General features: G+C 34.4%; 58 protein-coding genes, 1 tRNA gene, 1 pseudogene and 2 CRISPR repeat arrays (1 of these 62 running past the window's edge). Of the genes and pseudogenes, 52 read left to right on the forward strand and 8 right to left on the reverse strand.

Annotation, left to right across the window (positions count from 1 at the left end):
• Positions 1–138 carry the end of a uracil-xanthine permease family protein gene (locus OCV53_RS05640; RefSeq protein WP_022375465.1) on the forward strand. 1254 nt of this gene lie to the left of the window's left edge, so 138 of the gene's 1392 nt are visible here — the last part of the coding sequence; the start codon falls outside the window, past its left edge; it ends in the stop codon at positions 136–138.
• A 149-nt stretch (positions 139–287) separates the two neighbouring features.
• On the opposite strand, the gene yfcE is transcribed toward OCV53_RS05640, so the two are convergent.
• Positions 288–824: a phosphodiesterase gene (gene yfcE / locus OCV53_RS05645; RefSeq protein WP_022375466.1), complete on the reverse strand. Its 537-nt coding sequence runs from the start codon at positions 822–824 to the stop codon at positions 288–290.
• 125 nt (positions 825–949) lie between these two features.
• On the opposite strand from yfcE, the gene OCV53_RS05650 reads away from it, so the two are divergent.
• On the forward strand, positions 950–3058 hold the full coding sequence (locus OCV53_RS05650) for a DNA topoisomerase III (protein WP_055197012.1): 2109 nt from the start codon (positions 950–952) through the stop codon (positions 3056–3058).
• A gap of 51 nt (positions 3059–3109) precedes the next feature.
• Here the strand turns inward: OCV53_RS05650 and OCV53_RS05655 are convergent, their stop codons facing one another.
• Positions 3110–3724 carry a hypothetical protein gene (locus OCV53_RS05655; protein WP_022375468.1) on the reverse strand — a complete coding sequence of 205 codons (615 nt, stop codon included), beginning with the start codon at positions 3722–3724 and terminating at the stop codon, positions 3110–3112.
• 157 nt (positions 3725–3881) lie between these two features.
• On the opposite strand from OCV53_RS05655, the gene OCV53_RS05660 reads away from it, so the two are divergent.
• The 6 genes from OCV53_RS05660 to rlmH all read left to right on the forward strand — a co-directional run bounded on the left by OCV53_RS05660 (position 3882) and on the right by rlmH (position 7678).
• The gene (locus OCV53_RS05660; RefSeq protein WP_055197013.1) at positions 3882–4865 is read left to right on the forward strand and encodes a diaminopimelate dehydrogenase; all 984 of its coding nucleotides are present in this window, start codon (positions 3882–3884) and stop codon (positions 4863–4865) included.
• Positions 4866–4994: 129 nt separating this feature from the next.
• Positions 4995–5696 (forward strand): zinc metallopeptidase, encoded by a 702-nt coding sequence (locus OCV53_RS05665; protein ID WP_055197015.1) that lies wholly within the window; start codon positions 4995–4997, stop codon positions 5694–5696.
• 116 nt (positions 5697–5812) lie between these two features.
• Positions 5813–6055, forward strand: a complete 243-nt coding sequence (locus OCV53_RS05670) for a metallophosphoesterase family protein (RefSeq protein WP_055197017.1) — start codon at positions 5813–5815, stop codon at positions 6053–6055.
• Between the two features lie 12 nt (positions 6056–6067).
• Entirely contained in the window at positions 6068–6712 is a 645-nt protein-coding gene (locus tag OCV53_RS05675; RefSeq protein ID WP_022375472.1) for a ribonuclease H1 domain-containing protein, read from the forward strand.
• 227 nt (positions 6713–6939) lie between these two features.
• On the forward strand, positions 6940–7212 hold the full coding sequence (locus OCV53_RS05680) for an AlbA family DNA-binding domain-containing protein (protein ID WP_022375474.1): 273 nt from the start codon (positions 6940–6942) through the stop codon (positions 7210–7212).
• A 19-nt stretch (positions 7213–7231) separates the two neighbouring features.
• Positions 7232–7678, forward strand: coding sequence for a 23S rRNA (pseudouridine(1915)-N(3))-methyltransferase RlmH (gene rlmH, locus OCV53_RS05685; protein ID WP_055197021.1), 447 nt, complete (start codon positions 7232–7234; stop codon positions 7676–7678).
• Here the strand turns inward: rlmH and OCV53_RS05690 are convergent.
• The 3 genes from OCV53_RS05690 to OCV53_RS05700 all read right to left on the reverse strand — a co-directional run bounded on the left by OCV53_RS05690 (position 7675) and on the right by OCV53_RS05700 (position 9706).
• Positions 7675–8082: an acyl-CoA thioesterase gene (locus tag OCV53_RS05690; RefSeq protein WP_022375476.1), complete on the reverse strand. Its 408-nt coding sequence runs from the start codon at positions 8080–8082 to the stop codon at positions 7675–7677. The two genes, rlmH and OCV53_RS05690, sit on opposite strands and share 4 nt — an antisense overlap.
• Before the next feature lie 58 nt (positions 8083–8140).
• Positions 8141–9502, reverse strand: coding sequence for an MATE family efflux transporter (locus tag OCV53_RS05695; protein ID WP_055197022.1), 1362 nt, complete (start codon positions 9500–9502; stop codon positions 8141–8143).
• Between the two features lie 131 nt (positions 9503–9633).
• Positions 9634–9706, reverse strand: a tRNA-Arg gene (locus OCV53_RS05700).
• A gap of 185 nt (positions 9707–9891) precedes the next feature.
• On the opposite strand from OCV53_RS05700, the gene OCV53_RS05705 reads away from it, so the two are divergent.
• From OCV53_RS05705 to OCV53_RS05780, 16 genes are all read left to right on the forward strand, one after another.
• Complete coding sequence (locus OCV53_RS05705) at positions 9892–10566, forward strand: hypothetical protein (protein ID WP_055197024.1); 675 nt, start codon at positions 9892–9894, stop codon at positions 10564–10566.
• A 5-nt stretch (positions 10567–10571) separates the two neighbouring features.
• Complete coding sequence (locus tag OCV53_RS05710; protein ID WP_022375479.1) at positions 10572–10982, forward strand: 23S rRNA (pseudouridine(1915)-N(3))-methyltransferase RlmH; 411 nt, start codon at positions 10572–10574, stop codon at positions 10980–10982.
• Positions 10983–10999: 17 nt separating this feature from the next.
• A complete protein-coding gene (locus OCV53_RS05715; RefSeq protein WP_055197026.1) occupies positions 11000–11914 on the forward strand; it encodes a DUF2156 domain-containing protein in 915 nt (304 codons plus the stop codon).
• 59 nt (positions 11915–11973) lie between these two features.
• Positions 11974–12900: an aspartate carbamoyltransferase gene (pyrB, locus tag OCV53_RS05720; RefSeq protein WP_055197028.1), complete on the forward strand. Its 927-nt coding sequence runs from the start codon at positions 11974–11976 to the stop codon at positions 12898–12900.
• A complete protein-coding gene (locus OCV53_RS05725; protein ID WP_022375482.1) occupies positions 12890–13309 on the forward strand; it encodes an aspartate carbamoyltransferase regulatory subunit in 420 nt (139 codons plus the stop codon). Before pyrB ends, OCV53_RS05725 begins: the two co-directional genes overlap by 11 nt.
• Positions 13310–13336: 27 nt before the next feature.
• Positions 13337–15634 (forward strand): RelA/SpoT family protein, encoded by a 2298-nt coding sequence (locus OCV53_RS05730; protein ID WP_055197030.1) that lies wholly within the window; start codon positions 13337–13339, stop codon positions 15632–15634.
• A gap of 8 nt (positions 15635–15642) precedes the next feature.
• Positions 15643–16302 carry an MBL fold metallo-hydrolase gene (locus OCV53_RS05735; protein ID WP_055197032.1) on the forward strand — a complete coding sequence of 220 codons (660 nt, stop codon included), beginning with the start codon at positions 15643–15645 and terminating at the stop codon, positions 16300–16302.
• 3 nt (positions 16303–16305) lie between these two features.
• Entirely contained in the window at positions 16306–17736 is a 1431-nt protein-coding gene (gene hemZ, locus OCV53_RS05740) for a coproporphyrinogen dehydrogenase HemZ (protein WP_055197034.1), read from the forward strand.
• A gap of 14 nt (positions 17737–17750) precedes the next feature.
• Positions 17751–18374: an HD-GYP domain-containing protein gene (locus OCV53_RS05745; protein WP_022375486.1), complete on the forward strand. Its 624-nt coding sequence runs from the start codon at positions 17751–17753 to the stop codon at positions 18372–18374.
• Entirely contained in the window at positions 18371–19615 is a 1245-nt protein-coding gene (gene hisS, locus OCV53_RS05750; RefSeq protein ID WP_022375487.1) for a histidine--tRNA ligase, read from the forward strand. The genes OCV53_RS05745 and hisS overlap by 4 nt, the downstream gene beginning before the upstream one ends.
• 86 nt (positions 19616–19701) lie before the next feature.
• On the forward strand, positions 19702–20220 hold the full coding sequence (locus tag OCV53_RS05755) for a flavin reductase family protein (protein ID WP_022375488.1): 519 nt from the start codon (positions 19702–19704) through the stop codon (positions 20218–20220).
• A 78-nt stretch (positions 20221–20298) separates the two neighbouring features.
• Entirely contained in the window at positions 20299–22092 is a 1794-nt protein-coding gene (gene aspS / locus OCV53_RS05760; RefSeq protein ID WP_055197036.1) for an aspartate--tRNA ligase, read from the forward strand.
• A 4-nt stretch (positions 22093–22096) separates the two neighbouring features.
• On the forward strand, positions 22097–22567 hold the full coding sequence (locus OCV53_RS05765) for an ACT domain-containing protein (protein ID WP_055197038.1): 471 nt from the start codon (positions 22097–22099) through the stop codon (positions 22565–22567).
• A 94-nt stretch (positions 22568–22661) separates the two neighbouring features.
• Positions 22662–23897 (forward strand): serine hydroxymethyltransferase, encoded by a 1236-nt coding sequence (gene glyA, locus OCV53_RS05770; RefSeq protein WP_055197040.1) that lies wholly within the window; start codon positions 22662–22664, stop codon positions 23895–23897.
• Positions 23898–23933: 36 nt separating this feature from the next.
• The gene (locus OCV53_RS05775; RefSeq protein WP_055197042.1) at positions 23934–25424 is read left to right on the forward strand and encodes a L,D-transpeptidase family protein; all 1491 of its coding nucleotides are present in this window, start codon (positions 23934–23936) and stop codon (positions 25422–25424) included.
• Positions 25425–25449: 25 nt separating this feature from the next.
• The gene (locus tag OCV53_RS05780; protein ID WP_022375753.1) at positions 25450–25839 is read left to right on the forward strand and encodes a hypothetical protein; all 390 of its coding nucleotides are present in this window, start codon (positions 25450–25452) and stop codon (positions 25837–25839) included.
• Here OCV53_RS05780 and OCV53_RS05785 read toward each other — a convergent pair.
• From OCV53_RS05785 to OCV53_RS05795, 3 genes are all read right to left on the reverse strand, one after another.
• A complete protein-coding gene (locus OCV53_RS05785; protein WP_055197044.1) occupies positions 25808–26746 on the reverse strand; it encodes a helix-turn-helix transcriptional regulator in 939 nt (312 codons plus the stop codon). The two genes, OCV53_RS05780 and OCV53_RS05785, sit on opposite strands and share 32 nt — an antisense overlap.
• A 150-nt stretch (positions 26747–26896) precedes the next feature.
• The gene (locus tag OCV53_RS05790; protein ID WP_022375751.1) at positions 26897–28246 is read right to left on the reverse strand and encodes a DUF6056 family protein; all 1350 of its coding nucleotides are present in this window, start codon (positions 28244–28246) and stop codon (positions 26897–26899) included.
• Positions 28247–28281: 35 nt separating this feature from the next.
• Positions 28282–28920: a lactate utilization protein gene (locus OCV53_RS05795; protein ID WP_022375750.1), complete on the reverse strand. Its 639-nt coding sequence runs from the start codon at positions 28918–28920 to the stop codon at positions 28282–28284.
• Positions 28921–29052: 132 nt separating this feature from the next.
• Between OCV53_RS05795 and OCV53_RS05800 the strand changes: the two genes are divergently transcribed.
• The 28 genes and pseudogenes from OCV53_RS05800 (at position 29053) to OCV53_RS05940 (ending at position 57638) form a co-directional block, all read left to right on the forward strand.
• A complete protein-coding gene (locus tag OCV53_RS05800) occupies positions 29053–31032 on the forward strand; it encodes a DNA topoisomerase (RefSeq protein ID WP_055197049.1) in 1980 nt (659 codons plus the stop codon).
• Positions 31033–31119: 87 nt separating this feature from the next.
• Positions 31120–32046: a stage III sporulation protein AA gene (gene spoIIIAA / locus OCV53_RS05805; RefSeq protein ID WP_055197051.1), complete on the forward strand. Its 927-nt coding sequence runs from the start codon at positions 31120–31122 to the stop codon at positions 32044–32046.
• The gene (locus tag OCV53_RS05810) at positions 32043–32561 is read left to right on the forward strand and encodes a stage III sporulation protein AB (RefSeq protein WP_055197054.1); all 519 of its coding nucleotides are present in this window, start codon (positions 32043–32045) and stop codon (positions 32559–32561) included. The genes spoIIIAA and OCV53_RS05810 overlap by 4 nt, the downstream gene beginning before the upstream one ends.
• A 36-nt stretch (positions 32562–32597) precedes the next feature.
• On the forward strand, positions 32598–32795 hold the full coding sequence (gene spoIIIAC, locus OCV53_RS05815; protein ID WP_008391038.1) for a stage III sporulation protein AC: 198 nt from the start codon (positions 32598–32600) through the stop codon (positions 32793–32795).
• A 21-nt stretch (positions 32796–32816) separates the two neighbouring features.
• A complete protein-coding gene (locus OCV53_RS05820) occupies positions 32817–33206 on the forward strand; it encodes a SpoIIIAC/SpoIIIAD family protein (RefSeq protein ID WP_055197056.1) in 390 nt (129 codons plus the stop codon).
• An 8-nt stretch (positions 33207–33214) separates the two neighbouring features.
• The gene (locus tag OCV53_RS05825; protein ID WP_242852127.1) at positions 33215–34330 is read left to right on the forward strand and encodes a stage III sporulation protein AE; all 1116 of its coding nucleotides are present in this window, start codon (positions 33215–33217) and stop codon (positions 34328–34330) included.
• Positions 34331–34335: 5 nt separating this feature from the next.
• Complete coding sequence (locus OCV53_RS05830; protein ID WP_055197060.1) at positions 34336–34779, forward strand: stage III sporulation protein AF; 444 nt, start codon at positions 34336–34338, stop codon at positions 34777–34779.
• Positions 34780–34786: 7 nt separating this feature from the next.
• Positions 34787–35326, forward strand: coding sequence for a hypothetical protein (locus OCV53_RS05835; RefSeq protein WP_055197062.1), 540 nt, complete (start codon positions 34787–34789; stop codon positions 35324–35326).
• Between the two features lie 2 nt (positions 35327–35328).
• Positions 35329–35904 carry a SpoIIIAH-like family protein gene (locus OCV53_RS05840; protein ID WP_055197064.1) on the forward strand — a complete coding sequence of 192 codons (576 nt, stop codon included), beginning with the start codon at positions 35329–35331 and terminating at the stop codon, positions 35902–35904.
• A gap of 341 nt (positions 35905–36245) precedes the next feature.
• Positions 36246–38825: a CRISPR direct-repeat array (repeat unit 30 nt; unit sequence GTTAAACAATAACATGAGATGTTTTGAAAT).
• A 256-nt stretch (positions 38826–39081) separates the two neighbouring features.
• Positions 39082–39774 carry a CRISPR-associated endoribonuclease Cas6 gene (cas6, locus tag OCV53_RS05845; protein ID WP_055197066.1) on the forward strand — a complete coding sequence of 231 codons (693 nt, stop codon included), beginning with the start codon at positions 39082–39084 and terminating at the stop codon, positions 39772–39774.
• A gap of 21 nt (positions 39775–39795) precedes the next feature.
• Complete coding sequence (locus OCV53_RS05850) at positions 39796–41580, forward strand: hypothetical protein (RefSeq protein WP_055197068.1); 1785 nt, start codon at positions 39796–39798, stop codon at positions 41578–41580.
• A gap of 12 nt (positions 41581–41592) precedes the next feature.
• Positions 41593–42537, forward strand: a complete 945-nt coding sequence (locus OCV53_RS05855; protein ID WP_055197070.1) for a type I CRISPR-associated protein Cas7 — start codon at positions 41593–41595, stop codon at positions 42535–42537.
• A gap of 3 nt (positions 42538–42540) precedes the next feature.
• Positions 42541–43245 carry a type I-B CRISPR-associated protein Cas5b gene (gene cas5b, locus OCV53_RS05860; protein WP_055197072.1) on the forward strand — a complete coding sequence of 235 codons (705 nt, stop codon included), beginning with the start codon at positions 42541–42543 and terminating at the stop codon, positions 43243–43245.
• Positions 43217–45781: a CRISPR-associated helicase Cas3' gene (cas3, locus tag OCV53_RS05865; protein WP_172674549.1), complete on the forward strand. Its 2565-nt coding sequence runs from the start codon at positions 43217–43219 to the stop codon at positions 45779–45781. The genes cas5b and cas3 overlap by 29 nt, the downstream gene beginning before the upstream one ends.
• Positions 45782–45951: 170 nt before the next feature.
• A CRISPR array of direct repeats spans positions 45952–47738; the repeat unit is 30 nt; unit sequence GTTAAACAATAACATGAGATGTTTTGAAAT.
• 98 nt (positions 47739–47836) lie between these two features.
• Positions 47837–48328 carry a CRISPR-associated protein Cas4 gene (locus OCV53_RS05870; RefSeq protein ID WP_055197076.1) on the forward strand — a complete coding sequence of 164 codons (492 nt, stop codon included), beginning with the start codon at positions 47837–47839 and terminating at the stop codon, positions 48326–48328.
• Positions 48329–48341: 13 nt separating this feature from the next.
• Positions 48342–49340: a type I-B CRISPR-associated endonuclease Cas1b gene (gene cas1b, locus OCV53_RS05875; RefSeq protein WP_055197078.1), complete on the forward strand. Its 999-nt coding sequence runs from the start codon at positions 48342–48344 to the stop codon at positions 49338–49340.
• A gap of 3 nt (positions 49341–49343) precedes the next feature.
• Positions 49344–49634, forward strand: coding sequence for a CRISPR-associated endonuclease Cas2 (cas2, locus tag OCV53_RS05880; RefSeq protein ID WP_055197079.1), 291 nt, complete (start codon positions 49344–49346; stop codon positions 49632–49634).
• Positions 49635–49812: 178 nt separating this feature from the next.
• Positions 49813–50983, forward strand: a pseudogene (tnpC, locus tag OCV53_RS12590) (IS66 family transposase); the annotation flags it as partial.
• A 104-nt stretch (positions 50984–51087) separates the two neighbouring features.
• Positions 51088–51489: a hypothetical protein gene (locus OCV53_RS05895; RefSeq protein ID WP_055197082.1), complete on the forward strand. Its 402-nt coding sequence runs from the start codon at positions 51088–51090 to the stop codon at positions 51487–51489.
• 96 nt (positions 51490–51585) lie between these two features.
• Complete coding sequence (gene hxsD / locus OCV53_RS05900; RefSeq protein WP_055197083.1) at positions 51586–51948, forward strand: His-Xaa-Ser system protein HxsD; 363 nt, start codon at positions 51586–51588, stop codon at positions 51946–51948.
• Positions 51929–52153: an HxsD-like protein gene (locus tag OCV53_RS05905; protein ID WP_262568550.1), complete on the forward strand. Its 225-nt coding sequence runs from the start codon at positions 51929–51931 to the stop codon at positions 52151–52153. The genes hxsD and OCV53_RS05905 overlap by 20 nt, the downstream gene beginning before the upstream one ends.
• On the forward strand, positions 52153–53178 hold the full coding sequence (locus OCV53_RS05910; protein WP_055197087.1) for an A24 family peptidase: 1026 nt from the start codon (positions 52153–52155) through the stop codon (positions 53176–53178). Before OCV53_RS05905 ends, OCV53_RS05910 begins: the two co-directional genes overlap by 1 nt.
• Positions 53178–54068, forward strand: a complete 891-nt coding sequence (hxsC, locus tag OCV53_RS05915) for a His-Xaa-Ser system radical SAM maturase HxsC (protein WP_055197089.1) — start codon at positions 53178–53180, stop codon at positions 54066–54068. The genes OCV53_RS05910 and hxsC overlap by 1 nt, the downstream gene beginning before the upstream one ends.
• Positions 54069–54071: 3 nt before the next feature.
• Positions 54072–55463 (forward strand): His-Xaa-Ser system radical SAM maturase HxsB, encoded by a 1392-nt coding sequence (gene hxsB, locus OCV53_RS05920; protein WP_055197090.1) that lies wholly within the window; start codon positions 54072–54074, stop codon positions 55461–55463.
• An 11-nt stretch (positions 55464–55474) separates the two neighbouring features.
• Positions 55475–56236, forward strand: coding sequence for an MORN repeat-containing protein (locus tag OCV53_RS05925; RefSeq protein WP_055197092.1), 762 nt, complete (start codon positions 55475–55477; stop codon positions 56234–56236).
• A gap of 11 nt (positions 56237–56247) precedes the next feature.
• Positions 56248–56751, forward strand: a complete 504-nt coding sequence (hxsA3, locus tag OCV53_RS05930; protein ID WP_055197094.1) for a His-Xaa-Ser repeat protein HxsA3 — start codon at positions 56248–56250, stop codon at positions 56749–56751.
• 3 nt (positions 56752–56754) lie between these two features.
• Complete coding sequence (locus tag OCV53_RS05935) at positions 56755–57399, forward strand: hypothetical protein (protein WP_055197096.1); 645 nt, start codon at positions 56755–56757, stop codon at positions 57397–57399.
• 38 nt (positions 57400–57437) lie between these two features.
• Positions 57438–57638, forward strand: coding sequence for a hypothetical protein (locus tag OCV53_RS05940; protein ID WP_055197098.1), 201 nt, complete (start codon positions 57438–57440; stop codon positions 57636–57638).
• Positions 57639–57671: the final 33 nt, after the last annotated feature.

Below are 57671 nucleotides of genomic sequence, written 5' to 3' on the forward strand. Positions count from 1 at the left end.
ACTCAGACATCTGGAAACTTTTTTGCAGCATTTCCGAAGGAAGTTGGGGATATCTTTAATGGGAATGCAGTTGCGGGAGTCTTTGTAGTGTCATTAATTTTGAGTTTAGTACTTCCTAAAAGTAAAAAAAGTGAATAATATTTATAATCTTTGAGTATGTTACAAAAATAAAAAAATAGATGGTACGCGAAACATGAATTTCATGTACCATCTATTTTTTTATTTTTATAACATACGCGAAGGTTATAGATACTATTTAGGTATATTTATTTGAGAAACGAAAAGAATTAAAGGGTATGATATATGTCACCTTCTAAAGTTTTCCATAAAAACTTTTTATCTTCATAAATCATATAGCCATGTTCAGATTCTTCTTTAGGAATTGACACAGATCCTGGATTTAAATACAAAAAGTTATCATATTCTTCCCAAGCTGGAATATGTGTATGCCCAGTTAACAGAATATCTCCTTTATGTAATTTTGGAGGATTCGCTGGTGAGTTTATGTGTCCGTGGGTTGCGTAGATTGTTTGTTCGTCGATGTATAGAATACAGGATTCACTTAATACAGGAAAGTTTAGTACCATCTGGTCGACTTCGGCTTCGCAGTTTCCTCTCACACAGATCAACTGGTCACTGATGGAATTTAGCATTTCGATGACTTGTTTTGGCGCGTAGTCTTTTGGAAGGTCGTTTCTTGGTCCGTGATAAAGTAAATCTCCTAAGAGAAGTAATTTATCAGGCTGTTCTTTTTTATAAGCTTCCATTAATTGTCTACAATAATAAGCAGATCCGTGAATATCGGATGCGATCATTAATTTCATATGTAAATACCTCAATTCTTTAAAAGTACGATAAAATATCTTTGTTTCAGTATATCACAAAATATGTTAAAATGGTCGGGACGATAAATTTGAGATGATAATTTTAGAAAGGTTTAAAGAATAAAATGAAACGATTAGTATTAGCGGAGAAGCCTTCGGTTGGGCGTGATATTGCGAGAGTTCTTGGCTGTAAAAATGAAACGCATAGTTATATCGAAGGAAATGATTATATTGTAACATGGGCATTAGGACATTTAGTGTCTTTGGCAGATCCGGAGCAGTATGGAAAAAAGTATAAAGAATGGAATATGGATGTCCTTCCAATGATGCCCAAACACTGGAAATTGACTGTGTTAAAAAAGACATCCAAACAGTTTCAGATAGTGAAGAAACTACTTCTTCGAAATGACATCAAAGACGTGATCATTGCAACTGATGCTGGAAGAGAAGGAGAACTGGTTGCCAGATGGATCTTACAGATGTCAGGAAATAAGAAACCGATCTATCGTTTGTGGATATCTTCGGTAACAGATAAAGCGATCAAAGATGGTTTTGCACATTTAAAACAGGGAAAAGAATATGACAATCTCTTTCGTGCGGCAAGATCAAGGGCAGAAGCAGACTGGTTAGTTGGAATCAATGCGACAAGAGCTTTGACATGTAAATATAACGCACAGTTATCTTGCGGACGTGTGCAGACACCAACGCTGGCAATGATCATGAATCGTGAGCAGGAAATTCGAAATTTCAAACCTCAGAAATATTATGGATATAAGATTTTTGCAACAGGAATGAATTTCACATGGGAAAATCAAAAAGGGAACCAGAGAATTTCCGATAAGAAATGGGCAGAGGAACTTGGAAAGAAATTAAGAGGTCATGATCTTGTGATCACAGAAGTTTCCAAAAAAGAGAAGAAGAATTATGCACCAGAACTTTACGATCTGACAACACTGCAGAAAGAAGCCAGCAAACGCTATGGATTCTCACCAAAACAGACATTAAATATCATGCAGAGCCTTTATGAGCATCACAAAGTATTGACGTATCCAAGAACAGATTCCAGATATTTAACCAATGATATGACAGAGACATTAAAAGACAGGATCAAAGCGTGTCAGAATGGATCATACAAAAAGGCAGCAGCGGCATTATTAAGAAAAGAGATTAAAGCAAGCAGTCGTTTTATCAACAATAAGAAAGTATCCGATCATCATGCGATCATTCCAACAGAACAGTATGCATCTTTGACAAGTTTCAGCTCTGATGAACGAAAGATCTACGATATGGTTGTTGCAAGATTTTTAGCTGTTTTATCTGAACCAGCAATTTCCGAACAACTTTCTGTAAAAGCAAGTGTAAATGGGGAGTTATTCCGTGCAAAAGCAGAGAATATCAAACAAATTGGATGGAGAGAACTTTACGAAGAAGAAACAGGATCAAAAGATATGATCAAAGCAGGAAATATTCCAGTCAAAGGAAAAGAATATTCTGTTGGTACGATCTCTATGACAGAAGGAACAACCAATCCACCAGGACGTTATACTGAAGGAACATTAATTGATCAGATGGATAAAAAAGGTCTTGGAACGGTTGCAACAAGAGCAGATATCATTGATAAACTATTTAACAGTTACCTTCTTGAAAAGAAAGGAAATGAAATTCACATCACATCCAAAGGAAAGCAGTTATTAGAACTTGTTCCAGAAGATCTTAAAAAAGCAGAACTAACCGCTGACTGGGAAAAGAAACTGACAGCAATTTCGAAAGGAAAACAAAATGATCAGAAATTTATGAGAGAAATCTCAGATTATACACAGGCATTGATCAAAGATATTAAAACATCCGATGGAAAATTCAGACATGATAATGTGACAAGACATCGTTGCCCAGAATGTGGAAAATTCTTATTAGAAGTCAATGGGAAACATGGAAAACGTCTGGTATGTCAGGATCGCACCTGTGGGTATAAAAAGACAATTTCAAGAATCACAAATGCAAGATGTCCAGTATGTCATAAGAAAATGGAAATGGTCGGAGAAGGTGAAGGACAGAAGTTTGTATGCGTTTGCGGATATAAGGAAAAACTGTCTGCATTTAAACAGAGAAAAGAAAAACAGGGTTCTGGAATGAGTAAGAAGGAAGTGAACCGGTATTTGAAGAAACAGCAGAAAGAGGCAGAACAGCCAATTAATAATGCATTTGCGGAGGCTTTTGCGAAAATTAAACTGTAGGTTGTGTGTTGGATGATCTGTATGTATTCTATTCTGAGACCCATTCGCATTTTATCTTAAAATATAGGATTTCACAGGCTTTCCAACAGGATTGTATTCAGTTTGGTTGTCATAATATTGAATTAATTCATCCAATTCGTTCGCCACTGTTTTCTGTAATACATCAACAGATGTGATCTGTGAAAGGTAGGGAAGGCTATCAAAGTGTTTCCGATATTTTTCATCACCACCAGTAAAGAAATGTTCCATTGGAGTTCCTAGTCTTTGGGCGTAAGCGCAATAGCGTACTTGATGGTGTTCTAATAGATATTCTTCTTGCCGGATTTTTCGCCCGATCAGGAAGTTCACTGGTTCCGTGTTGGCTGGATTGGATGTCATTTTTACGAGTAGAGATTGGAAGAATGAGGCATCTAACATATTTTTTAAATGTAGATATTCATAAACGAGATCCTCAATTGCAATAACTTTTGAGGAAAATTCAAAGGGGTTTTGTACTAGGATCTGGTTTGCTCCAAAAGTTGTAGCGATTCCGTTTTGGAATATAAATAGTTTTTCTGGATTCCTATGAAGATCTTCGTAAGACTGACCATCTTCTGTTTTGGATGCTTTTGAATCGACGACAGCGACGATTCCATCTTTTGCTTTGAAAATGCCGGTGAATGACATGATAAAATTCCTCATTTCTGTTAAACTGACCCGAAAAGTAAGAATTATCGGGAATTTTTAAAGTTATTATAGCAAAAAAATGACAGAAAGAATACGTTGAATGAAAAACTCATTAATGATATACTGAATCTAATAAAGTCAAAAAGGAGAAAGATCAATGATTAGAATTGGTATTATGGGTTATGGTAACCTTGGACGCGGAATTGAATGCGCGATCAAACAGAATGACGATTTGGAGCTTGTAGCTGTATTTACAAGAAGAGATCCAGCGACAGTCAGCATTTTAACAGAAGGTGCAGCTGTATGTAATGTCAAAGATGTAGAAGATTGGAAAGATAAGATTGACGTTTTAATGTTATGTGGAGGAAGTGCAACAGATCTTCCTGTTCAAACACCAGAATATGCAAAATTATTTAACGTAGTAGATAGCTTTGATACACACGCAAGAATTCCAGAACATTTTGCAAATGTAGATAAAGCAGCAAAAGAAAATGAACATATTGGAATCATCTCTGTAGGTTGGGATCCAGGAATGTTCTCTTTAAATAGAATGTATGCAAACGCAATCCTTCCAGAAGGAAAGGATTACACATTCTGGGGAAAAGGTGTCAGCCAGGGACATTCTGATGCAATTCGTCGTGTAGAAGGTGTCAAAGATGGTAAACAGTACACAATTCCTGTAGAAGCAGCCTTAGAAGCAGTTCGTAATGGAGAAGATCCAGAACTTACAACAAGACAGAAACATACAAGAGAATGTTTTGTAGTCCTTGAAGAAGGTGCAGATGCGAAGAAAGTAGAAGAAGAGATCAAAACAATGCCGAACTACTTCTCAGACTATGACACAACAGTACATTTCATCAGTCAGGAAGAATTAGATCGTGATCACAGCAAGATCCCTCATGGTGGATTCGTATTAAGAAGCGGATGCACAGGATGGGAAAAAGAAAACAAACACATTATCGAATACAGCTTAAAATTAGATTCTAACCCAGAATTTACATCAAGCGTTTTAGTTGCATATGCAAGAGCTGCATACAAACTTTCCAAAGAAGGACAGAGCGGATGCAAGACTGTATTTGATATCGCACCAGCATATTTAAGTGCCAAATCTGGAGAAGAATTAAGAGCTTCTTTGTTATAAAAAGACAAAGAATCAATCGTTCAATAAAATGATTATAAAAAGAAATAAAATATTTCTAAACTGCCTTGATTTCATGTAGAAGGAACGATATAATCTTCTACATGTTATAGAGAAAGAAGGGAGATATTTATGTACCCATATGGTTATTATTTCGACCCAACGTATATTTTGATCATCGTCGGGGTGATCATTACAATGATTGCATCTTCTAAGATGAATTCAACATTCCGAAGATATTCAAGAGTTCGTTGCCATTGTGGATTAACAGGTTCGCAGGCGGCGCAACGTATTTTAAATCAGGCAGGAATCTACGATGTTTCTGTAGAACGAGTCAGTGGTAATCTTACGGATCATTATGATCCAAAGAATAAGGTACTACGATTATCCGATGCAACTTATGGATCTGATTCCATTGCAGCGATCGGCGTTGCAGCTCATGAATGTGGGCATGCCGTACAACATCAGCAAGGATATACACCATTAAAGATTCGTGGAGCGATGGTTCCAGCCGTGAATTTAGGATCTAATTTATCTTGGTTGTTTATTATCGGTGGTGTTGTTCTTGGAATGAACCAGACACTGCTGAATATCGGAATTTTGTTATTCTCATTGGCAGTTATCTTTCAGCTGGTAACACTTCCAGTTGAATTTAACGCTTCAGCAAGAGCTTTAAAGATCCTTGGCAATACAGGAATCATGTATGGTGATGAAGTAGCACAGACAAGGAAGGTATTAACTGCAGCAGCACTCACTTATGTGGCAAGTGCAACAGCGGCAATCCTTAGTTTACTTCGTCTGGTTATTTTATTCGGAGAAAGAGATAACGACTAGAAATATAAATTTGAGAAGAAATCCTGCGTTGCAGGATTTTTTCTTTTCTAAAATAAGGAGGAGAAAATAAGCAATATTATTTCATTGATCCTGACACTTTGCTGTGTTAGATGGGGATGGATGTTATATGGGCTTGGAGCAGTATTGATCTTTCTTTATCCGGACATACCCATGCTGGACAGATCTGGCCGACAGGACAGCTTGGAGAGCTGATCGGTGTGAATGAGTTAAATTATGGATACCGACAAGATGGAGATTATCAGGTAATTGTAAGTTTCGGAATCGGCGGCTGGGGATATCCAATCCGTACAGGCGGACATTCCGAATATGTAGTTATCACTTTAAATACAAAGAAATAAAGAGGAAAAAATATGGCAGGAAAATTTTATGCAGTAAAAAAAGGAAGAAAACCAGGAATCTACATGTCATGGGATGCATGCAAAGCACAGGTGATGGGATTTCCAAATGCAAGATACAAAGGATTTAAAACAAAAGCAGAAGCGGAAGAGTTTTTAAATCCCGATGCAAACGAATTGATGCAGATTGATGAAGACACATTAGTTGCATATGTGGACGGAAGTTATGATCATTCCCAGAAGAGATTTTCCTATGGAATGGTTTTGATGCATGACGGAAAAGAACGCTATTTTGCATATCCATACATAGATGAAGAACTGGCAACGATGCGTAATGTAGCAGGCGAGATCAAAGGTTCCGAAGCAGCCATGCGTTTTGCAAAAGAAAATGGCTACAAAAAACTTGCAATTCACTATGATTATGAAGGAATCCAGAAATGGTGTACAGGTGAGTGGGCAGCAAAAAAAGAAGGAACACAGGCTTATCAGAGAATTTATGAAGAAATGAAACAGCATGTTCAGATTAAGTTTGTAAAAGTCAAAGGACATTCCAATGATAAATATAACGATTATGCAGATATGTTAGCGAAATCTGCATTAGGAATCGGAGATGGAAGCTTCGAGAAGAAAGAAGATCAGGAGTGGATCAAAGTAAGGTAAAAGAAAAAATATGGAATCCCTTTGGAATTATACCAAGCTGGATAAATCCAAGTTTCTTGTATAGATGCAGGGCTGCTTTATTGTTTGATGGATTTCTGGAAATGTGCTACACTTTTATTTAGAATGAGAAAATTATATTGTAAATATTAAAATTGTATGATATGATTCTGAATATATTTATATAGTATTAAGTATAGTTTGAATGAACAATGATAGGAGAAGTCATATTGAAAAATAAGTTGTTTTCAGGAGAGTCAATAAACATTGAATATAAAGTTGAAATGCCTAAAAAGAGCGAAAAATATATGAAAACAGTAGTGGCTTTTGCAAATGGAAGAGGAGGACGTATTGTTTTTGGTGTTGATGATGAGCCATGTGAATATCTTGAAATTGATGAAAACGATATAAAAGACTTATGTGACAAGATGAAAAAACAGCAGGCAATTAGACGAATCGGCACTAGTCATAAAGGCTATTGGGAATTGTTGATCAATTTATAAAGAAAGGTATTAAAAACATATGAAAATCCAAATGATCTGCGTCGGAAAAATTAAAGAAGCATATTTAAGAGAATTGATCGATCACTACACAAAGATTATCCGCAAGAAATATGATTTTGAAATTATAGAACTTCCTGACGAGAAAACACCAGATAACGCCAGTGAAAAAGAAGAAGCAAAGATCAAGGAAATTGAAGGACAGAGAATTCTTGATAAGATTCCAGAAGGATCTTTTGTAATTTCTCTCTGTATAGAAGGAACTCCTTATTCCACAGAACAATTCCAGAAGAAATGGAATCAGTGGAACAAGGAGTCCATAAATAATATTACATTTATTATTGGCGGTTCCCTTGGATTATCACCTAAAGTTATATCCAAAGGGAAATTAAAATTAAGTTTTAGTAAAATGACATTTCCACATCAATTAATGCGCCTGATCTTAATTGAGCAGTTAAGCTATCTTTAATCTAAAGCATTTTCGAACATTCGGTAAATTTCCGGGTGTTCTTTTTTTACATTGATCGGTTTTAGATCTTTTGTCACCATACCATGTGTTGTCTTCCCAGTAGCAATCAGATCATCACCTCTTGTAACCTTATAAGAAAACTCTAGACGAACAGGAGACAGCTTGGTAAGATTTACATGAATCTGTAACTGATCCTCATAGAAAGCTGCTTTTTTATATTTGCATTCAAGGCTTGTTAATGGAGTGATGATTCCTTCTTTTTCTACATCTGTATAAGAAATGCCAGCGGCTTTAATAAAATCAGTTCTGGCTACTTCAAACCAAACTGCATAGTTACTATGATGAGCAATCCCCATCTGATCTGTTTCTGCATAACGAACTTCAATCGTTGATATATGTCCCATAATTTACGCTCCTTTTCTTTTTGTTTATTGTAAGCATTTTTTAAGAATCTGTCAAAATTTAAAGAAGCTGTACTGTAGCGGTGTTCTTTCCTGATCTACCAATAAGTTTATAGTAAAGGATAAAAGCAATGAGTGCGGTAATGATTTCAGCAACCCAGAATGCATGCCATACACCATGTACTCCAACTGTTTTACTTAATATAAATGCTGCAGGAATGATCACAACAACATAACGTAAAAATGAGATCATAAAAGACTGAATACCTTTTCCTAATGCTTCAAATGCACCTGCGGAAACAACGGAAACGGAAGAAGCTACAAATCCTGCACAAATAATGCGAAGTGCGATCGTGCCTTCTGTTAATGTTTCAGGATTGTTTGTAAACATACTCATAAGCGTCTGCGGTATCGTAAAACAAATGACAGTTCCAACAGCCATGATTCCAACAACAATCTCAAATGTCATAAGATAGATCTTACGGACACGTGCTGGTTCCTTTGCTCCATAATTATAACTCATAATCGGGCGCATTCCCTGAATCATTCCATTCGCTGTCAGATATAAGAATGTCTGTAATTTGTAATAAACACCAAGAACAACAACATAAGTCTGTGAAAATGATGCTAAAATCGCATTTAAAGCAGACACTAAGAAAGATGGTAATGCCATATTTAAAGTTGCTGGAATTCCGATGGTATATAATCTTTTAATACATGCAGCTTCTGGTTTTAAACAATCTTTTCTGATCTTTACATGAATTGGACGAAATAGATAAACGAATAAATAGATGATCAATGTACTGCTCTGTCCAATTCCAGTTGCAAGTGCCGCACCTTGAATTCCAAGTTTCGGAAAGAAACCGATTCCAAAGATTAAAAGTGGGTCTAATACAATATTTACAATACAACCGGTCATCAAAGCAATCATTGTGGTCACCATATTTCCAACTGCCTGAAAAATCTTCTCAAAAGAAATACTTACCATAATAATAGTTGAAAACATTAATGCAATGGTTGAATATTGTAATCCCATTTTGATAACAGTCTGATCTTTTGTAAACATTGCCAAAAATGATGGCATGATCATTAATCCAACAATCGTAAAAATGATTCCATGAATAGTATTTAGAAACAATCCTTGTGTTGCTGCTTTATTGGCTTCTTTTGCTTTCCCTGCGCCAAGACACATTGCAATCACTGCATTAATTCCAACGCCAAATCCAACCGCAACTGAGTTGATCAGATTTTGCACTGGATATACAAGAGATAAAGCGTTCATTGCATCTTCACTGATTTTTGCAACGAAGATACTGTCAATGATGTTATACAATGAGTTTACAAACATGGAGATTACCATTGGCAGCGCCATTGATAATAATAATGGTAAAATTGGTTTTTCTTTCATATACGTCTGATCCATAAAATAATTTTCCTCCTTAACAATAAAAAAGAGACAATAGACTTTGCTGTTTAACGATCAGAAACAGTAAAATCTATAGTCTCTTAAAAGACAATATTTAATTTCTATAATATATTTTATTTATTAAAATACGCACCAGGCGGGAGTCGAACCCGCGGCCAACAGCTTCGGAGGCTGCCACTCTATCCACTGAGTTACTGGTACATAAGCTTTATTATATTACAATATATTGAAAAAAATAGCAAGAGTTATTTTGGGTTGGACTGGACTCGCTCCGCTCGATAAGGTATACCCGCAGGGCATTCGTGAATTCATAGTCCTTTGGACTGGACTCGCTCCGCTCGATAAGGTATAATATACTGTAAATTTGCTGTAGGTGGATTGGAGGGATGTTCGTGAAGCTTAGAAAATCTACAGTTGTTGTTATCATTACAAGTTGGATTTTATTTTTTGTAGCAGCTTTTTTAGCTTATGTAAAATTAGATCAGATAAGGCAAGAACGACTTACCAATGAAAAGATTTTTCAACAAACAACACAGAAGAATACCGCACAAAACGTGATCAAGGAAACCAATGATGCAGTGAAAGCAAAAAAGAAAGATCCTGATGCTGAGAAAAAAACAGTGGAGGATTTTATGAAAACATATTATAAGCTGGTTCAGAAAAATGATCTTACAAATTTGAAATCTATGGTAGAAGATACGAATGAGTTGGAGAAAAATCAAAAAGCTATCCATCAGTATGTGAAAAAATACGATGATCTTACATATCTTGTAAAAAAAGGAGCAGATGATGAATCATTTATTGTTTATGTGACATATAAGATGAAGATTAAGAAGATTGCAACATTGGCACCAGGAATGACATCGTATTATGTAATGAAGAAGGGAGATACTTTTTGTATCTACAATAATCAAAAACATGATACGGATGAGATCACAGATGCAAAAAAAGAAAGCCAAAACAGCAAAGAGATTAAAAAGTTGACAAAGCAGATCAATAAAAAATATGATCAGGCCTTAAAACAAGATAAAAAATTAAAACAATTTTTTGAAGGAAATTAAAATATATGATGAAATTTGAAATCTATATTCTACAGAAGAAATCGCAAGATTCTAAGACGTACCAAGAAGCAATGGGAGAATATCTAAAGCGTCTCGGGGCATATGCGAAAGTTTCTGTAGTGTATAAAAAGAATGCAAAACAAGTAGAGAAAATATTAAAAGAAGCGGGAGAGCATTATCATATCATACCAGGAAAAGACAGTATGACAAGTCCGGAACTTGCACAACTGATCAATGAAAGCTCTGTGCAGGGAATTTCAAAGTTTCATTTTTATATTGGAGATTTAGAATCTGAAGAGACAAAACCATTTCATGTATCTTCCTTTACACAAAGTGGATCACTAACAGGTACGATCATACTAGAACAGATTTATCGTGCTTACCGGATTTTAAATCACCAGCCATATCACAAGTAATACTAGAAAACACTAGAATGGAGTTAGCAAAGATGGAGTTTAAGACACCAACAATTGAAGATAAAGAAGAAATTGACCGATGTATCCTGGCAGATGATACAAGAAGCTGTGATTACGCAACAGCCAATATTATTTTATGGAGTGCATATTATCAGGTAAAATATGCGATCATCGAAGGACTCTTTGTATCGCATACAGATGAAGAAGGCGGTTCTTTCTGCTACCCGATCGGAAAGGGAGATAAGAAAAAGGTATTACAGTCTCTGATGGACGATTGTAAAGAAAAACAGATTCCATTTGTATTGCATGGGGTAACTCATGAAATGGAAGATGAATTTCGGAAAATGTTTGGAGATATTTATGAAATTGAATATGACAGAGATATCTCAGAATATATTTATGACAGAGAAAAACTAGCAACATTATCTGGCAAGAAACTTCATGGAAAGAGAAATCACATCAATCGTTTTAAGGAAAATCATGAATGGTCATATGAACCGCTTTCTGATGAAAATCAGTTAGAAGTACTAGCAATGTTGATGGAATGGAAGTTACAAAACTGTGATCCAGAAGATATTGAGAAACATGATGAGATCTGTGTATCGAAAAACAGTGTGATCAATTATAAAGAATTAGGGCTCGTAGGAGGCGTTTTGCGTGCAGAAGGTAAGATCGTAGGATTTTCCATTGGAGAACGCGCATCAAATGAAGATACGTTTATCGTTCATATTGAAAAAGCTTTTGCAGATATCCAAGGAGCATATCCAATGATCAATCAGCAGTTTGTCATTCACGAGATGGAGAATTTTAAATATGTAAACAGAGAGGATGATGTCGGAGAAGAAGGACTTCGTAAATCGAAATTATCCTATCGTCCAGTATTTATGGTAGATAAAGGTGTTCTTCGCCTAAAATCAGAAGTAAAGAATTGACACTAGGTGTCTAAAAATGTAGAATTGAAGAAAGGACAAACCATTAGGAGGAATATGTAATGAAACATTTGATTGATCCGATGGATTTAAGTGTGGAAGATATTGACAGATTATTAGACCGCGCTGATGACATCGCAAAGAATCCTGAAAAATATCAGGAAGTATGCAAACACAAGAAATTAGCAACTTTGTTCTTTGAACCAAGTACAAGAACAAGATTAAGTTTCGAGGCAGCGATGCTTGAATTAGGAGGAAGTGTTCTTGGATTTTCTTCCGCAGATTCTTCATCTGCATCCAAAGGAGAAAGTGTGGCAGACACAGCAAGAGTTATTGAATGTTACGCAGATATCATTGCGATGCGTCATCCAAAGGAAGGTGCACCATTTGTAGCATCACAGTATGTAAACATTCCAGTCATTAACGCGGGTGATGGGGGACACAATCATCCAACACAGACATTAACAGACCTTTTAACGATCAGAAGAGAAAAAGGACGTCTTAACAATTTCACGATTGGATTTTGCGGAGACTTAAAGTTTGGAAGAACAGTACATTCCCTGATCAAAGCATTATCAAGATATGAAGGAATTAATTATATTTTAATTTCTCCAGAAGAACTTCAGATTCCTGAATATATTAAGAAAGATGTCTTTGAGAAGAAAGGGATCACATTTACAGAAGTTGATAAGATGGAAGATGTGATGCCTCAGTTAGATATTCTTTATATGACAAGAGTACAGAGAGAACGTTTCTTCAACGAAGCCGATTATGTCAGATTAAAAGACAGCTATATTTTAGATATGGATAAATTAAAGATCGCCAAAGAAGATCTTTCGATTTTACATCCATTGCCTCGTGTAAATGAGATTTCTGTAAAAGTCGATAACGATCCAAGAGCCTGCTATTTTAAACAGGTATTGAATGGGAAACATGTAAGAATGGCATTGATCATGGAATTACTGGGGGTAAGTGCAGATGAACATTGATAGCATTAAGAATGGAATTGTATTAGATCATATTCGTGCAGGCCGCGGAATGCAGATTTATAACAGTCTTGGACTAGATCAGTTAGACTGTAGCGTTGCAATTATTAAGAATGTAAAAAGCAACAAGATGGGAAAGAAAGATATCATCAAGATTTCAGACGCATTTGAAGTGAACTTTGATGTTTTAGGATACATCGATCCAGAAGTTACTGTATGTGTTATTGAAAATGGCAGTGTAAAATCCAAGCATAAAGTAGAACTTCCTGAAAAGATCGTAAATATTGCAAGATGCAAGAATCCAAGATGTATCACATCTGTAGAACAAGAGATCGATCATGTGTTTAAATTAACAGATAGAGAACATCAGGTATATCGTTGTGTTTACTGTGAATCTAAACTAAAAAAATAAGCAAAAGAGACAAAGAGGTATCCGTGCATGAAACAAGAAAGCAGAACAAACATAAATCGTGTAAAAAAGGATATCAGCAGTCCGGAAAGCTTCACTCCGCCTGAAGAACTGAAACGACAGCTGATCACAACCATGCAAAGCATTTATGATGAAGAAGATATTGAGGCTGTAGAGCGTGCCTACAAAGTTGCATACAAGGCACATGAGAAGCAGAAACGAAAGTCTGGAGAGCCTTATATCATTCATCCTATTTGTGTTGCGATCATACTTGCAGAATTAGAACTTGACAAAGAAACGATTATGGCAGGGCTGCTTCATGATGTTGTAGAAGATACGGAAACGACCCATGAGGATATTGTCAGAGACTTTGGAGAAGAAGTTGCCCAGTTAGTTGATGGTGTTACGAAGTTAGGACAGTTGAGTTATTCCAAGGATAAGATTGAAGTTCAGGCGGAGAACTTACGAAAGATGTTTCTTGCAATGGCGAAAGATATCCGAGTGATTCTGATCAAATTAGCGGATCGTCTGCATAATATGCGTACGATGCAGTTTATGCGCCCAGAGAAGCAAAAAGAGAAATCAAGAGAAACGATGGATATCTATGCACCAATCGCACATCGTCTTGGTATTTCAAAGATTAAGGTCGAATTAGATGATCTTGCACTATGTTATTTAAAGCCAGATGTATATGAAGATTTAGAGAAATCGTTAAATTCTGCAAAAGAAGAAAGAGAAGCTTTTATCCAGGAGATCGTAGAAGAAGTGAAAGGTCATATTGATCGTGCAGGAATAAAGGCAGAGATTGATGGACGTGTAAAACACATGTTCAGCATTTATAAGAAGATGGTCAACCAGCATAAGACGATCGATCAGATTTATGATCTATTTGCAGTAAGAATTAAAGTTGATACCGTCAAGGACTGCTATGCAGCTCTTGGAATCATTCATGAGATGTATAAACCAATTCCAGGAAGATTCAAAGACTATATTGCAATGCCAAAACCAAATATGTATCAGTCACTGCATACAACACTGATCGGACCAGAAGGACATCCATTTGAGATTCAGATCCGTACTTTTGAGATGCATCGTGTGGCTGAATATGGTATTGCAGCTCATTGGAAGTATAAAGAGAATAATAATACCAAGGGACTTAACAAAGAAGAAGAGAAATTAAGTTGGTTAAGAGAAGTGCTGGAATGGCAGCGTGACATGGATGATAACAAGGAATTTTTAAGTCTGCTTAAGACAAACTTAGACCTTTTTGCAGAACAGGTATATTGTTTTACACCAAATGGTGACGTTAAAAACCTTGCAAATGGTTCCACACCAATCGATTTTGCTTATTCCATCCATAGTGCGGTTGGTAATAAGATGGTTGGTGCGAGAGTTAATGGAAGACAGGTTCCATTTGATTATCATTTGCAAAATGGTGACCGTGTAGAAATCATTACATCCCAGAACTCGAAAGGACCGAGCCGAGATTGGTTAGGTCTTGTAAAATCAGCACAGGCAAGAAGTAAGATCAATCAGTGGTTTAAACGACAGTTTAAAGAAGAGAATATCGTAAGGGGTAAGGAACTTCTTGAAAAATATTGTAAAAGTAAAAGTATCAGACTTTCTGAATTGATGAAGCCGGAATATATTAAGAAAGTTGAATTAAAGTACGGCTTTAAAGACTGGGATTCTGTATGCGCAGCAGTCGGACATGGTGGATTAAAAGAAGGTCAGGTCATCAATAAGATGCAGGAAGAAGACCGTAAGATCAAGAAACAGAAGATCACAGATGAACAGGTCTTAAAGAAAACGACAGAAGCAGCACAGGCAGCAGCGGCAAATCCAGAGAAGAAGAAAGATAAGAAATCAAAAGGTGGGATTGTGGTACGAGGTGCTAACGATGTTGCTGTTCGTTTCTCAAAATGCTGTAACCCAGTACCTGGAGATGAAATTGTTGGATTTATTACAAGAGGACGTGGAATTTCTATTCATAGAACAGATTGTATTAATCTGCTGAATATGCCAGAATCAGACAGGGCACGTTTGATCGAAGCAGAATGGCAGGTAAGTGAAGCTGATACAACGCAGACATATACAACAGAGATTAATATCTATGCGAATAATCGGAAAGGCCTTCTGGCAGAAGTTTCTAAGATTTTCTTAGAACTTGATATTGATATCATTACGATCAATGTATCAAACAATAAGAAAGGAAGAGCAACGCTTAGTATGTCATTTGATATCACAGGCGTAGAGCAGCTGAATCGTATCATTACCAAGATCAGGAATGTGGAAGGTGTGATCGATATCGAAAGAACAGCAGGATAGGTGATAATATGAGTGAAACAACATTACGACTAGACAGACCACTTAAGATGGTAACGATCTGTCTTGGACAAATGCAGACAAATTGTTATATCGTTGAGAATACAAAAACAAATCAGGCGTTCGTGTTTGATCCAGGTGATCAAGGAGAACGCATTATGGATACATTAAAAGAGGATGGCATGGAACTTGCAGGTGTATGCCTGACTCATGGACATTTTGACCATGTGATGGCACTCCCATATCTGATGGAGCAAAAACCAGATCTTAATGTCTATCTTTACGAAAGTGAGGCAGAAGTACTTGCAAGTCCTGATCTGAATCTTGGATCTATGATGGGAATGAATCTTTCCTTAAAGGCAAATCATCTGGTGAAAGATGGAGAGATCATTGATGTACTGGGAACAAAGGTAAAATGTATTCATGTTCCAGGACATACAAAAGGCGGTGTTTGTTATTATTTTGCAGATTATGGATGGCTGATCTCAGGAGATACATTATTCCAGATGAGCATTGGAAGAACTGATTTTCCAACAGGTAATCTGAATGATCTTTTAACAGCGATCAGAGAGAAATTATTTGTTTTGCCGCCATGGACCAAAGTATTATCCGGTCATACACCACCAACAACGATTGAGGAGGAAAGCAGAAGTAATCCGTTTCTGCAATAGATTATGATTGGATTAATTCAAAACAAGACAATTTATGAATATGATATCAGAAGTTTAATATTGGCATTTATGCTCGGAGAGAAGATAGAATTGACGGATCACGTTGATTCTATCTACGATTTTATATTGGAAGTTCAATATAAAGATCAAGAAATCGATATGAAACTGTACAAGAAAGGTGAATTAGAAGATGAGATTCAGCTCTTTGGCGATTACGAAGATAAAAAGCTTTTCAAAAATCAGCTGAAACGAGGAATTTATCAGTTATTTTCCAAGGCATTGAATAAACAGCTACCATGGGGGACATTAACTGGAATCCGTCCGACAAAGATTGCTTTTGATGGATATAAAAAAGGAGAAAGCAGCGAAGAAATCATTCATAAGTTTCAGAAAGATTATCTGGCTTCCAAGGAGAAAGCAAGTCTTTGTACAGAAACTGTACAAAAAGAGAGAAAACTTTTAAAAACATTTCCATACAAAGAAGGATACAGTTTATATGTAGGAATACCATTTTGCCCAAGTACATGTCTGTACTGTTCATTTACATCGTATTCGATCGATCAGTACGAGAATATTGTACAGGATTACTTAGATGCATTATTTAAAGAACTTGATTTTGTAAAGCAGGCGTATGCGTACAAAGAACTCCAGACAATGTATATCGGAGGTGGAACACCGACATCATTAAATGAGCAGGATCTGGAATATTTGTTATGTGAGATCAACAAAAGATTTCCGCTGTCAAAGATAAAAGAAATCACAGTGGAAGCAGGAAGACCGGATAGTTTAAATCTTGAGAAATTAAAAATTTTAAAGAAATACGGAGTTACGAGGATCAGCATCAATCCACAGTCAATGAATGATAAAACATTAAAACTGATCGGAAGGAATCATGTATCCAAAGATATCAAAGAGAAGTTTAGAATGGCAAGACAGGCAGGAATTAACAATATCAATATGGATATGATCTGCGGACTTCCAGAGGAAGGAATGGAAGAACTTTCCTATACATTAGAAGAGATCAAGAAACTCGATCCAGAAAGTTTAACGGTTCATGCACTTGCGGTGAAACGATCATCAAGATTAAACCGTATGAAAGATACATATCATTTTGGAGCAACCGAAGAGATGGTATCTTACGCAGCCAGGTGTGCAAGAGATATGCAGATGGAACCATATTATTTATATCGACAGAAGAATATTCCAGGGAACCTTGAGAATGTCGGTTTTTCAAAAAAAGGAAAAGAATGTCTTTACAATATTTTGATTATGGAAGAATTACATGATATCATAGCAGTTGGTGCAGGAACATCTTCAAAGATCGTACATCAAGAAGATCATCAGGTGGACCGCATCGAGAATCTTAAGGATATTAAGCAGTATATTACACGAATTGATGAGATCATTCATAGAAAAGAATTAAAGATGATCTAAACAGGAGTTTTATTATGGCAATCAGTTATGGACGAACAGATATCGAGACACCGATCCATGCAGATATAAAAGAAACATTAAGTCATGGGATCATTGTCAGTAATTTAGCTTATCTTGTTGGAAAGGAATTGGGACTTTCAGAAGGGATATGCCACGATCTTGCAGTTGCAGGGATGGTACATGATCTTGGAAAAGTAAGACTTAATTTCTATATGAATGAGAAAGTGGAGGACGAAATTCTGGCCGTTGATGAAACAAGGTATATGAGAATGCATCCATCGATCGGATATGCGATCCTTGCAGATTATGATTATGATCAGACAGTCTTAGATGCTGTATTATATCATCATGAACACTACGATGGTACTGGTTATCCACATAATCTGGTCGGAAAGCAGATTCCATTGGTTGGAAGGATCATGCATGTATGCGATATTTTCGGCGCATTGATCTCAAATCGTGATTACAGGGAAGGATTTGATGTTGAGACTGCACTCGATATCATGATCGATGAAGTAAAGAATTTTGATATGAAAGTATTTTTAGCATTCCAGAGAGTTGCATTTTCTGATGGAGTTATGGAAACTGTGATAGGAAAAGGCAATCTGGATGATTTATTTGAGGAGGAACAACAATGATTACACAGGCACCAAGAGGAACAAAAGACTGGTTTGGAAAAGACATGGACCAGCGCACATATTTAGAGAATATGTTTAAAGAATTATGCGCATCCTATAATATTCACGAGATCATCACACCAGTATTCGAACATACAGAACTTTTCCAGAGAGGTGTTGGAGAAACAACGGATGTGGTTCAGAAAGAGATGTATACATTTGAAGATAAAGGACACAGAAGTATTTCCTTAAAACCAGAAGGAACCGCAGGAGCGATCCGTGCATATTTACAGAATGGACTTGCAAATGAACCACAGCCAATCAAGATGTTTTATATCACACCAGCTTTCCGTTATGAAAAACCACAGAGCGGGAGATTAAGACAGCACCATCAGTTTGGAGTTGAGTTCGTTGGAGCAGAAAGCCCATTAGCTGAAGTAGAACTGATCACATTAGTATCTACTTTCATTAAAAAGATTGGATTAAAAGATGCAAAATTACACATCAACAGCATTGGCTGCGAACACTGCCGTAAGGAGTATAATAAAGCCTTATTATCTTATTTAAAAGAGCATGAAGAACATTTATGTCCTACATGTAGAGAACGTATGGAAAAGAATCCATTACGTGTTATCGACTGTAAAGTACCAGAATGTAAGGAAATTGTTAAAGATGCGCCAAGAACGATCGACTACTTAGACGATGAATGTAAGGCACACTTTGAAGAATTAAAGAGCTTGTTAGAAGCACTGAATATTCCATATGAAGTTGACACAGAGATCGTTCGTGGACTTGACTACTATACAAAGACAGTCTTTGAATTTGTAAATGAAGATGGATTTACATTATGTGGTGGTGGACGTTACGATAATCTTGTTCATGAGATTGATGGAAAAATATCTATGCCATCTGTTGGATTTGGTATGGGTGTAGAAAGAATTCTATATTTCTTAGAAGAAGAAGGTGTTGATCTCCCATGCACAAGAGATATTGATCTTTATGTAGGGATTCTTGGACAGGAAGCAAAAGCGAAAGCTTACCAGATCGTTGTAGATCTTCGCAATCAGGGATTTGTTGTAGAAACAGATTATCTTGGAAGAAGCGTAAAAGCTCAGATGAAATATGCAAATAAGCTGAATGCCAAGAATACAATTATTATTGGTGATGATGAGATTGCCAAGAATGAAGGAAATGTTAAAAATATGGAAACAAGAGAGATTACAACAGTTTCTCTTGATAAGATTGCAGATTGTTTAAAATAAAATTATGCTTTCTTGTACTAGTTCGTGACATTTTTGACAAAATCATATATAATGAGTAATGATTACAGGAAAGGAGGTAATAATGCATGAGTGAATATGCAATCGTGGCACCAGAAGACTTCGACCAGAGCGTATTTCGTCTGATCGGTAAGGAATGGATGCTTGTTACTGCAAAGAATCAAGAAGGAAAAGTAAACACAATGACTGCCTCATGGGGTGGTTTCGGTGTTATGTGGGGAAAGAATGTTGCTGTGACAGTTCTAAGACCACAAAGATATACAAAAGAATTCATTGATCAGTCAGAATCATTTACATTATCTTTCTATGATGATACATTCAAGAAGGATTTAAGCTATCTTGGAAGCGTATCAGGAAGAGATGAAGACAAGATCGCAAAGACACGTCTGACACCAACAGATGCGAATGGGATTCCATTTTTTGAGGAAGCAAAGATCGTACTGATCTGTAAAAAATTATATTCTCAGCCAATGGATCCAGCAGGATTTGTTGATAAATCTTTAGATGAACAGTGGTATCCTAATGAGGATTATCATGTACTTTACGCTGCAGAGATCGAACAGATCCTTGTAAGAAAAGATTCATAAAAGAATATACAAGGCAGAACCAGAGATTGGGCTCTGCCTTTCGTACAAAGTGAAAAGGATGAAGGAGGAAATTATATCATGGCAGAATCAATGTCAGGTTTAGCCAGATCCCACCGATGTACAGAGGTAAGCAACAAACTTATCGGAACAGAAGTCACTGTCATGGGATGGGTACAGAAACGAAGAAATTTAGGAAGTCTTATTTTTGTAGACTTAAGAGACCGTTCAGGAATCTTACAGTTAGTCTTTGATCAGGAAGTATTATCCGAGGAAGACTATAATAAGGCAAACTCTCTAAGAAGTGAGTATGTCGTTGCAGCAGTAGGTACTGTAGAGAAGAGAAGTGCAGCGATCAACGAGAATTTAAAGACAGGAGATATCGAGATCAAGGTACATACACTGCGTATCTTATCAGAATCAGAAACTCCTCCATTTCCAATTGACGAGAATCAGACAGTCAAAGATGAACTTCGTTTAAAATATCGTTATCTTGATCTTAGAAGACCAAATCTTCAGAGAAACTTACGCATTCGTAATGATGTAACAAGAATGGTGCGTAATTTCTTAGGTGATGAAGGATTCTTAGAGATCGAGACACCAATCTTAGGAAAGAGTACACCAGAAGGGGCAAGAGATTACCTTGTACCAAGTCGTGTACATCCAGGAGAATTTTATGGACTTCCACAGTCACCACAGTTATTTAAACAGCTGTTAATGTGCTCTGGATTTGATCGTTACTATCAGATCGCGAAATGTTTCCGTGATGAAGATTTACGTGCAGACCGTCAGCCAGAGTTTACACAGATCGATATGGAACTTTCATTTGTTGACGTTGATGATGTCATCGATGTAAACGAACGTCTGTTAAAGAAGATTTTTAAAGAAGTATTAGATATTGATGTACAGCTTCCTATGCTTCGCATGACATACAAAGAAGCAATGGACCGCTTTGGATCTGACAAACCAGATATGCGTTTCGGAATGGAACTTACAAATGTATCCGAGACAGTAGCTGGATGCGACTTTATGGTATTTAAAGGAGCATTAGAAAATGGTGGATCAGTCAGAGGATTAAATGCCAAAGGTTTAGGAGATCTTGGACGTAAGAAGATCGACGGATTCGTTGATTACGCAAAAGACTTCGGAGCTAAAGGTCTGGCATACATTCAGTTAAAGAGTGATGGAACAGTGAAATCATCCTTCGCCAAATTCATGAAAGAAGAAGAGATGGATGCACTGATCAAAGCAATGGATGGAGAAGCAGGAGACTTATTATTATTTGCTGCAGACAAAGATAAAGTTGTCTTTGATGTTCTTGGTAATTTAAGACTTCACATTGCAAAACAGTACGATATGATCGATAAATCCCAGTACAAGTTCTTATGGGTAACAGAATTCCCATTACTTGAGTGGAGCGACGAACAGAACCGTTACACAGCAATGCATCATCCATTTACAATGCCATTTGAAGAAGATCTTGAATTCATCGATGAAAGACCAGGAGATGTCCGTGCGAAAGCATACGATATCGTATTAAATGGTACAGAACTTGGTGGTGGATCTATCCGTATCCATCAGGATGATATTCAGGAGAAGATGTTTGAAGCTCTTGGATTTACAAAAGAAGATGCACACAACCGCTTCGGATTCTTATTAGATGCATTTAAATATGGAGTACCACCACATGCTGGTTTAGCTTATGGTCTTGACCGTCTTGTTATGTGGTTAACAGGAGAAGACAGTATTCGTGATGTCATCGCCTTCCCGAAAGTTAAAGATGCATCTTGTCTGATGACACAGGCTCCAGGACCGGTTGATACATTACAGTTAGAAGAACTTGGAATTGAACTTTCAACACCAGAGGAGGAATAATCAGATGGAGAAAATGTTATTTAGCGGTGTTCAGTCTAACTCTGAAGTTGCACTGATCGCAATCAAAGGAATCAAAAACCAGCCTGGAATCGCAGCCAAAGTTTTTGGTGCCATTGCAGAAGAAAAAATCAACGTGGAACTGATCCTTCAGTCTATCGGACGAGGAGAGAACAAAGACATCTCTTTTGTTGTAGCACAGGATGAAGCAGATCATGCCGTTGAAACATTAAAGAAAGCATTTGATGAAGCAGATTATGATGAGATCATTAGTGACAAAGAAGTTGGAATCGTATCCATCGTCGGAGCAGGAATGATGTCTAATAGTGGAGCAGCATCTAAGATGTTTGAAGCATTATATAACCGTGGAATCAACATCCACTTAATCTATACATCAGAGATCAAGATCACAGTTTTGATCAAACAAAGCCGCGTAGAACGTGCAGTGGAAGCGTTAAAAGAACAGTTCCAGGAATAATCAGATAAATCAAACGATCAATAAAAAGATCAGACAGATAGACATAACATACGAGACATAATATTATTTTACATAACATATAAAGGAGAAAACTATGTTTGATTTTAGCGAAGTAAAAAACTACGATCCAGAATTAGCAGAAGCAATGGAAAACGAATTAACAAGACAGAGAACAAATCTTGAGTTGATTGCATCTGAAAACCTTGTTTCAAAAGCTGTTATGGCTGCAATGGGAAGTCATTTAACAAACAAATATGCAGAAGGATATCCAGGAAAACGTTACTATGGTGGATGCCAGTATGTAGACGTTGTAGAAGATCTTGCAAGAGAACGTGCCAAAGAATTATTTGGATGTGAATATGTAAATGTACAGCCCCATTCTGGAGCACAGGCTAACATGGCAGTATTTTTCGCAGTATTAAATGTCGGAGATACATACATGGGAATGAGCTTAGACCATGGTGGACATTTAACACACGGAAGCCCAGTCAACATGTCTGGTAAAAACTATCACTGCGTACCATACGGAGTAAACGAAGAAGGATTCATCGATTATGATGAAGTAGAAAGAATTGCATTAGAATGCAAACCAAAGATGATCATCGCTGGTGCAAGCGCATATGCAAGGGAGATCAACTTCAAACGTTTCCGTGAGATCGCTGACAAAGTTGGAGCTGTTTTAATGGTAGATATGGCTCATATCGCAGGATTAGTTGCAACAGGATTACACCAGAGTCCAATCCCTTATGCTCATGTAACAACAACTACTACACATAAGACATTAAGAGGACCTCGTGGTGGAATGATCATGTGCAGCAACGAAGTGAACGAAAAATATAACTTCAACAAAGCAATCTTCCCAGGAATCCAGGGTGGACCATTAATGCACGTAATTGCTGGTAAAGCTGTAGCATTTAAAGAAGCATTAGATCCATCATTTAAAGATTATATGAAACAGGTTGTGAAGAATGCAGATACTCTTGCAAATGCACTGATCGAAGAAGGATTCGATATCGTATCTGGAGGAACAGACAACCACTTAATGTTAGTAGACCTTAAGAAATATGGTCTGACAGGAAAAGAAGCTGAAAAAGTACTTGATTCTGTACATATCACATGTAACAAGAACACAGTACCAAACGATCCAAAATCTCCATTTGTAACATCAGGATTACGTCTTGGAACACCAGCTGTTACAACACGTGGACTGAAAGAAGACGATATGAAAGTGATCGCAAAAGCTATCCGTCTGACATTATTAGATAAGAAGCTTGATGAAGCAAACGAATTAGTATTAGGATTAACAAAAAAATATCCAATCTATGAATAATCCATCATAGTGTTGGATTTGGAGGCAAAAATTAAAATGAGGATTACAAAGAAACAAGGGGGAATCATAGGAGGTGTCGTAGCGGTTGTTTTAATAGCAGCCGCTATCGGTGTCCATGCCCATTATCAGAACCGTTGGTATCCGGGGAGTACATTTAACAAGGTTGATGTGTCAGGAATGACATACGAAGAATCAGTGAAGAAAGTAAAGAAATCCATTGATTCTTACAAGTTAAAGATCAAGGGAAGAAATAAAGGGCAGGAAATGATTTCAGGAAAAGAGATTGATCTTGCTTTTACTTCTGAAGAAAAAGTCAAAGAAGCATATGATGCGCAGCACAAGAAAAGTGTATTCTCAGCATTCTTTGGTGGATCAAAGACAAATGTTACAGCTGTAACATTATCAGAGAAGAAATTAAATAAAAAATTAAAACAGTCTGTATTAGTAAAAGGCAATGATTCTTATAAGATTACAAAACCGGTTGATGCAACAATTACATATGATACCAATAAGAAGTATGGTGTGATTCAGAAAGAAGACAAAGGAAACTATCTCAATCGAAAAGAATTCTATAATGCAACAAAGAGATCTGTAGAATCCTTAAGTAAAACATTGAATTTAACAGATGAGAAAAACAATCCAGATGTCTATGTGAAACCAGGTTTATATCATGATGATGAGCAGTTAAAACAAATGCAGACAACTTATAACGAATACCTTTTTCATTTTATCCAGTGGGATATGGGAAATGGTGTAAAGGAAACATTAGGACCAGATGCATTAAAAGATTGTATCACAGTGAACACAAAGAAACGAACAGTAAAATTAAGCCAAGCAAAAGTTGAAAAATGGCTGGAAAGTTTTTGCTTAAAATATAAGACACAGGGAATTGCCAGAACATTTAAGACACATTCAGGTAAGAAAATCAAAGTCAGTGGTGGAGACTATGGATGGCGTATTGATTATGATAAAGTTATCGCACAGACAATGAAAGCGTTAAAGAAAGCACCAGAAGAATCTGCGATCAAAGCCTATGAGAAAGACCCTTCCAAGGAGAATGAACAGGCTTTACTTACAAGCTTAAAACCAGTCTACAGCCACAAAGGATATCGTATGGATTATACGAACAAGCAAAATGACTGGGATACACAAAACTACAGTGAAGTTGATCTGTCAGCACAGGAAGTTTTCGTCTACAAGAAAGGAAAACTTGTATTCAGCACAACCTGTATCACTGGAAAAGCAACACCAGATCGTATCACAAGAACTGGTGTTTATGACATCAAAGAGAAGAAACTTACAAAGACATTAACAGGTGCGGATTACAGTGTTCCAACAAGATACTGGACAAGGATCATGTGGACAGGAACAGGATATCATTACAGCAGCAGAGGAGACTGGGGAAGCTGGTCACCAACGTATTATAAGACGAATGGATCTCATGGATGTGTTAACTTAACATTATCAGATGCAAGATCTGTATATAACCTGACGAAGATCGGAGATCCTGTATTTATTCATTATTAAAAGAAAGAAAAAGAGGTTTCAATCGATGAGAAATCAATATGAAAAACAGGAAAAAGTATTATGGTATGCACAGATCATAATCTTTCTAGGAGTTTTGGCAACTTGGTTTAATCATATGGATATGCATACATTTTATACGATCAATATCATTTTATCAGTGATCTCGATCATTTCTCTGACGCTGGATCGTTTTTACTTTAGTGAGAAGATCGGGCAGAAAGTGCATAATTCTTATTCTGTTGCATATGGATTACTAGTGATCTTTACGTTACTACTGGTAATTCAGTATGCGGGGATATTAAAGATCGATCTGATCATGCAAGAAGAGACAAAGATGATCTGGGCATTAACACCAGCATTGAGCCTTCTTTGGAAGACGAAATTCATCGCCTTCCGTGAATGGGATCAGCGTTAGAAGAAAGAGTTTGTTGCTGAAGAACAGATTTATAAAAGGCTCTTGGCGTTATGCCGAGGGTCTTTTTAAACATTTCAGAGAAATAACTGCTGCCAGAGAAACCATACATCTTAGCGATATCTGTTATCTTTTTCTCATGTTTGATGATCTCAGACAAGCTCATATGAATACGAAGCTGATTCAGATAATCCACAGGACTTAGATGAACATTTCTTTGAAAGAGTCGGCAGCATTCACTATTGCTTAGATGGCAGTAAGAAGCAATATCAGCGAGTGTATGCTTTTGGTCGATCGATTTATTGAGATATATCATCACATCTTTCATACGTTCCAAATCTCTGGATTCTTTTAAGGACAGTTCTTTGGAGAGATTCACATTATGAAAGATATAATAAAAGATCTCGTTTACAAAATGGTTGATCTTCAGTTCATAACCATCAACAGGACGGTCACAGATATCATTCATTTTACGAATCATTTCAAGAATATATTTCTGCCAAGGAATTTTTGGTACAAGTGTCTGGTATCCAAAAGAAGGCTGATCGATCAGGGGTCGGATATATTTCTGATACAAAGGATTGTTTTCGGTCTGAAATAAGACGGATGGTGAAACACGATAAATGACAAAGTGGCAGTCATAAGATTGATAAGTACAAGCCGAATAAATCTCATTCATGTTGATAAAAAATCCCTCACCGGAAGATACCAAGAAAGCCTTTTGGCGGATACGAAATTCCATAGTGCCAGAGAGAAGATAGATAAATTCAAAATGACAACTTATACGCGGAAATAAAAATCCACCAGGGATCTGTCGGATTTCAAGAATCTTTCGATCAAAAGAAACACCATCACTAAGTCTGCCGGCAGGATAAGAATGTATGGATGCATCATAAATATCATAAATCATAGAAAAACCTCATAAAATCAAAATTGTTATAATAAATGTCGAAATATGTCATAATCTAGTTTGATTTTACTATGATTGTTATAAAAAAACAAGCACTGACAGGTAATATATACCATATCAGTGCTTACTTTTTATTCAGAATCTAAAGCATCAGATGTATTTTCGCTGTAACATATAAAGCATAATAAGATTGACTATGATTCCTGCAATGCATATGATATAGCATAAAATACGAAGTGGCTGACTTTTTATTTTTTCAAATAATTTTGATAAGATCCATATTTGTGCCATATAGAAAATAAAATAAATACGTGTTCCAGATGCAAGCATCGTAGGAGAGAATAATAATGTAAAACGCGAGATCAGTCCACCAAAGTAAATACTAACGAGACAGAAACTTTGCTCATATTGTTTCACTCCATATTTTGTGTCATCACGGAAGATGTAAAAAATAGAAATCAACATACAGATAAGATAGATTACAGATAATACAAAAAGAATCATCTGCATAAGAATCTGAGAGGATGATTTCATTGTTACTTCTGGAAGCACATAATTTAGATTATGTTTTTTCAAAATGTTAAACCAGCCATAATATGCGGTCAATAATAAGCTGATGACAAAAGGAACTGTGCCGATCAGTTTATATAACAGATTGAAACGCTGATCCGAAATTATGATACATGCAATAAGAAAACCTAACAATAGAAAGATCATATTTGGAATAGAAGTAAAATGTTGAATCGTTGATACAACACAAAGCTGCAATTTCCTGAAAAATGATAATTGTGCATAATCAGGCATCCACTGTGTAATCTCTTTTGCAATTCGATTTTGATTCCCTGGGCAGATCAATACATTAACGATTCCTGCGATCGATAGCAGAAGAGACCAGATGATAACCTTTCGATTTTTGATCAGTCGGCGTCTATAATAAAATAGGTGATCATAAACAAAGAATAACAAAACCGCCAATAAAAACAGACAGGAAATAAGTTCACTGTTTGTGGCATATATCAATAACAACGAATATAAAAGAAATTGTGGAACGTTTAAGTCAGCTTGACTGACAAGTTTCATAAACAAATAAAAAGCAGCAAGTCCAGCTGTAAACGGCCACAAATAGTTTGTCGTTGTTGCGATCCATCCAGCAGAAGCAAGATGGATCAGCGGATAAGAACAAATACAAGTCAGCAAAAATAATTTCTCATCTGTATATATGGATATCATATAAAATACTGCTATAAAACAGATGCAGTCAATGATCTTCCATAAAATAGAAGGCAGGACTGCCATAAGATACATTGGAAATTCGAGAATAAAACGCGAACTCCAATTCATCCATCGCCATTTAAGAAGCGATAAAATATCATAATGATAGCTGATCAGTTTTGCCCGAAAATGAATTTCATCTCCGAAAACAGGTTTTATATAAACATGGACGAGTATCATAAAAACAGCGAATAACAAAAAATAAATATAATTTTTTTTAGATTTCATAAAAGTTCTCTCTTTATGTAGTTATTAAGAAAAATCTAATATCCTAAAGATTCTCCTACAAGAATGATTTTAATACGGCCTCTCATTGCAGCACTCTGACGACGTGTTACAACAATCTGGCTGCAGATGCAAGTGTCACCATAGCAGTCACCACAACGACCAGTCATAGAACAAGGAGTTTTAAGTCCAAGACGAAGAGTGTTTGGAGGACTGGCAAAGTTGCGGACTCTCTTTATACCATCTTCTACATCATTGACAACCTTATTCATACCAACGATCATGATCACATTCTTAGGTCCATAAGTTAAACATGCAACACGGTTACCAGTACCATCAATATTGATCAGTTCACCATCAAGCGTGATCGCATTGGAACTCATTAGATAGTAATCAGCTAATACTGCTTTAGAAAAGATCTCACGCTGCTCGTCATAATTTTTTGCAACAGAACGGTCAATGATTTCATAGTTACCATTCTTCACTGCATCCATTAAACCGATTTCAGAAATACTCATGGAACCACCCCAAGTAACAGAAGAACCTTCTTCTATGTAACTTAAAGCTTTCGCAAGTGCATCTTCCTTTGTCTCGCAGAAGACACCCTCCATATTTCTCTTTTCCAGACCTTTGATAATCGTCTGTGCACGAAGTTTTGTTGCTTCATTTAAAAACATTTATATCATCCTTTCCATATAAAGTTAAAATGGGACCTATCCTTTAAAATCCCATAAATCAAAATTCATTATATCATGTTTCAAAACAATATGATATAATATTATGTAAAACTTTTAGAAAGAGGTATTTTTTTGAAAGCACTATTTATCACAGAAAAACCAAGTGTCGCCAGAGAATTTGCAGCGGCACTTAACATAAATGCAAAAAACAGAGACGGATATATGGAAGGAGACAAGGCAGTTATCACATGGTGTGTCGGACACTTAGTCACCATGTCCTACCCAGACCAGTACGATCCTGCGTTAAAGAAATGGGACTTAGAAACCATTCCATTTATTCCAGAGACATTCAAATACGAAACCATCCCAGGAGTCCAGAAACAATTTGATATCGTATCATCTCTCCTAAACCGAGAAGATATCGATACGATCTACGTCTGCACTGACTCCGGACGAGAGGGAGAATACATCTACCGTCTGGTAGACCAGCAGGCCAATGTCAGCAAAGACAAGAAGAAAAAACGTGTCTGGATTGATTCCCAGACAAAAGAAGAAGTGATCCGCGGGGTAAAAGAAGCGAAAGACTTAAGTGAATACGACAACCTAGCAGCCGCCGCATACCTGCGAGCCAAAGAAGACTATCTGATGGGAATCAACTTCTCCAGAGTCCTGACACTCAAATATGGCTGGACACTCGGTAACTATTTAAATCAGAAACGAAGTTTAGTGGTAGCAGTCGGACGAGTGATGACCTGTGTTCTCGGAATGATCGTCAAGAGAGAACGAGAGATCCGTACCTTTGTGCCAACACCGTTTTACAGAATCTTAGGACACTTTGACTGTCGGGGATTTCAGGTAGAAGCGGAATGGAAAGCGGTCAAAGGATCAAAATACTTTGAATCTAACAAGTTATATAAAGACAATGGATTCTTGGATAAGAAAGATGCACAGGAATTTATCAAATATTTAGAAGATGGCAGCAACAATGAGACAATCGTTGTATCATCCTCCAAACGACAGGAAAAGAAGAATCCGCCATTATTATATAATCTTGCAGAATTACAGAATGAATGTTCTAAACGATTCAAATTAAGTCCAGATGAGACATTAAAAGTTGTCCAGGACCTATATGAAAAGAAACTGGTTACATACCCAAGAACCGATGCCAGAGTCTTATCAAGTGCAGTCGCTAAAGAGATTTATAAAAATATCGGAGGTTTAAATAACTACGCTCCATTATCAGGCTTTGCAAATGAGATCATGCAAGGCAAGAAATATCAGGGAATGATCAAATCCAAATATGTGGATGACAAAAAGATCACCGACCATTATGCGATCATTCCAACCGGACAGGCAGTGAACAGCTTATCAAGAATCTCAGAGATGGGACAGAAAGTCTACGATGTGATTGCCAGAAGATTCCTAAGCATCTTTATGCCGCCAGCAGTATATTTGAAGATCAAATTAGAGACACAGACCAAAGGTGAAGCATTCTTTGCAAACTTTAAGATGCTAAAAGACCCAGGATACTTAAAAGTGACTGGAATGGGCGGCCAGAAAAAAGAAGTTGCATTAACAGAAGAACAGATCAATGCAATCTCATCGTTAAAGAAAGGTATGAAACTACCAGTCAAAGAATACAAGATCAAAGATGGAACAACATCCGCACCAAAACGATACAACTCAGGTTCTTTGATCCTTGCCATGGAAAATGCAGGACAGCTCATTGAAGATGAAGATTTAAGAGAACAGATCAAAGGAAGCGGAATCGGAACAAGTGCGACAAGAGCAGAGATCGTAAAGAAACTTGTGTCCAATAAATACATCGCATTAAATAAAAAGACACAGATCGTAACTCCAACGTTAACTGGAGAGATGATCGTAAACGTTGTCAGTGCATCCATTGGATCACTCCTAAACCCAACCTTAACTGCAAGCTGGGAAAAAGGATTAACCTACGTGGCAGAAGGAACCGTCACAGAAGAAGAGTACATGCAGAAGTTAGACAAGTTTGTCACCCAGAAGACAAATATCGTCAAACAAAATAACTTCCAGTATCAGTTAAGACAATCATTTGATCAGATCGCACCATATTATCAAAAGAAAAAATAAACGAAGAAAAATAAAACAACATTCATAAAAACACCTTCTATCACATATATTTGGATTATACCAAAATGGGGAGGTGTTTTTAAATTTATGAAAGAGGAAGAAATCTTAGGAATCCTTCCATTACATATCAGAACCATCATAAAGCAGGCAGACATCAACTGGGACGACCTTCAGGAAATCCGCCTGCGTATTCAAAAGCCAGTCATTTTAAAATACAAGTCGAAAGCCTGTTATTTATCCGAACAGGGAAAGATCACAACAAGAAAAGAACAATTACATATCGTAACGTCACAAGAGATCAGACAAGCCATGGAATATATCAGCAGCTATTCGATGTATGCCTATATCGAACAGCTAAAACAAGGCTTTTTAACAATAAGAGGTGGACACCGTGTTGGAATCTGTGGAACGGTTGTGATGGACCATGACAAAGTCAAAACAATTCGACATATTTCCGGTTTAAATATCCGCGTTGCACACGAAGTGAAAGGATGCGCAGACGCCCTTTATTCTATGTGTACCAGAATGGGAAAACTCATCCCAACCTTGATCATCTCTCCGCCAGGCTGTGGGAAGACAACATTACTTCGGGATATGATAAGAAAAATCTCCGATGAAGGACAGACAGTTGGTGTTGTCGATGAGCGAAGCGAGATCGGAGCATGTTATCAAGGTGTTGCCCAAAATGATCTCGGTATCCAGACCGATATCATGGATGCATGTGAAAAAGGGCAGGGTATGAATATGCTGATCCGATCCATGGCACCTGATGTGATCGCTGTGGATGAGATCGGAAGCAAAGAAGATGTTGAAGCTTTATTTTTCTGTGCCTACCGCGGATGCAGCATTTTAGCAACCGCTCATGGAAAGAATAAGGAATCCTTATCTAAGAATCCCTATATGCGAGAGATCATCAACAAAAAAATGTTCCAACGCTACGTGATCTTAGAACAGCGAGACCAACCAGGATATATCACAAAGATCATGGATGAAAACGGGGTGGTACTAAATTGATCAAAGTATTAGGATCACTGATCGTCATTTTCGCAGGGATCGGATTTGGATTTCACAAAGCCGCAAAAGAACAAAAACGTCTAGAACAGGGAATTGCGATCAAACGAATGTTATACCTTCTGCAAGGAGAGATCCGCTATGGATTTACCCCGCTTCCAGAAGCGGTATTAAAAATATCAACAAAAACAGAAAAAGAATACCAGCCATTCCTAAAAAACGTGGCAAAACAGTTAGAGACACATAGCGAAGAATCCTTTGCTAAAGTATGGCAGCAGGCAGCTGAAAAGAAATTAAAACAGGTGATCTACGAACCGAAGTTTTATGAAATCTTAAAAAATATGGGAGAAACGATCGGATACCTGGATCAGCAGATGCAGGAAAAAACAATCCTGTTAACGATCGAACAGCTCGATGACCAGATTTTTCTGATGAAAGATCAAGTAGTAAAAAACTGTAAAATGTATCGAAGTCTTGGAATATCACTAAGTGTCTTGATCGTGATCATTTTATTATAAAATACATCGCGATCATTTTATGACAAGGAGGGAGTTATGAGTGTCAATATCATTTTTCGCATCGCAGCCGTCGGAATTCTTGTAACGATCCTTGTGCAGGTGTTAAAACATTCCGGAAGAGACGAACAGGCTTTTTTGATCACACTTGCAGGACTGATCCTTGTTCTTGGCTGGGTGATCCCATATATCTATGATCTGTTTGAAAGCGTCCAGACACTTTTTACGATATCCTAGAGATTGGAGGCGGATACTAAGATGATAAAAGTTGCAGTCTTTGGGATCGTTGCAAGTCTGATTGCCATGAAGATCAAAACCATCCGTCCAGAGATTGCCATCTTGATCGCAGTGATCTCAAGCATTCTTCTGGCAATGTATGGATTAAAACAAATGGAAGAGATTTTAGCAGTTTTTGAGACGATCCGATCCTATTCCAAAATCCCAAAAAGTTATTTCCAGATTCTTTTAAAACTGATCGGTATCTCCTTCATCTGCGAGTTTGCATCCAACATATGCAAAGACGCAGGACAGGCATCGATTGCAAAACAGATCGAGTTTGCAGGGAAACTAGCAATCCTGATCGTTGGACTTCCAGTCTTTGAATCACTGCTAGAAACAATTCAGAAATTATTAGGAAATGGCACATGAGACAAAGAATGTTTCTATTAATTCTGCTATTCGTACTGATCCTTACAAAAACAAATGATATTTCCGCCAAAGAAACAAAACTCAATGAAGACATGTTTACCAATGTGGAAAACACCTTAAAAGAGAAAGAAATCGATGTATCTTATACACAATTAGTAAAACAGCTGATCCACGGAAATGTAAAAGGTGTTCTGCATACGATCAAAGCCAAAATGAAAGAGGTCTTTTTAAACCGTATGTTGATCCAAAAAGACCTGATCAGAGAAATCCTTCTGATCGCATTTACCGCAGCCATCTTTAAAAATCTGTCCGATTCCTTTTTTCAGCAAAGCACAGCCAATAGTGCATTTTATATTACTTATGTGATCCTATGCGGTGTCATGGTACATTCCTTTTTTTATTTAAACAAAACAGTGACGCAGCTCGTTACCTTAATGGCAGATTATATGAAAGGAATGATCATGGCATATTCACTGGCTGTTGTCTCAACTTCCGGGATCACGACATCAACGACAGTTTATGAATTTTATCTTCTGCTGATCTATGCAATGACAACCCTTACAAATGTTGTATTACTTCCGATGATCAAGATCTTATTTGTCCTAAAGATCATCAACCATATATCAAAAGAAGAACATTTCTCAAGACTGTGCAAAACACTCGAAGGTGTGATCAAGTTTCTACTCAAAGGATTCTTAAGCGTACTGTTAGGAGTCCAGCTGATCCAGTCGATGATCCTGCCAGCCGTTGATTCCATGAAAAATACAGTTCTCCAAAAAGGAATGAGTGCCATTCCAGGAATCGGAAGTGGTTTAAATTCAGCCATGACCATGGTCATCGGTTCGGCAGTTGTGATCAAAAATAGCATCGGAGCCGTTGGAATCCTTGTACTGATCGTGATCATCGTCCCACCAGTTATAGAGATCACAGCAGTTGTTCTTACCTATTTGCTGGCAGGGATCATGATCCAGCCCATATCCGACAAAAGGATCACCGGAGCGATGGATGCAGTCATTCAAAGCGGGAAATTAATGCTTTCGATGATCTTTACGATGGCACTGTTATTTATCCTATCCGTGGCATTGATCGCATTCTCAACCAACGTTAATTATTATGCGGGGTAAGGATTATGGATTATCTGAAAATGATCATATTTTTTCTGATCTTAACAACACTGATCGATCAGCTCTGCGACAAAAGCATCTACCGTCCATACCTTCGGTTAATAACAGGATTTATGCTCATCTCCCTGATGATGCAGCCAATATCCTATTATTTATCCAACGAAGATATCGTGACACAGGCAATCTCAACAGCAGTCAAAGGAGAAAATAACCCTGCATTTTTGGATGGTGCAAAAGAGGAAAAACAAAATCAGATCAAAGAACAGATCACAACGTTATTTTCACATTACGATCTCAAAGTATTAGAGGTTGATCCAAAGGTAAATGAAAAAGGAACTATCGAAAAGATCGACATCAAAACAGACAAGCTTCGTCATACAAAGAAACTAAAAACCGCAATTTCAAACTTCTATAATATGAAGGAATCTAATATAAATATAAGTGAGTAGAAGAAATATGATAGAGAGGGAAAAACTACAACATCTGATCGAAAATATAGGCATTCCAAAACTTTGCCTGATCTTACTTCTTGGCATCAGCCTGATCATCGTAAGTATCCCATCCGGGAAGACAAAGAAGAACACACAAAGCACTGAAACCACAGCAAAAGAAGATTCTACTGATCTCTATGTGAAAAAGCAGGAAAAACGATTGGTTAATGCATTAAAACATGTAGAAGGAGTCGGAAAAGTAAAAGTGATGATCACCGTTAATTCATCCAAAGAAGCTGTCGTAAATAAAGACAGTCCCTACGAACAAAGCAGCAGTGAAAAAGAAAAAACAGTCAAAGAGGATGAACAGACCGTTTTAGTCGAAGAAGACGGAAAGAAAGTTCCATACGTGATCAAAGAAGTAGAACCAGTCGTCGAAGGAGTGGTCGTCGTCGCCCAGGGTGGTGGGAATGATATTATAAAGAATCAGATCGTTGAAGCAGTTTCTGTGTTATTTCATATTTCATCTTATAAAGTGAAAGTCTTAAAAATGGAGGATTCCTAACAATGAAAAAAGTATTTCAGAAAAATCAGATGATCATCATGACCCTAGCGGTCGTGATTGCTGTTGCAGGGTATGTAAATTATAGTCAGAAATACGATCCGGCTGGGACGAAGAATAGTAAGACGAAGACAGTTTCAAAGAATGTGGCAAAAGAAAGTGCGGCAGCAGTAACCGATGACGTGACTGATGTTGGAGAAGCGGTGCTTACAAATGCTCAGGTTGGTAATTATGTGGCGAAAGCGAAATTAGAGAGGGAGCAGACACATAGCAAGGCGAAGGATACACTGGAGGAGATTATTAAGGATCAGACAGTGAAAGATAGTGTGAAACAGGATGCAGTGGATAAGTTGGCAATGCTGTCAGAACAAATGGAGATGGAGACTGCAGCGGAGAATCTGCTGGGGGCTAAGGGATTTTTGAATAGTATTGTTACGATTACGAATGGGAAGGTGGATGTGTTGGTGAATAAGAAGGATCTGTCGAAAGTTGAGAGGAGTCAGATTGAGGATATTGTTATGAGGAAAGTGGGGTGTCAGTTGGGGGATGTGGTGATTAGTTCGATTAAGACGGAGGAGTAGAAGTGTATATGGAATAGAGGGTTTGGGTTCTCTCTGGATGATGTTCTTGGGTAATTTTGGAATATTGTTCAGAGAGAATTTTATGTTTATATATGGATTTGTATATTAGGGTTGCATATTTGATTGATTGGATTCATAATAGGAAGTGTTAAGAAACATGGGGAAATGAAGTTTTTGATATTTTACCAAGTGATTTTTTGAAAAAGTAGTAAAAACGGCTAGAATACGTTGTTTTTCAAGAAAGGTTAAAATTAGTAAGGGGGTTGGTAAAAATATTGAAAAAGCTTATAAAATCGTTCTTTTTTGTAAAAAATCTATTTAAAAATAACGATTTTTCGTTGGTTAAACAATAACATGAGATGTTTTGAAATATTTTTGCTTCAGATAAGATTGACCTTGCTACTAGTTAAACAATAACATGAGATGTTTTGAAATCAATTATTCGATCGAAATTGTTGTGATGTACGGAAAGTTAAACAATAACATGAGATGTTTTGAAATTGTATTCAAACCCAAACGCTGTCTGCAGTGTGATATCGTTAAACAATAACATGAGATGTTTTGAAATCCAATTATGCTTTTAAATCCAGATACAGATTTTACAGTTAAACAATAACATGAGATGTTTTGAAATGGCAAAGAACGCCACAGGTGCCCCCGTCCCCGAGAGTTAAACAATAACATGAGATGTTTTGAAATTGGGGTGGGTTCTGGTACTGGGACGCAGAAAAAGAAGTTAAACAATAACATGAGATGTTTTGAAATATTCATCCCCCAATCTTACACTTTAACATGGTACATGTTAAACAATAACATGAGATGTTTTGAAATCTCATAGTTAATCTCCTATATATGGGTTCGTATCGGTTAAACAATAACATGAGATGTTTTGAAATTTGATTTTTAGGGCTGCTGAAAAAGTCTTTCTACCGTTAAACAATAACATGAGATGTTTTGAAATTTTAATAAGGTTGCATAGTAGTCTGGGTCCTCTGCCGTTAAACAATAACATGAGATGTTTTGAAATAAAGTTCCGAAGCAAATGTCTGTGCTTCTTGTTCGGTTAAACAATAACATGAGATGTTTTGAAATGCAGCAAAAGGAACAGAATCCGCATCTACGAAGATGGTTAAACAATAACATGAGATGTTTTGAAATTTTAGTTAAATTTGGCCAGGAACGAGGAATTTACAGTTAAACAATAACATGAGATGTTTTGAAATAAAGGAAAAATCCTTATTATAAGTCGTTATCAAAAGTTAAACAATAACATGAGATGTTTTGAAATTAGATGATTTTATTAACCTTTGGATATTCTGAGGACGTTAAACAATAACATGAGATGTTTTGAAATATTGAATTAATATATTTAGAAAAGAGGGGTAAAAAGTTAAACAATAACATGAGATGTTTTGAAATACCTTTGTTGTAACACTATCGAGTTTTGATGAAATGTTAAACAATAACATGAGATGTTTTGAAATATTGAATAACTGGCATAATCAGTTCCATCTATTAGTTAAACAATAACATGAGATGTTTTGAAATACAGTTCAGAATGGTGTACTTTACATCAATAAAGGTTAAACAATAACATGAGATGTTTTGAAATCGATTACCACAGTTTGGGCACTCCCAAACCAATTTAGTTAAACAATAACATGAGATGTTTTGAAATTTGGATAATTCGCCTTTACCGTATGCCTCTACCATTGTTAAACAATAACATGAGATGTTTTGAAATCCAAAAGAGCAACAAGAAGCCTTATCCACACTATCCGTTAAACAATAACATGAGATGTTTTGAAATTCCCATAATGTACTAAAAAGTTCTGGGATTGTAGCGTTAAACAATAACATGAGATGTTTTGAAATTTTGTTTTATCTAACTGTAGCCACAATTCTTTACCAGTTAAACAATAACATGAGATGTTTTGAAATTATCAACGCCAATTACATTGCACACCAAGACTCTGCGTTAAACAATAACATGAGATGTTTTGAAATTTGACTGCGATCGGAGACATTCGATGCAAGTCAGGTTAAACAATAACATGAGATGTTTTGAAATACTCATTATACTGTTCCTCAGTAATCCTGCCAGTCGGTTAAACAATAACATGAGATGTTTTGAAATTGAATGCAGTTGCTCACGCTCTAGAACTGTATATTGTTAAACAATAACATGAGATGTTTTGAAATAATTATTTTTATAAAAAGGGGCAACGCTATGTATGAGTTAAACAATAACATGAGATGTTTTGAAATAATAATGAGTTAATTGGGATGATGAAAACTGACGGGTTAAACAATAACATGAGATGTTTTGAAATATTGCAACAGAAGTTCCATTAGAAAAACGTATCAATGTTAAACAATAACATGAGATGTTTTGAAATCTTGGAGCAAGTATGGTTGTCTTTGGGGCTGGATCAGTTAAACAATAACATGAGATGTTTTGAAATTTGTGTAAGACAGTTTAATCCAACCATCTTTAGTTTTGTTAAACAATAACATGAGATGTTTTGAAATCTTGGACTATGTGGAGCAACAACGGCTATATATTTGTTAAACAATAACATGAGATGTTTTGAAATAATACTGCCCCACCGTTACCGTTAGCAATGCCCAGTTAAACAATAACATGAGATGTTTTGAAATAGAGCCTTGATTCCTGCTTCTTTCATAGTGCGTGCTGTTAAACAATAACATGAGATGTTTTGAAATCAATATACAAAAGAAGAATTAATGATTTTGATTGAGTTAAACAATAACATGAGATGTTTTGAAATAGATAATACTTTGTGACCTTTTCAGGTAGTTTAAGTTAAACAATAACATGAGATGTTTTGAAATTTTACTTACCATCATGCAATGCATGACAGTCACATGTTAAACAATAACATAAGATGTCTAAATAACATTTAACGAAGGTATAAAATAGTCGGTGCTACATACTTATTTTTATCTAAAAAAGAATATTAATCATTATAAAAGAAAAGGTAATTATTAAAAGCTATTTGACAAATAAGAAAAGAAAGAGTATTATTATGTATAAACAATAACATAAATGTATTGAAATTTATACAAGAAAAGGTAATATTTCTTATCTTAAACCGTAACATGTAATGTATCACAACGAATCAACCAAAGAAAACAGTGAATGGAGGGATGCTGATGCTGGTATTTGAATACCAATGCAAGCTCAAATTTCTAAAAAGCATAAATCATAAAACAATAGCAGAAAAAATAAATTACTTTTTAGACAGTGTACTTGCAAAAGATCAAGAATTTTTACAATATCATGAAAATAAAGGTTATAAATACTATGTAACAGATGCACCATGGCCAATTGAAAAAGATGGTATTTATAAAGAAGGTAAGGTTTATACTCTAAGAATCAGAACCGTAAAACAAGAATTAGCAGAATTTTTCTCTGAGAAATTATATGCTCATACATCAAAAGAACTTCTAGGAATTGGTGGAAAGTTAAGAATTATTCCTAAAAAGCATATTGAAGAACTTTATTCTATTACACCAATTGTAGTTAAGACGGATGAGGGGTATTGGAGAGGAAACATGACAGTTCCTGAATTTGAAAAAATAATTAAGATTAATCTAATTAAAAAATATAAACAATTTATGGGACAAAATATTAGTGAGGATATTTTGTTGTATGATGTAATGAAATTTAATAATAGAGTGCCAATTAAAGTTTCATATAAAAATATCAATTTGTTAGGGGACAAATTGAGCTTTAGAATATCAAATGAACAATTGTCACAAGAATTGGCTTATTTTGCATTGGGAGTAGGCTTGGGCTGTAATAACGCAAGGGGACTCGGATTTGTGAATTACAAATATTTATAGGGAAGGGAGGGAAGATTCTTTATGTTACAAGAAGCAATGGAAGTATTCCAGATTATGTTACAAGAAAAAGGAGACCGCATTATAACAGATGCCTATATTCCTAAAGACGGTACCTATCGGTTAATTGTAATGAAAGATGATGGTTGGGTAATAAAAGATCCCGTAGATGTCATTTTTAACAAAAAAACAAATACTGTAGATATAAGCAATGATACGGATTATTTGTTGATTCAAGAATTAGATTATAAAAGTAAACTACTCGAAATGAATAAACCAATAGATCCTAAAAAAGTAATTCATTCAAACAACTATCTATCGTTGGCAGTCAAGAAAGAAAGTGTCACATCAGGAAAATTATCAGAAGAAATTATTCAACAATATTATGAAATTTTAAGAAACCCAAACAAAAAATATGAAAAAAAACCACAAGCAAGAGCATTATATCATGTTGCAGAAGAAAGGCTGGGGCAGCCTGACATTAAAGTAATAGATAAAATAGAGAAGTTCATATTAGCCAATAAAGAAGATATTTGGAAAGGCATAAATCTTGAGAAAAAGAATTATGTAAAATTATTTTTTGTGTATCAAGAAGAAGAGAAAACAAAAGAAATTTATAAAATTGAAAGTGAAAGATATTTAATTCCGAATATTTACAATAATAATAATTTTAATATGGAGTTTGAAAAAGGAATTGTTGGTTTGCCAAATGATAATATGGGAATGAACAGTAAAAAGCCATATTTGGAAAATAAGACAAGAAAAGTGAAAGTTCCATATTTGTTAAACCAAGAAAGTGCATTATTGCAATCAAAGTTTTTTGATTATCTTTTTGGACAAGTATCAAAAAAACGATTTCACATTTATGTGGATAATATAGATAAGAAAATTTGCTCGTATACAAATAAAGATAAGCCAGAAGATATAGTGAGTGGATATTATTTAAGATGTAGAATGGGGAAAGCTGGTGCTGAGATTTGTGAAGCGGATGTGATTACTCATTATAAAACAAAGTTGGAACCGGGACTTGTTTTAAAAAACTATATTGAGATCCCTGAGGAAAGAATAGAAAAATCTAAGATTCACTATGATGAAGCGATAGAAGACCAATGGGTAATTATGGATTTGATCAATGGCATATTTTTTGAAGGGAAATTAAAAAATAATTTCTTTACAGATGCAAAAGATATGAACATTTATGATGATTGTTTAAAGCAATCTATTTTAAAAAGTAGAAATATTTTAGCAAATTGGTTTTGGCGTGGAGAACAAAATCAATTGGTAAAAATATTGGATGATGTATCGTTAGCTTTAATTAAAAATTCAATCTTAAATGATGAAACATTTGATGCACAAAGAAAATTTAATTTAAGATGGTCACTTTTGGAGTATCTAGATGATCAGGAGGTAGGAGTTCATATGAGTGAGATTAGAAATCAACTGAGAGAACATATTAATGTAGCAAAAGATGTGGAATGGGATTTTATATCAGATGAGGAATATTCGTATGCTGTAGGACAGGCAGTTTCTTATTTGTTGCATTTAAGTAAAGCGAATAATAAAACAGAGTCTTATGTAAATCCATTTTTTAATGCAAAGAATTCAAAAGTTATAAAACAACGATTACTGCGGATGTATAAGAAATATAACTATCAAATTATTCACATTAATGGAGGCAGAAATGCACAACTTTTATCTCATGTAATGGAGTATGAACCAAAAGAAATAAAACATGAATTGATCATGGCAGGTTTTACAGCATCATCATTAATGTATGAAAAGAAAACGGACGATGAGGATAATGAATAGGAGGAATGAACAATGGATAAAAGAGTTTATGGTGTATTAGGAATTTCAGCAATTATGGCAAACTGGAATGCAGATTTTTCAGGATATCCAAAAACAATTACTAGTGGAGAAATATTTGGAAGTGATAAAGCTTTAAAATACCCAATGAAAAAAATGTGGGATGATCAGGGAGATAAGGTATTATACATTAAGTCCTTACGTTTTGAAAAAGGTAAAAAAGGTGCCACTTCATTAATTCCAAGAAGTTTAAAAGAAAGATATGAACAGTTATTTCAGGTAGAAGATTTAAAAAAGAATACGGATGTCAAAGAAGTTTTGGAAAATTTATTTCAAGCTGTTGATGTTAAGAATTTTGGAGCAACTTTTGCAGAAGCATCTGTTAATATATCGATTACAGGAGCAGTACAGTTTGGACAGGGATTTAATAAATACGAAGAATGTGAACCACAGGAACAGCCAATTCTTTCGCCTTTCAGAGATGCAACTAAAGCAACTGAAGAAAAAGGAGAGGCAAAAAATTCTACATTAGGAACAAAGATTGTAACTGATGAAGCGCATTATTTCTACCCCTTTGTAATAAATCCAGCTGCATATAGAGAATATATGGAACTTGGAGTTACTGAAGGTTATACAGAGGATGATTATAATAAATTTAAAGAAACAGCCTTAGTTTCTGCCACTTCTTATTCAACGAACGCAAAAGAAGGATGTGAAAATGAGTTTGCGATGTTTGTTGAAACAGAACCTCATTTATATTTACCAAATTTAACACAGTATATAACTTTTGAAAAAGGTGAAAACAAGAATACGATTCATATCTCTGCAGGAGAAGTATTAGCAACATTAAAAGAGCAGATTAAGGCAATTGAAATCTACTATAATCCAAGTACAACAGAAATTGCAGATGATTTAGAAGGAGCAAAATATTATCATATTGTTACACGAAAAGAGGTGTAATATATGAAAGCACTAAAATTTATCCTTTCGGGGAAAACAGCATTTTTTAAGGTACCGATGGTAAATTCAGTTTGCTATTTTACTTATGGAAATATTCATAAGCCAGCATTACTTGGAATGTTTGGAGCAATTTTAGGATATAAAGGATATGGTTATGAAATAACAGACTTTCCAGAATATTATGAGAAGCTAAAAGATGTAAAAATTTCAATTGTCCCAAATTCTGAGAATGGATATTTTAATAAGAAATTTCAACAATTTAATAATTCTGTAGGTTATGCATCTCAGGAACAAGGTGGAAATTTGATTGTAAAAGAACAATGGCTTGAAGGTCCATCTTGGACGATTTATATTATGTTGAATAATGATGAAAGTCAGAAATTAGCGAACATGATCATCCATAGCCAGTGTGTATATATTCCGTATTTAGGGAAAAATGATCATCCGGCAACAATAGAAAAAGCCGAATATGTGGAAGTTAAAAATGTTGATGCTGAGAATCTTACGATTCAGAGTTTAAGTCTTAGTGAATCATTAGATTTTGATCAAGATGAAATGGATTTTAAATATGAGGAATATTTACCATTAACATTGAATTTAGAAACAAATCATCATGAATTAAAGAAGTTTATATTAACGAATGCACCAGTTGAGGAGGCTTTTACAGAAATTTATGAAGATGGAGAAAAACATATTACCTTTTATTGAGTTAGAAGATGTTGCTTCGTTTAACTATCCTGTTTATGCACATATGAAAGAAAAAGATTGTATTACGATTTATGAGACGTTAGAAGAACATACGAATCGTTGCAAATATTATTTTGAAAGAATATTTTATCAAAAAGAACTTGATTGTGTGGTACGAAGATTTAGTGAAGCATTGGAGTTTAAAAACAAAAAAGCTGTTTATCGGTGGATGATTAAGTTGTTATGGCAGATGATCATATTTCATGATATTGGAAAATGTAACCCGAATTTTCAACGAAAAAAGATGAAAAATAATGATGATTCTATACCAGAAAGTTTGAAAGGACTTTCTGGTACAGAACATTCTTTTTTATCTTCTATTCTATATCTGGATTACTTTTTTGATTTATTAGAAAAAGAAGACGCATTTGATAAAAAAGAGAAAAAGAAAATGATGGTCATAATCTGGGAACATGCTTATATTATATCCAGGCATCATAGCGATTTAGAGTCACTTAACAGTTATGCAGAGTGTACGGACAGTCCAGAAAAAAGAGAATTGATTCATTTTTTGTCTGATCAGAATAAATTTCCAAAGATACAAAAACAGAATGAAAAGAATATTTTCAATGTTTTTAAGAAACATTATAGTGCAAAGAAGAACTTTGAAAAAGAAGAGAGCATACAAAAATATTTTTATTACAGACTTGCATATTCATTACTTGTAGCAAGTGATTATCATGCGACAACGGAATTTATGCAAGATATGAAAAAAGATGATTTGGCAGATGGATTATCAATTGCAGAATATGAAGAATCATATAAGAATTCAGATATTTCAAAGAGTATTCGCAACTATGAACATACAAAATATTTAGAGAAAGACAAACATCTTGAATCTATTACAGATATGAATGAACTTCGAAGTGAATTATTTCTTGATGCAGAAAAAGAATTAAATAAACATTTAGATAATGAGCTGTTTTTCTTAGAAGCTCCAACAGGAAGTGGAAAAAGTAATACAGCATTACAATTGAGTTTTCATTTAATGGGTGAACATGGAAAGAAGTTATTTTATATTTACCCATTTAATACGCTTGTTGAACAAAATATGAAAACATTGAGTGAGCTTTTCAAAGATAAGAAATTACAGGATCAAATTGTTGTGGTAAACTCATTGACACCGATTACAGTAAAAGAAAATATTAAAAATGAAGATTCTACGAATTATTATCAAGAAGCGTTATTGGATCGACAATTTTTGAATTACCCAATGATTTTATCAACGCATGTGAGTTTTTTTAATGTTTTATTTGGATCAAAAAAAGAAGATATTTTTGGATTTTATCAGCTAACAGATTCTGTAATTGTTCTGGATGAAATTCAGAGTTATCGTAATTATATTTGGACAGAGATTATTACAATGTTAAAATATTGTGCTTCGTTAATGGGTATGAAAATTATCATTATGTCAGCAACATTGCCTAATTTAGAAGTGTTAACAGACGAGAAAAATCAAGTAGTTCATTTAATGCAAAATCGAAATTTATATTTTGAACATCCGATTTTTAAGAACCGAGTCAAGATATCTTATGAGTTATTAGAAGATGATAAAATAACATATGAGAAATTGTTACAACACATTATTGAGAATAAGGAAAAACAACAAAAAATATTGGTTGAATTTATCAAAAAAGATTCAGCTTATACTTTTTATCAAATGCTGATAGAATCAAAAGAAATAGAATGTGATGTAAAATGTATTACAGGAGATGATTCTATTTATGAACGTGAAAAAATATTAAATCCAATAAAAAATGGAGAAATGAAAGACCTGATTTTAGTGGCAACGCAGGTAATAGAAGCAGGTGTTGATATTGATATGGATGTTGGTTATAAAAATATTTCCTTACTTGATAGTGAAGAACAGTTTTTAGGTCGTATTAATCGTTCATGTAAAAGAAAAGGAATGGCGTATTTTTTCTATATAGATTCATGGGAAAAAATTTATCAAAAGGATTTTCGTAAAAATCGTGAATTTACATTATGTGAAAGAAATATGCAGCAAATCTTGGAGAATAAACATTTTTATGATTATTATAATCAGGTTTTTAAACTACTCCGTAAAAACTTAAACGAAAATACTGATGGAAAAGGAATAGAAGATTTTTGGAATAATATTAATAAGTTAAACTTTTCTGAAATTGCGAAAAGAATGCAATTGATAGATGATAATAGTTGGAGCATGGATATTGTTTTGTGTCGTAGACTTGAATTAGAAGATGGAACTGTTTTAGATGGCGAAGAAGTTTGGAATGAATACAAAAATATATTGGAAGATTCAGATATGGAATATGCAAAAAAGCAGATAAAACTTTCGGTTGCTCGAAGCAATCTTAAATATTTTACATATAGAATCAAAAAAAATTCAGATTTAATATATAATGATATTTTAGGAGAACTTCGATGTATCTATGATGGAGAACAATATTTTGAAAACGGAAAGTTAAACAAAAAGTTGTTGGAACAATCAGGAGGATTATTTATTGATATTTAAAAGTACAAAATTTTACCAAGTGATTTCCAGAAAAAGTGTTAGAAATGGCTGAAATATGTACCTTTTTAGAAAAACAGTAAATTGAGGGGGCACTTGGAAAAAATAATGGAAAGGTACATAAAATCGTTGTTTTTTTAAAAAGACCATTAAAAAATGACGTAAAATCGTTGGTTAAACAATAACATGAGATGTTTTGAAATCGCCATAAAAATCGCTGATTTGATCTGCAATTTCGTTAAACAATAACATGAGATGTTTTGAAATATTCGATTCCTTCTGCTATTAAATAATCGTCCTGATGTTAAACAATAACATGAGATGTTTTGAAATAAAAAGCCGTTACTTTTTAATAAGCAACAACTTCTGTTAAACAATAACATGAGATGTTTTGAAATAGGATCTACGCAAAAAGCGTTGCAAGATATGCAGAGTTAAACAATAACATGAGATGTTTTGAAATAAGATAATAAACTGAATGATTAAGGAGTGATATTAGTTAAACAATAACATGAGATGTTTTGAAATATTATTATTATTCAGACGCTTACGTTTCAATCTCGTTAAACAATAACATGAGATGTTTTGAAATTAATTGATTGCTTTTCTGCATCCCAGAACCAATATCCGTTAAACAATAACATGAGATGTTTTGAAATAATATCTGTCTCTTATCAATCTCTTGCCGTTATCGTTAAACAATAACATGAGATGTTTTGAAATTGGGAGAGTCCGTTTAAAAAATTGACCGCTGATGAGTTAAACAATAACATGAGATGTTTTGAAATCCCATTGTTAAGCAAGATCCAGTTCACAAGCGTGAGTTAAACAATAACATGAGATGTTTTGAAATTTAACCCATAAAATGGTAAAGTATCAGCAAGATAATGTTAAACAATAACATGAGATGTTTTGAAATGATAACTTATTACCTGTAAAAGTATAAGTCATATTGTTAAACAATAACATGAGATGTTTTGAAATAAATCCGGACTTTCACATTCGACAGGAACATTAAAGTTAAACAATAACATGAGATGTTTTGAAATCAAAATGAGTGTGAATTTGAGGAAAAGAAAATGGAGGTTAAACAATAACATGAGATGTTTTGAAATTAATTACATAACTCCTTTTTTCTTATCTAAAGATAGTTAAACAATAACATGAGATGTTTTGAAATCACTTTTATATTTAGGCGGTCTGCCACCTGCTCCCAGTTAAACAATAACATGAGATGTTTTGAAATAAAGAAAAATTTATGAAAAGAAATGCTTTGAACAGGTTAAACAATAACATGAGATGTTTTGAAATCTAGATAGGACCCGACAATTCCCTAAATTAATAAGTTAAACAATAACATGAGATGTTTTGAAATTCATACAAATATAATTTGGTTGGTCCTGCTGCCTGGTTAAACAATAACATGAGATGTTTTGAAATGATATAATTCCACGAAGTTTATCTGTTCTAATCACGTTAAACAATAACATGAGATGTTTTGAAATATATATAATACATTCAATCTTCCAGATGATATTTTGTTAAACAATAACATGAGATGTTTTGAAATAAGTAGAAGTAGTTAAAAAAGGAGCTTCGTGGACGGTTAAACAATAACATGAGATGTTTTGAAATTCAACATCACTGCATCGTGTGTTGCCTGGTACATGGTCAAACAATAACATGAGATGTTTTGAAATAGTAAACGCCTCTTATTGGCATCTGAGACTTTCGTTAAACAATAACATGAGATGTTTTGAAATCAATATTGGATCAGTACGTTCTTGTCCACGTTCTCCCGTTAAACAATAACATGAGATGTTTTGAAATAAGAGTGAACTTGTTAGCTTTATTGAACGTGAAATGTTAAACAATAACATGAGATGTTTTGAAATAGAATAAAGCAACATTAGTAGCATTGGCTTCTTCCGTTAAACAATAACATGAGATGTTTTGAAATAAGTCCCAGAGATGAATCCCTGAGACTCCTAATCTTGTTAAACAATAACATAAATTTATAAGCACATTTGATTAATTTCTAATTTTAAGGAGGAGTCTATGAGAGTTAATGGAACATTAATCAATTATTATTTCCATTGTAAAAGACAGTGTTATTTACATGGAAATAGGTTGAATCTTGAAGATAATAGTGAAATCGTACAAATTGGAAAGGCAATTCATGAAGAACGATTACAAAGTTCGAACAGTGAAATAGCAATTGAAAATATTAAATTAGATAAATTAACAAAAGAGTATTTAACAGAGGTAAAAAAATCAGATGCTGATGTAGAAGCAGCAAAATGGCAATTATTATATTACCTAAGTGTTTTAAAAAATAAAGGAATTTATCGAAAAGGGAAACTAGAATTTGTTGAAAAAAACAAATCTAATAAAAAAGTAGTAATTTTGGAATTAACAGAGAAGAGGGAAAATGAATTAAAGAAAATTATTGAATCAATAGAAAAACTTTTAAATTGTCAAGACATACCAGAACGTCTTAATAAAAGTGGATGTAAAAAATGTGCATATTATGAGTATTGTTACATATGAAAGAAGGGGTAATATGGGAAGTACAAGATATATTATGTCAATGGGAGAATTATCAAGGAAAGACAATTCTATATGCTTTCGAAAAAATGGTAAAAATGTATACATTCCAATTGAAAATACAAAGGAATTATTTTGTTTAAATGAAGTATCATTGAATTCAAAATTGTTGGATTTTTTAAGTCAAAATCATGTAATTGTACATTTTTTTAATTATTATGGTATGTATAGTGGAACTTTTTATCCAAAAGATCAATATTTAAGTGGGAGATTGTTAGTTGCCCAAGTAAATAAGTATCAAACAGATCGATTAAAAATCGCACAGGCTATTGTGAAAGTAATTGGAGATAATATAGCAGAAATTTTATATCATTATTATAAACATAATAAAAAGGAAGTAAAAGAAACAATTGATTGGTTGCGAAAGGACTTTGTAGAAAATATTTTGAAATCTCAAACAATAGAAGAGCTTATGAGCTATGAAGGACAAGCATGGGCTAAATTTTATGCCACATTTAAGTACTTCTTACCAGAAGATTTTATTATGAATAAACGAGTAAAAAGGCCACCAGATAATCCGATGAATGCATTGATTTCATTTGGAAATACACTTTTATATGCTAAAACTGTATCAGCAATTTATAGAACACATTTAGATCAAAGAATTAGTTTTCTACATGAACCGGCTGAAAGGAGATTTTCATTAAGCTTAGATATAAGTGAGGTATTTAAACCAATTATTGTATTCAAAACGATTTTTGAGTTAGTTAATAATCGAAGAATACAAGTAGAGAAACATTTTGAAAAAAGCGTCAATTATTGCTTGTTAAATGATGAAGGTAGAAAAATATTTATTGAAGCATTTGAAAAAAGAATGGATACAACGTTTATGCATCCGAAACTGAAACGTAAGGTGACCTATCGTACGGCAATTAAATTAGATTGTTATAAATTGATAAAATATATTTTAGAAGATCAGGAATTCGTTCCATTTTCATTGAAAGAGGGTGTATAATAAGTGAATGTAGTTAAAAATTATAATTATGCATTTTTATTTTATGATGTAAATGAAAAAAGAGTCCAAAAAGTATTTAAAATATGCAAAAAATATTTATCGCATTTTCAATATTCAGTTTTTAGGGGTGAAATTACACCATCTAATATGATACTTTTGTCCAACGAATTAAAAAAAGTTATAAAAAAAGATGAAGATTTTGTTTGTATAATAAAATTAAAAAATGATAATGTATTTGGTGAGGAAATATTGGGGTGTCCACGTAAAGATATTGGGGAAAGTTTGATACTTTAAGAATAAATTTTAACAGAATAGACTACGAACTCTTATAAATTTCATTCATTATGCAAAGAATATGGATATAGAGTATGAGAAATTATGTAAAAGTTAGGATGTGAGTGAGAAATGTTAACACTTGAATTGTTAGAGATTACAGAAACAATAGTAAAATATAAATATTACCCAGAAGCGTTTTGTTCCGGCAAAAGTTGAGATCGAGGAACATCGTATCGGAGTCTATGCAGATAAAAAAGATGAACATATGGTAAGAGCACCGCATCCAAAGGCGTTGCTGCATGGAAGTCTTGTGTCACCATCTCTTGGAGCAGCGGTCATGAACGGAAAATATGTCAATGCCGTTCCATTGTATCGACTGGAAAAAGAATTCGAACGTTATAGACTGGCAATCAGCCGTGCTAACATGGCAAACTGGATGATACGGTTAAGTGAAGAATATCTTTCTGTATTTTATGATCATCTGCATCGGAAGATCTATGATTTCGATGTGATAGGTGCGGATGAAACGCCAGTGGAAGTAAACAAGGACGGACGACCAGCCGGAAGTAAGAGCTATATATGGGTATATCGTTCTGGAGGGATCAGCAGCATACATCATATCGTACTTTACGAATATCAGAAGACAAGAAATGCATCACATCCTATAAGATTTCTGAAAGATTATGAAGGAATCTGTGTAACAGACGGATATCAGGTATATCATAGTGCTGAAAAGACACTGGAACATGTAACGATCGCAGGATGCTGGGTGCACGCCAGAAGATATTTTGACGAGGCATTAAAGATCATCCCCCCAAGCTGTCAGATCCAAGTCGTGGGGATATCTGGTAATGAAACAGATCCAAGCGATCTATCGGGAAGAAGGGAAGCTTAAGGATCTGAAAACCGAAGAAAGATTAAAGCAGCGTCAGTTGGTGATCAAGCCACTGGTAGATGCTTTGTTTGCATACGCAAAACAGCATCAGGTTCCGGTCGGGATACAGGGAAAACTTGCCAGAGCAGTGACATATCTGTTAAATCAGGAAAAGTATCTGCGGGCATTTCTGGAAAATGGGGAAGTGCCGATGGATAACAATGCAAGTGAACGTGCGATCTGTGGATTCTGTATTGGGAGAAAGAACTGGCAATTGATCGATACGATCCGTGGAGCTGAGAATTCAGCGATCATCTATAGTATTGCAGAAACAGCCAAAGCAAATGATCTGAAACCATATGAATATTTTGAACATTTGCTGACAGAGATTCCAAAACATATGGAAGATACCGATCGTTCATTTTTAGATGACTTACTTCTGTGGTCAGAAAAGTTACCAAAAGAGATCAAAAAGACAAACAAGAGGTCATGAAAAAATGATCTTTTGTTTGTCTAGGTACGTGCTATTGTGCGTTTACTATTAAACAACTAAATGGGTCAGGTAAAATTCACGGTGCAATTATTGATGTAGATAATATGTATATAGAGTTATCACTATGCCATTTATATATTAATCCATATGATGGTAAAATAACGCCTTATTATGCAGAAGATAAGGGATCACGACATGTATATAAAAATTTTGAAATGATGATTAAAAATCATATTGAATGTAAGTATGTATTAGAGGAATATAAAAAATTAAAAAAGATTTCTGTAAAAGAGAATAAAAGGTTACCGAAATGTTTTATTGAGGATAGTTTTGATGCTAATATAACGGATGAATGGATTCAGAATGAAGATAAAATATATAGATTGTCAAATCAGATTTTAAATATGCAATATTGCGTAAATAAAAAAGTTGTTAGATTTTGGAAAGCAGAAATTTTAAATTGGAATGAATCAGAAAAAATTGAAGGAAGATTTTTGGAGGGATAAAAATAAAATAGGACTATGTATATCTAGATAGTATACGTACACTATGATATACTATATTACATAAATAAACGATAAAAATAGGAGAGAGATTATACAATGGCAATAGTAAAAAAATATGCAAAAGAACTATATGCTAAGGAAGTAGTAATGAAAGCAGCATATATGTTTACCGATTGTGCATACCTACATCTAGATGTTGATACAGAAAATTATTTGATTTCTATGCAGTCAAAAACCAATCAATCAGAAGAAACATTATTAAATCGTTTTGAAAATGAATTGATTGTACAGCAAGCAAGATATATGGTAACAAAAGATACAAAAAATATACGAGAAATGATAGTGGCGAGAGCATTGTCTTCAACGATTGTAAATTTAGTCAAGGAAGAAGAAATTCCTCAAAATAAATATAATGCAAATGATATATTAACAGATTGGTATGATGCAAATGAAGAATAAATTAGTATTAAATAAAGAATTATACTCTTACAGCTATATAGGTCAAGCAATAATGGTTTATAAAAGGTTAACTGATATTTCTGTAATAGAAGATGAAAAATATTGGATTTGTGAGTTTGATAATTGCAAATATGGAATTGCTCGAACAAAAAAAGAGTTTGAAAACTATTTGATCCAATTATGGAATCAGGGCAGAGGTATGTAATGATTATTTGTGAAACATTATTGATTTCTATTATAGGAATTTTAGGATTCTATGTAACGGTGACAGATATAAAACATGGAATTATTCAGAATAAAAGGCTATTGCAGGCAGGAATAATTGGATTTTTTATTAACATAGTATATTATTCCAGATTTGCATATGGATTTCTTCAAGTATATATAAGCAATTTAATCATCATGTCAATTTTAGCAGTTGCATTGTATATGATTCATTTTTGGGCAGCAGGAGATAGTAAATTATTAATAGTATTAATGTTTTTATTTCCAGCAAGATTCTATGATTTTGGGAAGCAAGTAATTGCACCGGGAATATATGGTTTTATTTTAATTTTTTTATTAGCATATGTGTATGTGTTAGGGGATACGATAATACAAAAATTAAAGCAAGCACAAAAAATTCAATATAGAACGATAAATCGACAATTTATATTTGTATTTATAAAGAGTTACATTGTAAGTTTTATATATTTAAATTTGTTCAGTCAGGTAATCCGATTGATTTTTAAAAATTTTTATTTCAGTAATCAGGTAATATTTATGATCATGAATATATTTCTGGTAATCTGGATTCAAAATGTTCAGTGGTTAAAAAAAATCGGATTAATTATAATAGCATTTGCAATTGATATTATTCTGACCATAAAATTTTATGTACCGGGGAATATACAGTGGAAAAGTTATACAGTTTTATTTTTAGCTTTATTTTTACGTCATATTATGAGTGGGTATAATTATCAGGAGATTCCTACAAAAAATGTTGAAAAAGGAATGGTATTATCATATGTTACGTTAGCTAAATTTCTTCCGTCCAGAGTGAAAGGATTACCGAAACAAGGTGGCGAAGATATGAGATATAGAATAACTGAAGATGAAATGAATGCTATAAAACGATGGGAAAGTAGTAAATACGGAGAAGATACAATTATTATTGTTAGAAAGATCCCGTTTGCAATATTTATTGTAGCTGGAATCTTGTTACTATTTATAATAAGGATTTTAAGATAATGAAAGTAGAAGATAAAGAACAAAATAGAGAAGAGTATTTAAAGGACGTAGATATTTTTGTTACAAATCGTTGTAATTCTAATTGTATCATGTGTCCGTTGTCAGAGACAGTTAGAAGAAAGTCAGATAATGGGCGGATTGAAGAAATATTTCAACAGATAAAAGAATTACCAGAGAATGTTGAATATGTTAATGTAACAGGTGGTGAGCCAACGCTAGTTGGACAAGCTTTTTTCGAAATAATGGATAAATTAAAAATGAAATTTCAAAATTCAGGATTTCAATTATTAACAAATGGGAGATCAGCAGCGGATTTTGATTTTTTAATACAGTTATTGCCACATTTACCATACGGAATTCGCTGGGCAATTCCACTACATGCATCAAATGCAATGTTACATGATCAGATTACAAGGACAAAAGGAAGTTTTGAGCAAACAGATCAAGGAATAAAAAATTTATTAATGTGTCAGCAAAAGGTTGAAATCCGCATTGTTGTTTCAAAAAAGAATTTGTCAGACTTATTGAATATTGCGAAATATATTGTTCAACAATATCAGGGAGTATTTTGTGTGAATTTTATTGCAATGGAAATGATGGGATGTGCAGCAGTTCATAAAGACGAATTATGGGTTGATTATCCAATAGTGTTTAAAAAAATGAAATCTGCAATTGATTGTTTGATCAGTCATGGAATAGATGTACAATTATATAATTTTCCACTTTGCGCAGTAGAACGTGGATATTGGCACATTGCAGTAAAGAGCATTACAGATTATAAAATCAGATATATGCCTGAATGTGATCAATGTAAAGTTAAAGATATATGTGGCGGATTTTTCTATTCAACAAAGCAAGTTATGAAACCGAGTGTAACACCGATAGGATAAATTATGAAGAACAATTATTTTAATTTTAAACAATGGAAAGATAAAATGTTATTAACAAATGAGCAAGGAAGATACATTTTATTGGGAAAAAGAGATTTTTTGAATTTGGTAAATAAACGATATGATTTATTATCGAAAGAAATATTACAAACATTGAAAGATCGTTTTTTCATATATGATATAGATGAGGATGTATTTATCGAAAAAGTAGCGAATGCATATAGAGATAATAAGCAATATTTGTTTTCAGCAACTTCACTACATATTTTTGTTATGACAAATGCATGCAATATGTGTTGCGTTTACTGTCAGGCACAAGATTCGGCTCAAGAGAAAAAAGGAAAGATGCAAGAGATGACAGCTAAGGCTGCTGTTGATATAGCATTACAATCACCAAATGAATATTTAACATTTGAATTTCAAGGAGGAGAACCACTTCTTAATTTTGAAACAATAAAATATATTGTGGAATACAGTGAGCAAAATAAAAATCATAAACAAATACAATATTCACTAGTTACAAATACACTCCTTCTGAATGAAGAAATGATACAATTTTTTAAGAAATATGATGTATCAATTTCAACTTCATTAGATGGTTGTAAAGAAGTTCATAACAGTAACAGACCTAAAATAGACGGGGATGGTACCTATGATTATGTTAGCAGAAATATAAAGTGGTTACAAAGCAATGATATTCAAGTAGGTGCAATTGAAACAACAACAAAAATTAGTTTGAAAAATGCAGAGAAGATCATAGAAACTTATCATAACTTAGGATTAAATCATTTATTTATTCGACCATTAACACCATTAGGATATGCAAAAGAGCATTGGGCGGAAATAGGATATGAACCGGAAGAATTTTTGAAATTTTATAAACAATGTATTTTAATTTTATTAGAGCATAATCGAAATGGAATTCGAATGTCGGAAGGTCATGCAAGAATATTTCTAAAGAAAATTTTGACGGGTTATTCAGAAAATTATATGGAATTAAGATCACCATGCGGAGCAGGAATTGGACAGATGGCATATTATTATGATGGTAATATATACACATGTGATGAAGGTCGAATGGTAGCAGAAATGGGAGATCAAATGTTCCACTTAGGAAATGTTAATTATAGTACATACGATGATTTAATGGAGAATAGGGTATGTAAGGTCACTTGTCAGGCATCCGTATTAGAAAGTTTGCCAGGATGTTGCGACTGCGTGTATCATCCATATTGTGGAGTATGTCCAGTTATATCATATGCTTCAGATAATAGTATTTATGCAAGGGAATCCAATGTATATCGATGCAAAATATATAAAGGAATTTTAGACATTCTATTTGAAATATTATTTGAGGAACCAGATGCAGAAGACATTTTAAAAACGTGGATTTGAAAGGAGAAAGTATGGAAAAGAGAGAAAAGAAATTTCTGATTGCGGGAATTATATTTTCGGTGATAATGATTGTATTTTCATATACAGCAATTACATCGAAAAATGGAGAACAAGCAGAAATATCAAAAGGTTCTGTTCAGTATCAAGAGACAAAATCACAAATTTCTATTGGAGAAACAATAAATAATAAATTAGAAGGAAGTGGAATTCAAAGGTCTAAATCAGGAAATATCTACAGTGGGAATTTTGAAAATGGTAAGAAAAATGGAAAAGGTGAGTATACTTACCAAAACGGTTCTACGTATAAAGGCACATTTGAAAATAGTTGTTTTAAAGATGGTGAACTTATATTAAAAGATGAACAAGGAGTATTTGAAATTCAGATAAAGGATGGAAAAATTGAGGGAAAAGTAAAAGCAGAACTTATAAATGGAGATTCTTATAAGGGAAATCTTGCAAATGGAAAATTTAATGGAGAATGCGAAATTACATACTCTGGTGGAGATACCTATATTGGGACAGTAAAAGATGATTTGAAAAGTGGCGAGGGTACTTATCAATGGTCAGAAACAGGAGATTCTTATACGGGTAATTGGAAAAAGGATAAGATGAATGGAAAAGGAACTTATTATTATAGTTGGAATGAATATCCATATTTAAAAGGTGACTTTTCAAATAATAAGCCGAAAGGTACATGTACATATTATAAATCTAAAAAGACACATTTTAACACATATTGGAAAAAAGGAACATGTGTTAAAGCAGCATATTAAGGAGAAAAAGTATGGAAGAACATTTATTCCCGGAAATAAAAAAGTCAATAGAAGATTTTATATATGAAGAAGAGGGAAATATCACACGAAATAAAGTTATTGCAATGGGAACAATGATGTTGATTTTAAGTTTGATGATGTATGATGAAGTTTTTGCGGCTCATAGATCACATAGTTCTCACAGTTCACATTCCTCACATAGTTCAGGAAGTGGAGGAGGAATACATGGAAGCCATGAAAGTCATGTTTCTCATTCTAGTCATGTCTCATCATCTGGACATAGTAGCCATGGATCGCATAACAACAGCCACGGATCTCATAATAATAGTACATATAGTAATCATGCAGCTTCAAAATCAGCAACAACAGCGGCTCCGAAAGTGGTAAAACCTAAAGTGCCAGATGTAAAATTAGATGATGTATCAAATATTTTAACACCAAATGCTAATAAAGTAAGTGATATTGGAAATACAGTGAATGCAGCCATTAGTGCGCCACAAGAAATACAGGAGTAGTTTATGGGTATAAAAAAATTTGTTAAAAAGATAGTTGCAATTCTTATAACGTTATTTATTGTTTTAATCTATGCCGTAGGGGAACCTAAAATGCAGAAATATGCATTAGTGTTAATGGCAATTTATACAGTTATGGCAGTAATTTATTGGATTAAACAAGTACGTTTTGAAACAGTTATATTTATTATATCTACAATAGTTATATTTGGCGTATTAACAGTTATACTTCCATCTTCAAAGGATAAAAATAGTGTGATAAAGACAGATAAGATCATACTGTCAAAAAAAGGAACTTTATATCGTGAAAACAAAAAGACGAAAAAGAAAGTTAAATTAGCAGATAATATTCAAAAATATTATTTAGGAGATCGAATTGTGGTACAAAATAGTACACAGATTATATCTTTATCATATGATGGAAAAGATATTCTAGAAGTAAAGAAAAACGCAATATTGAAAGGATATAATGACGAAACAGTTTATTACACGAAATTAAAAGAAGAACAAAATAGTTCTACTAAAAAATTCACATTATATAAAATGAATTTGGATACGATGGAAGAAGAGAAAGATATGCAGAGTGATAAATATATTAGATCTGTGACATTTAAAGATGGAGAAAAGGAGATAAAATCTATAGAAGAATAGTAACGCTATTTTAAATAAAGACAAAGGGGGAGAGTGTAATGAAATTTGGAATGAGAAAACCTAGTATTAAAAAATCAATAAGCGCCAGAACAAAAGGAAAGGCAAAAAGGGCTGTGAAAAAAGCAGTAATTCCTGGCTATGGAAAGAAGGGGACAGGATGGGTAAAAGATCCTAAGAAGGCTGCTTACAATAAGGTTTATAATAAGACTAGTTTTAGTTTTTGGGACTTGTTTAAATAAACTGGATACTAATGTAAAATGTGAGGAGGAGTA

The sequence above is a fragment of the Anaerostipes amylophilus genome, assembly GCF_025567365.1.
Taxonomy (GTDB): domain Bacteria; phylum Bacillota; class Clostridia; order Lachnospirales; family Lachnospiraceae; genus Anaerostipes; species Anaerostipes amylophilus.

Excerpts from the sequence above, each read along its gene's own strand:
- yfcE (WP_022375466.1), bottom strand. The coding sequence starts at position 824 with ATGAAATTAATGATCGCATCCGATATTCACGGATCTGCTTATTATTGT.
- OCV53_RS05650 (WP_055197012.1), top strand. The coding sequence starts at position 950 with ATGAAACGATTAGTATTAGCGGAGAAGCCTTCGGTTGGGCGTGATATT.
- OCV53_RS05655 (WP_022375468.1), bottom strand. The coding sequence starts at position 3,724 with ATGTCATTCACCGGCATTTTCAAAGCAAAAGATGGAATCGTCGCTGTC.
- OCV53_RS05660 (WP_055197013.1), top strand. The coding sequence starts at position 3,882 with ATGATTAGAATTGGTATTATGGGTTATGGTAACCTTGGACGCGGAATT.
- OCV53_RS05665 (WP_055197015.1), top strand. The coding sequence starts at position 4,995 with ATGTACCCATATGGTTATTATTTCGACCCAACGTATATTTTGATCATC.
- OCV53_RS05670 (WP_055197017.1), top strand. The coding sequence starts at position 5,813 with ATGGATGTTATATGGGCTTGGAGCAGTATTGATCTTTCTTTATCCGGA.
- OCV53_RS05675 (WP_022375472.1), top strand. The coding sequence starts at position 6,068 with ATGGCAGGAAAATTTTATGCAGTAAAAAAAGGAAGAAAACCAGGAATC.
- rlmH (WP_055197021.1), top strand. The coding sequence starts at position 7,232 with ATGAAAATCCAAATGATCTGCGTCGGAAAAATTAAAGAAGCATATTTA.
- OCV53_RS05690 (WP_022375476.1), bottom strand. The coding sequence starts at position 8,082 with ATGGGACATATATCAACGATTGAAGTTCGTTATGCAGAAACAGATCAG.
- OCV53_RS05695 (WP_055197022.1), bottom strand. The coding sequence starts at position 9,502 with ATGGATCAGACGTATATGAAAGAAAAACCAATTTTACCATTATTATTA.
- OCV53_RS05705 (WP_055197024.1), top strand. The coding sequence starts at position 9,892 with ATGTTCGTGAAGCTTAGAAAATCTACAGTTGTTGTTATCATTACAAGT.
- OCV53_RS05710 (WP_022375479.1), top strand. The coding sequence starts at position 10,572 with ATGATGAAATTTGAAATCTATATTCTACAGAAGAAATCGCAAGATTCT.
- OCV53_RS05715 (WP_055197026.1), top strand. The coding sequence starts at position 11,000 with ATGGAGTTAGCAAAGATGGAGTTTAAGACACCAACAATTGAAGATAAA.
- pyrB (WP_055197028.1), top strand. The coding sequence starts at position 11,974 with ATGAAACATTTGATTGATCCGATGGATTTAAGTGTGGAAGATATTGAC.
- OCV53_RS05725 (WP_022375482.1), top strand. The coding sequence starts at position 12,890 with ATGAACATTGATAGCATTAAGAATGGAATTGTATTAGATCATATTCGT.
- OCV53_RS05730 (WP_055197030.1), top strand. The coding sequence starts at position 13,337 with ATGAAACAAGAAAGCAGAACAAACATAAATCGTGTAAAAAAGGATATC.
- OCV53_RS05735 (WP_055197032.1), top strand. The coding sequence starts at position 15,643 with ATGAGTGAAACAACATTACGACTAGACAGACCACTTAAGATGGTAACG.
- hemZ (WP_055197034.1), top strand. The coding sequence starts at position 16,306 with ATGATTGGATTAATTCAAAACAAGACAATTTATGAATATGATATCAGA.
- OCV53_RS05745 (WP_022375486.1), top strand. The coding sequence starts at position 17,751 with ATGGCAATCAGTTATGGACGAACAGATATCGAGACACCGATCCATGCA.
- hisS (WP_022375487.1), top strand. The coding sequence starts at position 18,371 with ATGATTACACAGGCACCAAGAGGAACAAAAGACTGGTTTGGAAAAGAC.
- OCV53_RS05755 (WP_022375488.1), top strand. The coding sequence starts at position 19,702 with ATGAGTGAATATGCAATCGTGGCACCAGAAGACTTCGACCAGAGCGTA.
- aspS (WP_055197036.1), top strand. The coding sequence starts at position 20,299 with ATGGCAGAATCAATGTCAGGTTTAGCCAGATCCCACCGATGTACAGAG.
- OCV53_RS05765 (WP_055197038.1), top strand. The coding sequence starts at position 22,097 with ATGGAGAAAATGTTATTTAGCGGTGTTCAGTCTAACTCTGAAGTTGCA.
- glyA (WP_055197040.1), top strand. The coding sequence starts at position 22,662 with ATGTTTGATTTTAGCGAAGTAAAAAACTACGATCCAGAATTAGCAGAA.
- OCV53_RS05775 (WP_055197042.1), top strand. The coding sequence starts at position 23,934 with ATGAGGATTACAAAGAAACAAGGGGGAATCATAGGAGGTGTCGTAGCG.
- OCV53_RS05780 (WP_022375753.1), top strand. The coding sequence starts at position 25,450 with ATGAGAAATCAATATGAAAAACAGGAAAAAGTATTATGGTATGCACAG.
- OCV53_RS05785 (WP_055197044.1), bottom strand. The coding sequence starts at position 26,746 with ATGATTTATGATATTTATGATGCATCCATACATTCTTATCCTGCCGGC.
- OCV53_RS05790 (WP_022375751.1), bottom strand. The coding sequence starts at position 28,246 with ATGAAATCTAAAAAAAATTATATTTATTTTTTGTTATTCGCTGTTTTT.
- OCV53_RS05795 (WP_022375750.1), bottom strand. The coding sequence starts at position 28,920 with ATGTTTTTAAATGAAGCAACAAAACTTCGTGCACAGACGATTATCAAA.
- spoIIIAA (WP_055197051.1), top strand. The coding sequence starts at position 31,120 with ATGAAAGAGGAAGAAATCTTAGGAATCCTTCCATTACATATCAGAACC.
- spoIIIAC (WP_008391038.1), top strand. The coding sequence starts at position 32,598 with ATGAGTGTCAATATCATTTTTCGCATCGCAGCCGTCGGAATTCTTGTA.
- OCV53_RS05820 (WP_055197056.1), top strand. The coding sequence starts at position 32,817 with ATGATAAAAGTTGCAGTCTTTGGGATCGTTGCAAGTCTGATTGCCATG.
- OCV53_RS05825 (WP_242852127.1), top strand. The coding sequence starts at position 33,215 with ATGTTTCTATTAATTCTGCTATTCGTACTGATCCTTACAAAAACAAAT.
- OCV53_RS05830 (WP_055197060.1), top strand. The coding sequence starts at position 34,336 with ATGGATTATCTGAAAATGATCATATTTTTTCTGATCTTAACAACACTG.
- OCV53_RS05835 (WP_055197062.1), top strand. The coding sequence starts at position 34,787 with ATGATAGAGAGGGAAAAACTACAACATCTGATCGAAAATATAGGCATT.
- OCV53_RS05840 (WP_055197064.1), top strand. The coding sequence starts at position 35,329 with ATGAAAAAAGTATTTCAGAAAAATCAGATGATCATCATGACCCTAGCG.
- cas6 (WP_055197066.1), top strand. The coding sequence starts at position 39,082 with ATGCTGGTATTTGAATACCAATGCAAGCTCAAATTTCTAAAAAGCATA.
- OCV53_RS05850 (WP_055197068.1), top strand. The coding sequence starts at position 39,796 with ATGTTACAAGAAGCAATGGAAGTATTCCAGATTATGTTACAAGAAAAA.
- OCV53_RS05855 (WP_055197070.1), top strand. The coding sequence starts at position 41,593 with ATGGATAAAAGAGTTTATGGTGTATTAGGAATTTCAGCAATTATGGCA.
- cas5b (WP_055197072.1), top strand. The coding sequence starts at position 42,541 with ATGAAAGCACTAAAATTTATCCTTTCGGGGAAAACAGCATTTTTTAAG.
- cas3 (WP_172674549.1), top strand. The coding sequence starts at position 43,217 with ATGGAGAAAAACATATTACCTTTTATTGAGTTAGAAGATGTTGCTTCG.
- OCV53_RS05870 (WP_055197076.1), top strand. The coding sequence starts at position 47,837 with ATGAGAGTTAATGGAACATTAATCAATTATTATTTCCATTGTAAAAGA.
- cas1b (WP_055197078.1), top strand. The coding sequence starts at position 48,342 with ATGGGAAGTACAAGATATATTATGTCAATGGGAGAATTATCAAGGAAA.
- OCV53_RS05895 (WP_055197082.1), top strand. The coding sequence starts at position 51,088 with ATGTATATAGAGTTATCACTATGCCATTTATATATTAATCCATATGAT.
- hxsD (WP_055197083.1), top strand. The coding sequence starts at position 51,586 with ATGGCAATAGTAAAAAAATATGCAAAAGAACTATATGCTAAGGAAGTA.
- OCV53_RS05905 (WP_262568550.1), top strand. The coding sequence starts at position 51,929 with ATGATGCAAATGAAGAATAAATTAGTATTAAATAAAGAATTATACTCT.
- OCV53_RS05910 (WP_055197087.1), top strand. The coding sequence starts at position 52,153 with ATGATTATTTGTGAAACATTATTGATTTCTATTATAGGAATTTTAGGA.
- hxsC (WP_055197089.1), top strand. The coding sequence starts at position 53,178 with ATGAAAGTAGAAGATAAAGAACAAAATAGAGAAGAGTATTTAAAGGAC.
- hxsB (WP_055197090.1), top strand. The coding sequence starts at position 54,072 with ATGAAGAACAATTATTTTAATTTTAAACAATGGAAAGATAAAATGTTA.
- OCV53_RS05925 (WP_055197092.1), top strand. The coding sequence starts at position 55,475 with ATGGAAAAGAGAGAAAAGAAATTTCTGATTGCGGGAATTATATTTTCG.
- hxsA3 (WP_055197094.1), top strand. The coding sequence starts at position 56,248 with ATGGAAGAACATTTATTCCCGGAAATAAAAAAGTCAATAGAAGATTTT.
- OCV53_RS05935 (WP_055197096.1), top strand. The coding sequence starts at position 56,755 with ATGGGTATAAAAAAATTTGTTAAAAAGATAGTTGCAATTCTTATAACG.
- OCV53_RS05940 (WP_055197098.1), top strand. The coding sequence starts at position 57,438 with ATGAAATTTGGAATGAGAAAACCTAGTATTAAAAAATCAATAAGCGCC.